General features: G+C 35.7%; 44 protein-coding genes and 1 pseudogene (2 of these 45 only partly in view). 13 read left to right on the top strand and 32 right to left on the bottom strand.

The genetic code is table 11. The features are described 5' to 3' along the window. The 3 genes in view from ulaA to ulaG are tightly spaced (at most 17 nt apart) and all read right to left on the bottom strand, a layout consistent with a single transcriptional unit that may run on beyond the window. Positions 1 to 641, bottom strand: partial view of a PTS ascorbate transporter subunit IIC gene (ulaA, locus tag ACVWNY_RS05305; RefSeq protein WP_218324775.1) — the start only. Its footprint begins 847 nt before the window's first position; only the first 641 of its 1,488 coding nucleotides appear in the window; its start codon is at positions 639 to 641; its stop codon lies beyond the left edge, outside the window. 12 nt (positions 642 to 653) lie between these two features. Next, positions 654 to 1,115 carry a PTS sugar transporter subunit IIA gene (locus ACVWNY_RS05300; RefSeq protein WP_218324774.1) on the bottom strand — a complete coding sequence of 154 codons (462 nt, stop codon included), beginning with the start codon at positions 1,113 to 1,115 and terminating at the stop codon, positions 654 to 656. 17 nt (positions 1,116 to 1,132) lie between these two features. Continuing rightward, a complete protein-coding gene (gene ulaG, locus ACVWNY_RS05295) occupies positions 1,133 to 2,200 on the bottom strand; it encodes an L-ascorbate 6-phosphate lactonase (protein WP_218324773.1) in 1,068 nt (355 codons plus the stop codon). Between the two features lie 186 nt (positions 2,201 to 2,386). Between ulaG and ACVWNY_RS05290 the strand changes: the two genes are divergently transcribed. Beyond that, the gene (locus ACVWNY_RS05290) at positions 2,387 to 3,151 is read left to right on the top strand and encodes a DeoR/GlpR family DNA-binding transcription regulator (protein WP_218324772.1); all 765 of its coding nucleotides are present in this window, start codon (positions 2,387 to 2,389) and stop codon (positions 3,149 to 3,151) included. Between the two features lie 593 nt (positions 3,152 to 3,744). Here ACVWNY_RS05290 and ACVWNY_RS05285 read toward each other — a convergent pair. Continuing rightward, a complete protein-coding gene (locus ACVWNY_RS05285; protein ID WP_218324771.1) occupies positions 3,745 to 4,644 on the bottom strand; it encodes a diacylglycerol/lipid kinase family protein in 900 nt (299 codons plus the stop codon). A gap of 639 nt (positions 4,645 to 5,283) precedes the next feature. Between ACVWNY_RS05285 and ACVWNY_RS05280 the strand changes: the two genes are divergently transcribed. Then, positions 5,284 to 6,354, top strand: a complete 1,071-nt coding sequence (locus ACVWNY_RS05280) for an iron-containing alcohol dehydrogenase family protein (RefSeq protein ID WP_218324770.1) — start codon at positions 5,284 to 5,286, stop codon at positions 6,352 to 6,354. Positions 6,355 to 6,497: 143 nt separating this feature from the next. Here the strand turns inward: ACVWNY_RS05280 and ACVWNY_RS05275 are convergent, their stop codons facing one another. From ACVWNY_RS05275 to ACVWNY_RS05265, 3 genes are all read right to left on the bottom strand, one after another. Beyond that, on the bottom strand, positions 6,498 to 7,424 hold the full coding sequence (locus tag ACVWNY_RS05275) for a carbon-nitrogen hydrolase family protein (protein ID WP_218324769.1): 927 nt from the start codon (positions 7,422 to 7,424) through the stop codon (positions 6,498 to 6,500). A 120-nt stretch (positions 7,425 to 7,544) separates the two neighbouring features. Beyond that, a complete protein-coding gene (allD, locus tag ACVWNY_RS05270) occupies positions 7,545 to 8,594 on the bottom strand; it encodes an ureidoglycolate dehydrogenase (protein ID WP_218324768.1) in 1,050 nt (349 codons plus the stop codon). A gap of 166 nt (positions 8,595 to 8,760) precedes the next feature. Further along, a complete protein-coding gene (locus ACVWNY_RS05265; protein ID WP_218324767.1) occupies positions 8,761 to 13,566 on the bottom strand; it encodes a SpaA isopeptide-forming pilin-related protein in 4,806 nt (1,601 codons plus the stop codon). Between the two features lie 438 nt (positions 13,567 to 14,004). Between ACVWNY_RS05265 and ACVWNY_RS05260 the strand changes: the two genes are divergently transcribed. Continuing rightward, entirely contained in the window at positions 14,005 to 14,478 is a 474-nt protein-coding gene (locus tag ACVWNY_RS05260; RefSeq protein ID WP_218324766.1) for a TspO/MBR family protein, read from the top strand. 47 nt (positions 14,479 to 14,525) lie between these two features. Here ACVWNY_RS05260 and ACVWNY_RS05255 read toward each other — a convergent pair whose 3' ends face one another. From ACVWNY_RS05255 to ACVWNY_RS05225, 7 genes are all read right to left on the bottom strand, one after another. Next, positions 14,526 to 14,879 carry a PTS glucitol/sorbitol transporter subunit IIA gene (locus tag ACVWNY_RS05255; RefSeq protein WP_218324765.1) on the bottom strand — a complete coding sequence of 118 codons (354 nt, stop codon included), beginning with the start codon at positions 14,877 to 14,879 and terminating at the stop codon, positions 14,526 to 14,528. Positions 14,880 to 14,894: 15 nt separating this feature from the next. Beyond that, positions 14,895 to 16,283: a dihydrolipoyl dehydrogenase gene (gene lpdA, locus ACVWNY_RS05250; protein WP_218324764.1), complete on the bottom strand. Its 1,389-nt coding sequence runs from the start codon at positions 16,281 to 16,283 to the stop codon at positions 14,895 to 14,897. Positions 16,284 to 16,296: 13 nt separating this feature from the next. Then, complete coding sequence (locus ACVWNY_RS05245; RefSeq protein ID WP_218324763.1) at positions 16,297 to 17,511, bottom strand: dihydrolipoamide acetyltransferase family protein; 1,215 nt, start codon at positions 17,509 to 17,511, stop codon at positions 16,297 to 16,299. Positions 17,512 to 17,522: 11 nt separating this feature from the next. Continuing rightward, a complete protein-coding gene (locus ACVWNY_RS05240) occupies positions 17,523 to 18,503 on the bottom strand; it encodes an alpha-ketoacid dehydrogenase subunit beta (RefSeq protein ID WP_218324762.1) in 981 nt (326 codons plus the stop codon). Positions 18,504 to 18,515: 12 nt separating this feature from the next. Further along, complete coding sequence (locus ACVWNY_RS05235; protein WP_218324761.1) at positions 18,516 to 19,505, bottom strand: thiamine pyrophosphate-dependent dehydrogenase E1 component subunit alpha; 990 nt, start codon at positions 19,503 to 19,505, stop codon at positions 18,516 to 18,518. Positions 19,506 to 19,527: 22 nt separating this feature from the next. Beyond that, entirely contained in the window at positions 19,528 to 20,481 is a 954-nt protein-coding gene (locus ACVWNY_RS05230) for a sugar-binding transcriptional regulator (RefSeq protein WP_218324760.1), read from the bottom strand. Between the two features lie 92 nt (positions 20,482 to 20,573). After that, the gene (locus tag ACVWNY_RS05225) at positions 20,574 to 21,821 is read right to left on the bottom strand and encodes an NAD(P)H-dependent oxidoreductase (RefSeq protein ID WP_218324759.1); all 1,248 of its coding nucleotides are present in this window, start codon (positions 21,819 to 21,821) and stop codon (positions 20,574 to 20,576) included. A gap of 256 nt (positions 21,822 to 22,077) precedes the next feature. Between ACVWNY_RS05225 and ACVWNY_RS05220 the strand changes: the two genes are divergently transcribed. The 4 genes from ACVWNY_RS05220 to ACVWNY_RS05205 all read left to right on the top strand — a co-directional run bounded on the left by ACVWNY_RS05220 (position 22,078) and on the right by ACVWNY_RS05205 (position 24,722). After that, positions 22,078 to 22,470 carry a transcriptional regulator GutM gene (locus tag ACVWNY_RS05220; protein WP_218324758.1) on the top strand — a complete coding sequence of 131 codons (393 nt, stop codon included), beginning with the start codon at positions 22,078 to 22,080 and terminating at the stop codon, positions 22,468 to 22,470. Next, a complete protein-coding gene (srlA, locus tag ACVWNY_RS05215; RefSeq protein ID WP_218324757.1) occupies positions 22,470 to 22,994 on the top strand; it encodes a PTS glucitol/sorbitol transporter subunit IIC in 525 nt (174 codons plus the stop codon). The genes ACVWNY_RS05220 and srlA overlap by 1 nt, the downstream gene beginning before the upstream one ends. A gap of 15 nt (positions 22,995 to 23,009) precedes the next feature. Next, entirely contained in the window at positions 23,010 to 24,035 is a 1,026-nt protein-coding gene (gene srlE / locus ACVWNY_RS05210; protein ID WP_218324756.1) for a PTS glucitol/sorbitol transporter subunit IIB, read from the top strand. Positions 24,036 to 24,167: 132 nt separating this feature from the next. Then, positions 24,168 to 24,722 carry a helix-turn-helix transcriptional regulator gene (locus ACVWNY_RS05205; RefSeq protein ID WP_218324755.1) on the top strand — a complete coding sequence of 185 codons (555 nt, stop codon included), beginning with the start codon at positions 24,168 to 24,170 and terminating at the stop codon, positions 24,720 to 24,722. A 63-nt stretch (positions 24,723 to 24,785) separates the two neighbouring features. On the opposite strand, the gene ACVWNY_RS05200 is transcribed toward ACVWNY_RS05205, so the two are convergent. The 3 genes from ACVWNY_RS05200 to ACVWNY_RS05190 are packed head-to-tail and all read right to left on the bottom strand — an operon-like array spanning position 24,786 to position 28,417. Beyond that, complete coding sequence (locus ACVWNY_RS05200; protein ID WP_218324754.1) at positions 24,786 to 25,583, bottom strand: HAD-IIB family hydrolase; 798 nt, start codon at positions 25,581 to 25,583, stop codon at positions 24,786 to 24,788. Further along, entirely contained in the window at positions 25,576 to 27,009 is a 1,434-nt protein-coding gene (locus ACVWNY_RS05195) for a 6-phospho-beta-glucosidase (RefSeq protein WP_218324753.1), read from the bottom strand. The genes ACVWNY_RS05200 and ACVWNY_RS05195 overlap by 8 nt, the downstream gene beginning before the upstream one ends. A 19-nt stretch (positions 27,010 to 27,028) precedes the next feature. Next, complete coding sequence (locus ACVWNY_RS05190) at positions 27,029 to 28,417, bottom strand: 6-phospho-beta-glucosidase (protein ID WP_218324752.1); 1,389 nt, start codon at positions 28,415 to 28,417, stop codon at positions 27,029 to 27,031. A gap of 208 nt (positions 28,418 to 28,625) precedes the next feature. On the opposite strand from ACVWNY_RS05190, the gene ACVWNY_RS05185 reads away from it, so the two are divergent. Then, on the top strand, positions 28,626 to 29,534 hold the full coding sequence (locus ACVWNY_RS05185; protein ID WP_218324751.1) for a MurR/RpiR family transcriptional regulator: 909 nt from the start codon (positions 28,626 to 28,628) through the stop codon (positions 29,532 to 29,534). A gap of 41 nt (positions 29,535 to 29,575) precedes the next feature. Here ACVWNY_RS05185 and ACVWNY_RS05180 read toward each other — a convergent pair whose 3' ends face one another. The 6 genes and pseudogenes from ACVWNY_RS05180 to ACVWNY_RS05155 form a co-directional block, all read right to left on the bottom strand. After that, complete coding sequence (locus ACVWNY_RS05180; RefSeq protein ID WP_218324750.1) at positions 29,576 to 31,498, bottom strand: beta-glucoside-specific PTS transporter subunit IIABC; 1,923 nt, start codon at positions 31,496 to 31,498, stop codon at positions 29,576 to 29,578. 12 nt (positions 31,499 to 31,510) lie between these two features. Beyond that, positions 31,511 to 32,350 (bottom strand): BglG family transcription antiterminator LicT, encoded by an 840-nt coding sequence (gene licT / locus ACVWNY_RS05175; RefSeq protein WP_218324749.1) that lies wholly within the window; start codon positions 32,348 to 32,350, stop codon positions 31,511 to 31,513. Positions 32,351 to 32,883: 533 nt separating this feature from the next. Then, entirely contained in the window at positions 32,884 to 34,341 is a 1,458-nt protein-coding gene (locus ACVWNY_RS05170) for a glycoside hydrolase family 1 protein (RefSeq protein ID WP_218324748.1), read from the bottom strand. An 11-nt stretch (positions 34,342 to 34,352) separates the two neighbouring features. After that, positions 34,353 to 36,188, bottom strand: a pseudogene (locus tag ACVWNY_RS05165) (beta-glucoside-specific PTS transporter subunit IIABC). A 112-nt stretch (positions 36,189 to 36,300) separates the two neighbouring features. Beyond that, on the bottom strand, positions 36,301 to 38,052 hold the full coding sequence (locus ACVWNY_RS05160) for a helix-turn-helix domain-containing protein (RefSeq protein WP_218324746.1): 1,752 nt from the start codon (positions 38,050 to 38,052) through the stop codon (positions 36,301 to 36,303). 69 nt (positions 38,053 to 38,121) lie between these two features. After that, a complete protein-coding gene (locus tag ACVWNY_RS05155; protein ID WP_454071799.1) occupies positions 38,122 to 39,612 on the bottom strand; it encodes a glycoside hydrolase family 1 protein in 1,491 nt (496 codons plus the stop codon). 414 nt (positions 39,613 to 40,026) lie between these two features. Here ACVWNY_RS05155 and nox point away from each other — a divergent pair, with 414 nt between their 5' ends. From nox to ACVWNY_RS05140, 3 genes are all read left to right on the top strand, one after another. Beyond that, on the top strand, positions 40,027 to 41,361 hold the full coding sequence (nox, locus tag ACVWNY_RS05150; RefSeq protein ID WP_218324744.1) for a H2O-forming NADH oxidase: 1,335 nt from the start codon (positions 40,027 to 40,029) through the stop codon (positions 41,359 to 41,361). 157 nt (positions 41,362 to 41,518) lie between these two features. Next, a complete protein-coding gene (locus ACVWNY_RS05145) occupies positions 41,519 to 41,878 on the top strand; it encodes a helix-turn-helix transcriptional regulator (RefSeq protein WP_246601360.1) in 360 nt (119 codons plus the stop codon). Between the two features lie 18 nt (positions 41,879 to 41,896). Beyond that, a complete protein-coding gene (locus tag ACVWNY_RS05140) occupies positions 41,897 to 42,364 on the top strand; it encodes a GyrI-like domain-containing protein (RefSeq protein ID WP_246601359.1) in 468 nt (155 codons plus the stop codon). 34 nt (positions 42,365 to 42,398) lie between these two features. Here the strand turns inward: ACVWNY_RS05140 and ACVWNY_RS05135 are convergent, their stop codons facing one another. Next, positions 42,399 to 43,325: a LysR family transcriptional regulator gene (locus tag ACVWNY_RS05135; RefSeq protein WP_218324743.1), complete on the bottom strand. Its 927-nt coding sequence runs from the start codon at positions 43,323 to 43,325 to the stop codon at positions 42,399 to 42,401. 146 nt (positions 43,326 to 43,471) lie between these two features. Between ACVWNY_RS05135 and metE the strand changes: the two genes are divergently transcribed. After that, on the top strand, positions 43,472 to 45,736 hold the full coding sequence (gene metE / locus ACVWNY_RS05130; protein WP_454071798.1) for a 5-methyltetrahydropteroyltriglutamate--homocysteine S-methyltransferase: 2,265 nt from the start codon (positions 43,472 to 43,474) through the stop codon (positions 45,734 to 45,736). After that, positions 45,723 to 46,592, top strand: a complete 870-nt coding sequence (gene metF, locus ACVWNY_RS05125) for a methylenetetrahydrofolate reductase [NAD(P)H] (RefSeq protein WP_454071797.1) — start codon at positions 45,723 to 45,725, stop codon at positions 46,590 to 46,592. The genes metE and metF overlap by 14 nt, the downstream gene beginning before the upstream one ends. A 157-nt stretch (positions 46,593 to 46,749) precedes the next feature. Here the strand turns inward: metF and nifJ are convergent, their stop codons facing one another. The 8 genes from nifJ to ACVWNY_RS05085 form a co-directional block, all read right to left on the bottom strand. Continuing rightward, positions 46,750 to 50,277, bottom strand: coding sequence for a pyruvate:ferredoxin (flavodoxin) oxidoreductase (gene nifJ, locus ACVWNY_RS05120; RefSeq protein WP_218324740.1), 3,528 nt, complete (start codon positions 50,275 to 50,277; stop codon positions 46,750 to 46,752). 15 nt (positions 50,278 to 50,292) lie between these two features. After that, positions 50,293 to 51,693 (bottom strand): NADPH-dependent glutamate synthase, encoded by a 1,401-nt coding sequence (gene gltA, locus ACVWNY_RS05115; RefSeq protein ID WP_218324739.1) that lies wholly within the window; start codon positions 51,691 to 51,693, stop codon positions 50,293 to 50,295. A gap of 9 nt (positions 51,694 to 51,702) precedes the next feature. Then, positions 51,703 to 52,521, bottom strand: coding sequence for a sulfide/dihydroorotate dehydrogenase-like FAD/NAD-binding protein (locus ACVWNY_RS05110; protein ID WP_218324738.1), 819 nt, complete (start codon positions 52,519 to 52,521; stop codon positions 51,703 to 51,705). Between the two features lie 24 nt (positions 52,522 to 52,545). After that, positions 52,546 to 52,989, bottom strand: a complete 444-nt coding sequence (locus tag ACVWNY_RS05105; RefSeq protein WP_218324737.1) for a flavodoxin — start codon at positions 52,987 to 52,989, stop codon at positions 52,546 to 52,548. Positions 52,990 to 53,286: 297 nt separating this feature from the next. Then, positions 53,287 to 53,877, bottom strand: coding sequence for a nucleotidyltransferase family protein (locus tag ACVWNY_RS05100; protein ID WP_218324736.1), 591 nt, complete (start codon positions 53,875 to 53,877; stop codon positions 53,287 to 53,289). Between the two features lie 11 nt (positions 53,878 to 53,888). Beyond that, entirely contained in the window at positions 53,889 to 56,462 is a 2,574-nt protein-coding gene (gene xdh, locus ACVWNY_RS05095) for a selenium-dependent xanthine dehydrogenase (RefSeq protein ID WP_218324735.1), read from the bottom strand. A gap of 217 nt (positions 56,463 to 56,679) precedes the next feature. Next, positions 56,680 to 57,045 (bottom strand): winged helix-turn-helix domain-containing protein, encoded by a 366-nt coding sequence (locus tag ACVWNY_RS05090; protein WP_246601358.1) that lies wholly within the window; start codon positions 57,043 to 57,045, stop codon positions 56,680 to 56,682. 324 nt (positions 57,046 to 57,369) lie between these two features. Then, positions 57,370 to 57,671 carry the final stretch of a nucleobase:cation symporter-2 family protein gene (locus ACVWNY_RS05085; protein WP_454071796.1) on the bottom strand. 1,036 nt of this gene lie beyond the right edge of the window, so 302 of the gene's 1,338 nt are visible here — the last part of the coding sequence; the start codon falls outside the window, past its right edge — the gene reads right to left on this strand; its stop codon occupies positions 57,370 to 57,372.

The following is a 57,671-nucleotide window of genomic DNA, read 5'->3' as shown; positions in this document are numbered from 1 at the left end:
GCCAACTTAGCAAAAATAAATATGCCAAACATTTGTTGATGGGCTACTGCAAAACCAGCCCCTTCGGTCAATTCTTGTGTAATTCCCACAGTTAAGTTAGAGGCCACCGCCCAATAACATCCTAGAATTAGCCCCATAAAAACCAAAACTTCTATTCGTCCTAAATTAGGGAAACAAAATAGTAAAATCCAAAATGCGGTAGCCGCCTGTTGAATTTGAACGTTTCCGGTAGTAAATACTGCTCTTAACTTTGTAAATTTCTGGAAACGTACCAATAAAATATTCATAATAAAAGCAATTAGCAATAAAATCATCACGTCACCAAATGTACGACCAAATGTTTTCATTAAACCAGCATCAACAGCATTTTGACCAAAATAAGGATCGGTAACCATCGCGTCTAGATTAAATCGATCTTTCAGTCCTACTAGGATCGGTCGGAAATTATTAACCAATCCACCAGAACCTACAGATAAAATAAAATAACCTACAGTAGCCTTTAAAAAACCAGCCAAACACTCATAAAAAGGTCTACGCAGTAAGATATAGCCTAGCAAAACTATAAAACCAATTAAATAGGCTGGTTGCGTCAGAATGTTAGTAGCAAAATATGTCCAAATTTTTAGTAAAAAATCACCCATTCATATCTCCCCCTAGATATTAAATTCTTTCATTATACGTTGATATTCTTCGATAGACTCACTAGCGACTAGTTGATCAATTAATCCTTCTGTCATCAATAATTCAGACAAGTTCTGAATATTTTCCATATGTTCTTCCGAGTTTTTAGCGGCTAATGTGAAAAAGAGACTGGCTGATTTTTCTTCTTCATCATCACTTTCAAACACAATTGGTGATTTAAATTTTGTAAAAGCTATCGCTGTACCAAAAATCCCTTCACTTTTATCAGAAGAATGAGGCATTGCTACTTGCGGTACAATAACAATATATGGACCGTGTTTTTCAACACATGTGATAATTTCATCAATATATGTTTGATTAATTATTCCCTTATTTAGTAATTGTTGACAACTCTCACTAATTGCCTCTCGCCAATCAGTAATTGTTTTTTCTGAATAACTTACTAACTCATTTTCAAAAAAATATTTAAGCATTTTAATACCCTCTTTTCTTATAAGAATGATGGGAATGGCGTATCATTTTCGATAGAAAAAGCATCATCAAATCCACGATAAAAGTTAAATTCCAAATCGTCTTTATCTGTTGGATAAGTAAATTTCCCGCCTACTTGCCAAATGAAAGGTTTAAACTGATATTTCAAACGATCCTTTTTAAACTGCCACAATTCAGTGATCTCTTTTGGGTCCGCCATAAAATTCGCCCAAATATCGTAATGAACAGGGATAACAACTTTAGCATTTAATGATTCCGCCATTCGAAGCATATCGACAGAGGTAACTTTGTCAGTAATCCCTCGTGGATTTTCTCCGTAAGCTCCTAAACAAACATCAATTGTATGTTCATTTCCATGCTTAGCAAACATATTAGAATAATGAGAATCACCTGCATGATAAATATTTCCACCAGAAGTTTCAAATAGATAATTTACTGCGATTTGATCCATATCTTGAGGTAATTTCCCTTTCAAAGATACAGCAGGATCTTCACAAGTTACCAAAGCAGTACGATCAAATGCTTCTAAAGCAACTATTTTAATATCTTTAACCTGTACTTCATCTCCTGGTTTAACAATGATAGTTTTTTCTTCAGGGATCCCCCACTTCAACCAAGTAGCTACCACTTCTTTTGGCCCAATAAATTTTGCTGTTGGGCAGTTTTGATGGACCGCCGCCGCAGTATTAATATCTAAATGGTCTGAATGAATATGAGTAACAACTAATGCATCCACCTTTTTGATCTCAAAAGGATCAATTACAAATGGCTGTGTACGTAAATTAGGTTGCATTTTTTGAACACCACTCATTCGCATCATTTGATGACCTTTTTTCATTTGACCATTTCCATGGCTACGTTTACCTGTACCACACCATAAATCACACAAAATATTTGTTCCAGCAGCAGATTTCAGCCAGATACCTGTGCATCCAAGCCACCACATTGAAACAGTCCCATCCTTTACTTCAGTTTCCTCAATTTCTTCGTTTAAATAAGTCCCCCATTCTGGGAAGGTATTCAAAATCCAATCTTCTTTTGAAATATTATCTACCGTATTCGCCATAATTGAATCTCCTTAAATGATTTATTTGTTCTTTACATTTACAATCATATATTCAAAAAATCATTATGAAAACCCTTTTTTATGACCGTTAGAACATTATATGATTTTTTTGGATTAATTAATCTTTTTTTGTTGTATACTTGTTCATATGAGATATAAATAAAAAATTTTAAAGGAGGAACCTCAGTGAAAAATTCCATTGCCACTATTGAACAACGTCACAAAAATATTTTGAATATTTTAGAACAACATGAACGGATGACTACACAAGAGTTAGCAAACTCGTTAGGGGTATCGATTAGTACCATTCGTCGGGACCTGAATATTCTAGAAGAGAAAAATGATATTCAACGTAAATATGGTTACTGCATTTTTAATTATGACAATCAAAAAAATTTCGATGCATCTGGTCCTGAATTAATCAAGCAATCTATCGCAAGAATTGCCAGTACTTATGTAAGCGATTACGATACTGTCTTTATTAATTCAAGTTCCACTGCTTTAAATACTGTGAATTACTTAAAAGCCAAACATTTAACTATTGTCACCAATAATTTGAAAATTGCTCACTTACCTCACAATGCAAACTATAATTACATTTTAACTGGAGGAGAATTACGTTTTCCAAAAGAAGTCTTAGTGGGTGATATCGCGATAGATACAATCACTTCCACTAATGCAGATATTTGTATTATTGGCTGTAGTGGTGTTGATATAGTAAATGGCGTTACTACCAAAATTTTAAATGAAGCAAAGATCAACGAACTCATGATTAAACAAACCGTTAAATATAAAATACTCGTTGCGGATCATCGAAAAGTCGGGTTAACTTCCAAATTCAAAATCGCTGATCTTTCTGTCTTTGATTGTTTAATCACCGATCGGTATTGTCCACCAAAATTAATTACTCAAATCGAAAAGGCTGGATTAAAAGTAATAAAAGTACAATAGCCAACATAAAAAAACGCGAGGTTTTTCCTCGCGTTTGACTGTGGACAAGATCTCGTTTATAAATGCAATTGCAGCTTTTTCTTTTTGTAAAATTAAAGGCGAATACAAATGAAAAATTATTCGATGATAATCTCAAGCATGATGTATTCTCTAGGTTATCAGTATATACCGGCATGGGAAAACAAGAAATTTCTTCAATTTAATGGAATAACTAAAATTTTAAAAAGAGAACGTAAATATTCATCGAGCCTTCCTCAGAGACTTAGATAGTAAATTGTACATTGTTGACCAGGCAACTATTGCCACTTTTAAACGTATTTTTATTATTCATAGTGACATACTAGAAATTATGAACAAATGGCAAAAAAAAGCAAAAAAGCGTATGAAGGATTGATAATCAATTAAGCTGTTTAACATCTGGAATCAAAGGTGTTAAGCAGCTTATAAATTGTGGCTCATGACACACTGGAAATATCACCATCTAATTGAATAAATAGTATGGTATGAAAGCTTAAATAATAAATATCTAAAGTTTTTTATCAATATCTACATATAGAATCTATTTTTAGATTTCCAATCATGTTCAATATACTTTATTTCTTTTGAGGTCCAACGTAAACCTCCAAATGTTGTGGTAGAATTTTAAAACGCAATGGTAACCCTGGACCTTCATCACCATCTACACTAGAATGCAAATCAACCTCTTCTTTAACTGATAAACTGCCTTCAATGAAAGGTTGATAACCAATGTAATCTGTCGAATGATCGATTCCCTTTATAATATCTGGCACACTTTTTACCATATCGAGCACATTTTGATTCTTAAGATATATCAGATACATTTTGCCATCATCAGGTCTGGCTTCTGGCACAATGTGACCGTAGCCACCGATAGTTTGAGTTAGCGCGATGACGACAGCGCTACTTTCAATTTTTCTTTTTTCACCCTCGATTTCTAACTCAAAATGATAACTTTCATCTTTTAACACTTGCTTGAAACCAGAAGTAAAATAAGCTAATTTACCAAACTTAGTTTTTTCTTCAACCTCCACGTCACTGATAGCTTCAGGAATTCCACCGACTGCAACAATATTCATAAAATAATCTTCGTTGACTTTTCCAATGTCTAAAGCTATCCGACGATCCAAATCCAATTCAGCAACCGCTTCTTCTGGTTCCATTGAGATATTCAGCGAGCGAGCCAAATCATTTACTGTACCTAATGGAAAGAAACCAAACTTCGGTCGGTGTTCTTGTTCTGCTAAACCACTGATCACCTCATTAACTGTTCCGTCACCACCCATAGCAAAAACACTGTCTACTTTATCTGTCACTGCTTGGTTCGCAAATTTAGTTGCATCTCCAGTGTCTCCTGTATGCTGTACCTCTACTTCATCAAATATATCCGTCAGTTTTTCCTTGACCAATTTCTCGTATTCTTGAGCTTCCTCATTACCAGAACTAGGATTTACAATCAATACTGCTTTTTTCATTATCGGACTGCTCCTTTCTTGCTATTTATCTATTTAGTATAGCAGGAATAATAACCTTTCATCTGTACATAAGATTATCAAATTTAGTTGTATATCTTTCCTATAAAACATCAATCATCAGAAAATTTTTCTATATTATTTAAAAAATGCTATTGATATCTTTTTAACATCTTCTTTCTTCCATTACTTAGGTAAATATTGTACTCCATTCTAATCTCAGAAAATCAAAATTGAATTCACAAAATCAGCCATTGATCCCTCACCTCCAGTCCACAATCTCATATTTTTTTAAACTTATTTTAACTAAAATTCCATTTTTAGATTGACAAAGAGATATCTATTTTGTAAACTGTAAAGAAATATTGATACAATATTCCGAAAATTCAAAAAAATAGTAGGTGAAGACAATGATGGAAAAAAATCAGATGGCAATTATTATTTTATTATTATAGCTGGGACTTTTTTGAGAATCTAATCAAAAAGTCCCTATTCACATTGCATTTAAAAGAAGGCAGAACTTCTTTTATGGAATGTTTTTTTTATACTCAATTTCAACATTTAAAAAATAACATTTGTCATGATTTTGACTATCTCTACTATATTTAACAAATCAACTGATTAAGAAAGAAGGAAAATAATATGAGTCAAACAGTCTTTTTACCTAACTATACAATTGGTGTCGATGCTTATGAGCAAATCACAGATATCGTAAAAGAATACGGTAGCAAAGCAGTTATAATTGGTGGCGAAACAGCATTAGAAAAAGCCGAAACAAAAATTAAAGAAGCACTATCACAAGAAATCGAAGTCACTAATACCCTTTGGTACGGTGGTAACTCCACTTATGAAAATGTCGAAAAATTAGTGAATGATGCTGATGTCCAAAAGGCAGATATTCTTTTTGCAGTAGGAGGCGGCCGCGTTTGTGATACAGTCAAAGTAGTTGCTGAGAAAATGGGAAAACCGGTTTTCACTTTTCCTACAATTGGTTCAAATTGTTCACCAGTAACTGCAGTCTGTGTGATGTATACCGAAGAAGGTGAAATGCAAGGTCTCTTTTTCCCATCTAAACCACCTACGCATACATTTATCGATACTGCTATTATCGCCAAGGCACCAGATAAATATTTGTGGGCTGGCGTTGGAGATGCACTTTCTAAAGAAATTGAATCAACTTTCTCTGCTCGTGGAGACCAACTAGATTACACCGACGGATTAGGTATTCAAATTGGAAAAATGTGTACTGATCGTCTGTTGGAATATGGTACACAGGCCTTAAAAGACAGTTCTGCAGGGATTCCATCTTTTGCTATTGAACAAGTGGTTGCCGATATTATTGTTACTACTGGTTTAGTTTCAGTATTAGTAATCAATGACTATAACTCTGCGATGGCTCATTCTTTTTATTATGGCACAACAGTTCTTAAAAAAATGGAAGATTATTTACATGGGGCTTCTGTAAGTTACGGTGTTTTAGCCTTGTTAAAAATGGATCAGCAAGACGCTCTTTTTGAACGAGTTTATCGCTTCATGAAAGAAAATAAACTTCCAGTTTCACTAACCGAAATGGGACTAAATAATACAACCGACTTGACCGCTATTATCGATAAGGCGATGTCCACGAATGATATCGTTCATGTTCCTTATGAGATTACACAGGATATGTTTAAACAAGCAATCTTTGATGTTGAAGCTTATCAACTATCATAAATTTTTCAATCCAATCAATTAAAAATTTCTGAGAATATTTCTCTGATAAAAAAAGCTATAAATTGGTATTATCACGCCAATTTATAGCTTTAGTTTTTAATATAATCTTGTCAATTGACTGGGAACAAATGATTGTTACTTAATTAGTTATTATTTACTTCTAAATGAAATACATCCGGCCGTGAATAATGCCCAGTCGGATCAAAATCCATTCGACTTAACGGTACTTGTTCCATGTCTAATTCTTGATAAATAATGGTCTCTTTATTCCAAACTGGTTCAACTAAATACTTCCCAAAAGGACTGACAATACAGCTACCTCCTGGACACAAATCTTCAGGTAATGCAGCTAATTCATTTTGAGAATGCAAGCCTTCTGGATACTGAGATTTTGTCACATGTTGATTACAACCAATCACAAAACAGCGTCCCTCCATTGCAATATGTTGCATCGTATGTTGCCATTCTTCACGATTATCGGCTGTCGGTGCCAAATAAATCGAAACGCCCTTTTGATATAAAGCAGCCCTAGCTAATGGCATATAGTTTTCCCAACAAATTAATCCACCCATTGTGCCAAATACTGTATCCACAGTCGAAATTGCCCCTTCATTTCCGTCACCCCAGATACAACGTTCTGTACCAGTCGGTTTTAGTTTGCGGTGTTTCGACACAATTTTGCCTTCTGGACTAAAAATAATAAAGGTACAATACAAAGTACAATTTTTTTCATCTCTTTCATTAATACCGATGGCAACATAGGCATTCGATTCTTTGGCTGCACTTGCAATTCGATCGGTATCTTTACTGGGAACTACGACTGAATTGTCATAAAGTAATTTCCAATCTTGCCGACCTTCCATTGTTCGACTGCCTACAACAAATCCATATGAAAAACCTCTGGGATAGCAAGGAATAAAGGCTTCAGGGAAAACAATTAAATCGGCAGACTTTTGACTGGCATCTTCTATTAAAGCAATCGTCTTATCAATCGTTTTTTCTTTATCAAATAGAACAGGAGCTGCTTGAACAACGGCAACTTTACATTTACTTTTTTCAAAATCAATCATGGTAATGCCTCCTTAGATTATATTACATTTATTCTATCATTATTATTGTCAACAAAATCAATATAAAATAAAAAAATGTACCTATACCTATTAAATAGATATAAGTACATTTGATCTGATTTATTCAGCAAATTTATTCTTGTGATCGTAATAATCAAAATGAATATCGTCACTAACTAAATAATTATAAATATCATCAACGATTTCGATTCCGTTTTCTTCATATTTTTGTTCCCGCATTCGGCCTCGTTCACCAGGATAATTGACTTCTTTAAATCCTTCGCTTGGTACGATTTCTTTGATTTCATCTAACATGGTTGAAATTGATTTTTTAAATGTATCTAACCCAACAAAATATTCAGGATTGATGACTACATGAAGTTGTCCTAATTCACGTCCTTTAGAAAGATCATGATACATAGAAGACACATGTTTACCAAATGGTACGCCCAATAACACACCAGATAAAATATCAACCATCATCATTAAGCCGTAACCTTTTGGCCCAGCGATTGGTAACAAAGCATTCACTTTAGTTGAATCAGTGGTAGAATTTCCTTGTTCATCAACTGCCCATGAATCTGGAATAGATTCTTTACGAGAACGGGCATGTAAGATTTTTCCCCAGGCTTGAACTGTTGTAGCCATATCAAAAGTAATAATTCTATCATCATTACTCGGTGCAGCAAAAGCAATCGGATTGGTTCCAAAATAAGGTTCACTACCGCCAAAAGGTACAACCATTGGATCAGATTGACACATGGACAATGCAACCATATCATGAGTAGCTGCTCTTTCTACATAATAAGCTAGTGCGCCACTATGAGAAATATTTCTGATACCAACAACAGCAATACCGGTTTCTTTCGCGATTTCGATAGCATGATCCATCGCTTTTTCAGCAGCAACGAAACCTGAACCATTATCTCCTTCAAAAATGCCAACACTGGGACCAGTTTTTTTGAATTCAAATTTTGGATTTTGCGTGATACCACCTTTAGCAATCCGTTCTGAATAGTATTCTACTCGCATTGCACCATGAGAATGAATCCCTCTTGCATCAGCAAAGGTTAAAACATCACTAACAATCGCTGCTTGATCTTCAGACAAACCTGCCTTATGAATTTTGTTTTGGATTAATTGATGTAAATCTTCTTTTGTTACGCGCATTTTCTTCACCTGTTCCTTTTTATTTTCAGACAAATAAACTTTTTCTAGTTAATAGTAAGCGTTTTCTGAGATTCTATCATTGGTTAAAACGAACAATAAACTGAAGCTAATTGTCTGTTTTAACCAAAAAAGTTCCTATCACCTGAATGGCGATAGGAACTTTCCTTTAATTATATTTCTTTTTGTAAAATGTAAAAGCAGCTAATATCAACAGTATGATCGTACCAATCACTATTAGAATTGGTGAACTACTATTACCTGTTTTTGGTAAATACGTGTGGTTCCTCCCAGCCGATTGTATAGCAGAGGTATTGCTTAATAATGATTTTTTGGATGTATCGTCATTGGCTGGATCTTTTTTGGTTGGTTGCTCTTTTTGATTTTCCTTTGTCAGATTAATCATATCAAATTTTTTCGTTGTTATTTCAAAGTCAATTGGTTGACTGTCTAATTTGTAACCCAACGGTGCTTTCGTTTCAACCAATTGATACTTTCCTACAGCTAATTTTTCAATTAGTAATTTACCATCTTCATCGCTGACTAAATTTTCTTTGATGGTTTTTCCTGCTTGATCTTGCAAAGTGAATTGAGCATTGGCTAATCCTTCACCAGTCACACTATCGACTTTTTTCATAAGCACACTTGAAGAGATTTGTTTATTGGTCTTTTTCACTTGCACTGCTTGATCTTGCTTACTCTTAATAGTAAATGTTACTGGTTTTTCATCAAGTTCGTAACCTTTTGGTGCTTCTTTTTCGACAAATTGATAATTACCAGGTGGTAATTCATCCACTGCCAATCGTCCATTATCATCGGTAGTCATTTTTTCGGTTTTAATAGTTTTACCTTCTTGTGTCTGTAAAACAAATGTTGCACCAGAAAGTGGTTGTCCCGTTAATTCATCGACTTTTTCTAAAATAACACCTTGATTTACTTTTTTATTGGTTTTAGCTAACTCGATTGTTTCTGATGGATCTGTGACAGTAAATTTCACAGGTTTATTATCTTCTTGATAGCCAGTTGGTGCCTTTGTTTCAATCAACTGGTAACTTCCAGCCGGTAGTGTTTCAAATGAAATTTTACCAGATTTGTCAGTAACCAGTTCCAGATAGGTTTGCAAATCTTTTCCTGCGCTGTCTTGCAATTTAAAGGTTGCCCCTGCCAAAGCTTCTCCAGTTTCTTCATCAGTTTTCGTTAATGTAATGGTACCTGGATCTGGGGTTTTAATATTGGTTTTCTCAACAACAATCGTTTTATCTTGTCCTTTAGCAATTGTGAATTCAACTTCTTTTTGATCTAGTTGATAACCAGTTGGTGCTTTCGTTTCAATAAATTGATAATCCCCTGGAGCTAAGTCCTCCACTTTCAACTGTCCTGAGCCATCTGTTGCTAATTCAGATTTTAAGACTATCCCTTGCTTATTTTTCAGTTGGAAAATGGCGCCTTTTAATGGTTCTTTTGTTTGTTCATCAACTTTATTTAATATGACAGAACCAGTTAATAAAGTATTTTCTTTTTCAAGATTAACAACTTGTCCTTGTCGTTCGGTGATGGCAAATGTTACTGGGGTTTGATCTAATTTATATCCGTCTGGTGCCTGTGTTTCAATAAATTGATATTTACCAATTGGTAAGTCTTTTACAGTGAAGCGTCCGTCAGTACCAGTCTCATGATCAGAACTAATAATTGTTCCATCGGATTTTTCTAGTTGGAATTTTGCCCCAGCCAATCCTTCTTTCGATATTTGATCGACCTTAGTTAACTCGACACTATTAGGAACAGTCGCTTGATTGACAACTTTGATAGCAGCCATTTTTTCAGTCAAGGTAATTGCTTTACCTTCTTGATAATCAGGATTAATTTCATAGCCGTTTGGCGCTTTGGTCTCTTTTAATAGGTAATTATCTAATGGTAGTCCTTCAAAAGTTAGCTCACCATTTTCATCAGTATCAGCCTTCAAGCCGGTTTCTGTTCCATCAGCTTTAAGGATTTCAAAAGTTGCGCCAGCTAAAGGTTCATCTTTATCATTGACTTTTAGTACCGATAAATTATCAGTCTTAATCACTCCAGAGCCGCTTCCGCTAGTAAAGCTTAAATTAACGGTTGCTGTACTTTGACGATAATACGTTCCTAAGCCGCCATAACTTGCTGAATTGACTTGAGAAAGATTTTTTACTGCACCAGGAAATTCACTGACCGTATTATAAGTCACTTGAATATTGCTTTCTGCCTGATAATCTAAGAAATTAATCTTGAAAGAATTCCCGCTTATGGTCAAGCGGTAATGTTCGGTACCAATTTTTTCACCAGTTGCCGTATCGGTTACGACAAAAGAAGTTGGATCATAAGTTGCATTAGTCGTTCCCTGAGTTAAGGTATCTGTAATTTCAGGATTATTAACTGGTAAATCAGTGGAAATATTCTTAGTTGTAATTGTCCAGTTGGCAACATTTTCTTTTGTGGCATCTTTAGCAACTGCTTTTTGTAACGCTGACTGATAGTTATAAGCATAAACACTATATTTTAAATCAATTGGTGCTTTATCATCATAGGTTACCTTAGCAACATTATCTAATTTTTGATAAACATACCAATCTTTTTTCACTCTCGTCCGATATTTTACATAGACCCGTTTTGAGCCTAAGTTGGCGAACTCTAAGTTCATTTGATTATCTTTAATATCGATTTTTGTTGGATACGCGTCTGAACCTTCTGGTACTAATTTATAGTCTGTCGACAGATAGTTAGCCATGTTTTCAATCATCGACTGACTCGTTACTTCTTCAAAACGTAAAGAATCTGGAACCAACTCAGTTCCTGCTGGTAAAGTATCTTCTAGTTTCGTTAGATTAAAATCTGAACCTTTTGAGTTTAAAAATACTAACCAATCTTGATATAAATATTTTTCTGATGTTTGATTGGATGTTTGGCCTATTTTTGTTGCTCCTGTGTAATAAGGATCTGTAAAAGTTCCTTTAGCTTCATATTCAACAACACCGGGAACATCGCCATAATTCAAAGTAGCTTTATTTTTTACTTCAGTTTTTTGACCTGAAGAATCAATTTTAGTTTTAATGGTAATCACCAAAGTATCTTTTAGATTTTGATAGTCACCTAAAAAATCAATTCTTATACCACCATTAAAACTATCTGGTGCGCCATTCACATTTGGCTGTGCGCCAACAGGAGAACCATTTTCATCAAACTTAGTCACTTTATAATCGACACCTTCAACTAAAGGTGTTGATTCTGTTTCTGAAATTTTCTTACTGATTGTTACACCTGAATAATCTTTTACTGCGCCAATAAAGTAATCGTGAACAACGGGATTTTTCATAGTATATTTCTCCGCATTCACAGTGATGCTCCATTCCATAGTACGGTCGAAAATATCTATTTTTCCGGCTTCTTTTGTTAAAAGATTGGGAATCAAACTAACTTGAACTTCTTTATTTATTGTTCCGTTGGTAACTTTATTTTTAATAATTCGTTCAGTTGGATCAGTTATTTTTGTGGAATATTTTATGATATACGCTTGCGTAGTGTTAGCCTTAGTCGTTAAAGTTAATGACCCATCCGTATTGGCTGACTGGTCAAAATCACCACTTCCATCACCTTTTGCTTGAACATCATAACTATTGCCACTAGTATAATTCAAATCAACTTTTTGAATATCTAGTGATCCATCTACCATCTCGACACCTTGATCTGCTAAGTTTGTTATTAGCTTAGAAGTAGATGTTAACGGCTGTTGATTGAAATTGTATTTGATCTCCCAATCAATCATGCCTGTTTCTTGATTAATTTTGCCACTGGCTTGTAACGGCTGCAAAGTGACAAAAGTTTTACTAGCAAATGCAGAATTCACTTGGGTTTCATTTTCATAAGTATAAGCATAGTTATATAAATAATTGTATTCATACCCTGCAATACCATCATCAACATAATTTTTTCCATCAATCCCAGAAATAGTAGCTTCTGTAACAATTGCTTTTTTTCCAATGGATTTTAACAAAGTAATATCAGCTGTCGCTTGAGAGGTATCATTGCCTTTGTAAGTAATTTGATAGTCCTCATCTTGTTTTAGCAGCGTTTTACTGCCAACAATTGTGCCATTAAAATCAACATCACTAGAATAGACCTTAATTTCATCATAATTTAGTTTACTAGTATTATTGTTGACATAGATTTGATAGCGACGATTGGTATTGTCTGTCCGATCTAAATTAAAAACGGAATTGATCTGTGCTGTCTTTGGATTCAGAGTATCTGAAGTGATGGTTGTCGTCGTCTTTCCCTTATCAATACTGGAAGTCATTTCAAGCGTATAAATGGTCTGTTGAGGTGTTGTATCAAAAACTATTTTTTGGCTTTCTTCATCGACACCAGATATTTTTTCTAACGAAGTCACTAACGTTAGATCATAGTTTTCTGAAGAGACATTATCTTCTAAAAAAGTAATCGTTAACTCTTTAGTAGCAGCGCTAATGGACCATTTTGCTGAAGTCATTGGACTAAAATCACCAGATAAATCCTTTGCAATTGCTAACTGTGTTGGTAACTGTGTAGTAAATGTATCCCCTGCTTGGTAATTTTTATTGGCAAATGAAAAATTCATAGTTAGCTTGATACCTGACATATTCGGTATCGTATCAGTTGGTTGAATTTCATCGCCATTAATTTTATACATTTTAATAGAAGTAAAAATATTATCACTGATTGCTGCTTTGGTTTTTTTAGGAGTGACCGGCTTATTCTCATTTGATTGCTCCGTTGATTTAGAACTTTCAGTCGTCTTATTTTCTTCCGAGCTTAAAATAGAAGAAGACACTTTTCCTAACTCACTAGTTGTAGATGTTTTTTCTGAATTGGTTGTAGCGGTTGAAGCTTCTTGTGCATAAGTAATTGTTGGCATTAAAATTTGTAAAATTAATATTGACACAACAAACAATACAGATAATTTCTTTTTCATTAAAATGACACCTTTCCTTTAAAAAAATTTTAAAAAAACTTGTTTTTTATAAGAACAAAATAAAAAACATTATAATTAACTTCAAATTCCATCATAACTGTTTTTATTTGTGGGTTATCTTTTTTGAAACCGCTTGCATCGTTTGTTATATCATTTACACCAATATTTTTTTTAATAAGTCCATTAATTATTAAAATTCAGTTCAATCAATAAAATAATTCAAGAAAAAAAAATGATTCTCAATATATAAATAGCTATTTCCACAATATTTAGTAAATTTTTTTCTGTTATCAAGGCTTTTTCTGATAATTATTTAGGAAATAGGCCGTATAAAAAGAAAAAAATTCAGTTTTTCAGATTTTTTCTAGGTCATTTGAATCCAATTATTTATCTTTACTTGTTAAGCTAGGATTAATCAGAACAGAGGAGGAGTTTAAAATGAATAAAAAGAAATGGCTAATTCTGGTAGCGGCAATTATATTTACAGAACTAGTAGGTGGATTGTCTGGCTTATTAGCCGGTAATTCTCGCAGTATTTATGAATCTTTTGATAAAATCCCGTTGGCACCGCCGGGTTCACTATTCGGAATTGTTTGGCCAATTTTATATTTAATGATGGGTGTCTCACTTTTTTTCATTATTACCGGAAACATCCGTCAAACTTACAAAAGAAATGCTTATCTGTTATACGCTATCCAGTTATTACTTAATTTTACATGGAGTTTAATATTTTTTGGCGGAAATCAAATGGGACTGGCAATTATTAACATTCTCGCCTTGGATATTGTCGTTGCTTATCAAATTTTTTATTACCACAAACTTTCAAAACCGGCAGCATATCTATTGATTCCTTACCTAGTATGGATTTTGTTTGCTACTTATTTAAATATTGGTTTTGCCTTGATAAACTAAAAAAAGCCTGCTAGATTTATAAAAATCTAGCAGGGCTTTTTATTTTTTTAATAAATGTCAATAAAATCGCCGATCGAAAATGATGGAAATACTTCAGGAGAAGCAACTATTGCCCCTGGTAAGACTTCCGTTTCTTCATTCCGAAAATAAATAGAAATATGTCCTAATTCATCAAAATTCTGATTGGCAGCATCTCCAATCGATTGAATGTGATATTCTTGTTGATTAATTTTAATTTTCCCATTAGCCTTTAGGGGACTTTTTTCTATTTCAACTGGTTCGTGAACCACACAAATCGGTAATAATTCAGCCGTTACTTGTTGACCAAATAAAATCAGTAGCTTTTCTTCTTCAAAAGCCGGCACCATTTCACCGATATCAGTAATTTTTATTCGTACCATCAATTATCTCCTTTTTTACATATGGATTGGTAAACCTAAACCAACTTCACTGGCATCCATCACCATCTCTGATAAGGTTGGATGACCATGAATTGTTAGTGCTATGTCTTCTAATGTTAAATAAGATTCGATTGCCAAAGTAATTTCAGCGACTAAATCACTGGCATTTACTCCAACAATTTGTGCACCGACAACTAATTCAGTATCCTTTTCAAAAACTAAACGAACAAAGCCTTCTGTTGCATTTAATGACAAGGCACGACCATTGGCTTGCATTGGAAAGTTTGCCGTAGACACTTTTAAACCAGCTTCTTGTGATTCTTTTTTAGTCAGTCCTACAGTAGCCACTTCGGGATCTGTAAAGCAAACTGCTGGTATCACACGATAATCTTTTTTCACATTTTTTCCAGCAATCACTTCAGCCGCTACTTTTGCTTCATAGCTTGCTTTATGAGCGAGTGCCAGGCCTGCAACTACATCACCAATCGCATAAATATTTTTTTCCTGGGTCTGATATTGATCACTCACAGGAATTAGTCCTTTTGAATCAGGCACGATACCTAAATTTTCCAAACCTAAATTGGCAGTATTGGGTTTTCTGCCAACAGTGACCATTACATAATCTGCTGTCATTTTTTCTTTTTTCCCATTTACATCAATTTCAATCGTTACCGAGTCATTCGTCTGATCAGCCTTTAGCGCTTTAGCTGAAGTAACTACTCTTATATTTTTTTCTTTAAAACCTTTAACCACTAAAGCTTGAATATCCGATTCAAACGCTGGTAAAATATTAGAGCTACCTTCGACAATTGTCACTTTTGCACCTAAGTTGGCATAAGCACCTGCCAACTCACAACCGATATATCCGCCGCCAACTACAATTAATTCTTTAGGAATTTCTTTTAGATTTAGTCCTCCTGTAGAATCAATCACTCTTCCTTCAAACTTAAAATTAGGAATTTCAATTGGCGAACTACCAGTAGCAATAATCGCTTGTTTAAACATTAGCTTTTCATTGCCATTTTTCGTCTTTACCTGCAAGGTTTTCTTATCAAGAAAAGAACCAAAGCCTTCCATAATTGTGACGCCATTTTTCTTTAAAAGAGCACGAATACCATTCGTTAAAGTTTTTACAACTTGTTGGTCTTTCCATTTTTGGGTTTTGCTGAAATCTAACGTCACTTCTTTTGTCTTTACGCCTAAAAAATCCGATGATTGTGCTTCTTGAAAACGGTGGCCGGCAGTAATCAGAGCCTTTGAGGGAATACATCCAACATTTAAGCAGACACCACCAATTTCTCCAGCTTCAACTATCGTCACTTTTTGACCCAATTGTGCCGCGCGAATTGCTGCTACATAACCTCCGGGACCTGCCCCAAGTACAACGGTTTCTGTTTCTCTCACAAACTTAACCTCCTTAAAGTAACAGTCCTAATGGATTTTCCAACAATTCAACAATTCTAGATAAAAAGGCTGCCGCCGGTGCACCATCTGCTACACGATGATCAAAAGATAGACTTAAATTCAGTGTTGGCACCTCTACAAATTCGGGTCCAACTTCACTTTCACCCATTTGCCAAATCGATTTCATGCCACCTACTCCGAGAATCGCCACTTCTGGCGCATTGATAATCGGGTTAAACGACTGAACTTTGGAACGTCCCAAAGAGCTGATGGTAAATGTACCACCTTGTAAGTCATCACCAGTTAATTGACCATTACGGGCTTTATTAGTCAGTTCTTTGGTCTGTTTCGTCAAATCAGCCAAGCCCATTTTGTTAGCTTCTTTAATCACTGGAACCAGTAAGCCATCCGACACTGCTACTGCTATGCCTAAATTAATTTGGCTATATTGATAGATAGCGTCTTCTTTTCCATGGGCATTAAAAATTGGAAACTCTTTTAAGGCGACCATCGTTGCTTTCATAATAATTTCAGTGTAAGAAATACGTTCAGCAGTTTGAGCCTCCACCATTGGTAAGACTTGTTCACGTAATTCTTTTGCCTTAATCATATTGACTTCTGCTTGCATTGTTACATGAGGAATCGTTGTTTTACTGTACGACATACGATCAGCAATGACTTTTCGCATACCTTCCCAGGCAATAACTTCCACATCACTTTCAATTTCATGACTATTTTTTCCAGTAGTTTTAGGAGATTGATAATTTTTTACATCTAACGCTTGTATTCTTCCCTTGGGACCTGAACCATTGATTTCAGCTAAATTGATTTGTTTTTCATTAGCTATTCGTCTGGCTGCTGGTGTTGCCCGAATTTTTGAAGTAGCTATATTTTCAGTTTTTGCTTCAGGTGTTGCCCCTGCTGTCTCACTAATTACTACTTCGGTCTCTACTATTTCAACACTAGGCGTAGTCTCAGGGACAATTTCTCCAGCTTCACCAATATAAGCAATCACTGAATTAACTGGCGCACTTTCACCATCACCAATGTATTTTTTTAATAGCATGCCTTCTTCATAAGCCTCAACTTCGATCGCAATTTTATCGGTCATCACTTCAAAGATTGCTTCGCCAATTTCAACAGAATCGCCTTCTTCTTTCAACCAAAGGGTAATGGTTCCTTCATCCATGGTGGAGCTAAGTTTGGGCATCGTTACTTCATGAGCCATCGCTATTCCTCCTAACCTTTCACTAAGTTGCGACAAGCTTCAACAATATCTTCCACTTGTGGCACCGCTAATTTTTCCAAATCAGGATGATAAGGAATCGGCACTTCTTTACCAGCTAAACGAACCAATGGTGCATCCAAAAAGTCAAAACTTTCACTTTCGACAATCACACTAGCTAATTCGGCGCTAAAGCCACTTCTTTTAACAGCTTCTGTCACCACTACGGCTTTACCCGTTTTAATCACTGAATCAATAATCGTTTGCTTATCCAAAGGTACCAATGTTCGAGGATCAACTACTTCAATATCGATTCCTTCATCTGATAATTTTTCGGCTGCTTCTAAAGCTTTGTGAACCATAATACCTGTTGCCACTACTGTTATATCAGTTCCAGCTTTTTTAATATCTGCTACACCAATTGGAATTGTATATTTTCCTTCTGGTACATCACTTGTGGTGCGATAACAAAGCTTGTGTTCATAAAACATCACTGGATTATCATCTTCGATTGCAGCATGCAGTAGTCCTTTAGCATCATAGGCAGTTGCCGGTTGGATTACTTTTAAACCTGGAACATGGGCTGTCCAATTTTCTAAACTTTGAGAATGCTGGGCTGCCGCGCCAGTTCCCGAGCCTCCAGGAGTCCGCATAACCAATGGAATTTTGGCTTTTCCACCATACATATAACGAATTTTTGCTGCTTGGTTCACAATTTGATCTAAGGCAATAGTTACAAAGTCAGAAAATTGAATTTCAAAAATAGGGCGCATTCCTGTCATAGCTGCACCGACTGATGCTCCGGCAATAACAGATTCAGCTATTGGTGTTGAACGCACTCGTTCCTCACCAAATTCCTCCACCATACCGCGACTGACTCCGAAGGCACCACCATAAATACCAATATCTTCACCGATCATGAAGACGGTTTCATCTGTGCGCATCGCTTCAGACATTGCCTCTCTTACTGCCTCTGAATACGTAATTTCTCTCATGACAATTCCCTCCTAATCCGCATAAACGTTTTCGTAAAGAGTTTCTAAAGCTGGCATTGGACTTTCTTCTGCAAAAGTCACGGCATCTTCAATTCGTTGTTTTGCCTGTAACCGAATTTCTTCAGCTTCTTCTTCTGTAAAAATGCCCGCTCCGATCATCTGTTCTTTCGCTAAGCGAATCGGATCACGATTTTTTCGCCAATCTTCCTCTTCTTCTTTTGTACGATATTTTTTTGCATCAGATTTTGAATGCCCTTTCCAACGGTAAGTCATTGCCTCAATCAAGGTTGGTCCTTCACCACGGCGAGCTTTTTCTACTGCTGCATAAGTCGTATTAATAACCTCAATCAAATCATTGCCATCGATAGTTACGCCTTCAATCCCATATGCTTTAGCCCGATCAGATAATTTATCTACTCGCATCATTTTCTTAAAAGGACCACTCATACCATATTGATTATTTTCAATAAAAAATATAACAGGTAAATCCCAAATAGCAGCTAAATTGACAGACTCATGAAAGCTTCCTTCATTAGTAGAGCCGTCACCAGCATAGGCCAAAGCAACTGTGTCTGTTTTTTTCAACTTCTCAGTCAAAGCAGCTCCGGTTGCAATTGGAAATCCACCACCCACAATACCATTAGCTCCGAGATTTCCTGTGTCGAGATCAGCAATATGCATCGAACCACCTTTACCTTTATTGGTACCAGTCGTTCGACCAAATAATTCTGCCATCATCGCATGAATATTGGTCCCTTTAGCAATCGTTTGACCATGACCGCGGTGAGTAGCAGTGATCCAGTCAGTTTTTCTTAGAACCGCGCCACTTCCTGCTGCAGTTGCTTCTTGACCTACTGCCAAGTGAGTTGTTCCGTGAATCACACCCTTGGCGAAAAGCTGATCCACCTTCTCATCAAAAAAACGAATATTCCACATCGTTTCATATATTTCTTTTAATTCTTGATCCGTTAATCCAGCATCATTTGGTAATGACATGCTCATTGCCGACACTCCTTTGTGACGACTACATAAAATCTAGTAATAAATTTGCGGTAATATCATCCGTAATTAAAATATTGATTAAGCCACCAGAAATCGCTGCATGAATACTTTCAACCTTATCATGACCACCACAGACACCAATCACTTTTGGTATTTTTTTCAAATCGTCTAATGGTAACGAAATCACTCGTTGATTCCAGTTACAGTCTACTAATGCACCTTGCTTGTCAATAAAGTTGTAACAAATATCTCCAACAATATCCGTTCGTTTAATATCCTCAGCCAATTCATTGTTTTTTTCAGTCAAATAAATTTTAGTCATCGTTGAATACACCGGTGAACCACCAATTCCAACAACCGCAATATCCGCTGCTGCTGCTTTAGTGAATACCTTTTTAATAAAGGATTGATTCATAAAAACTTCTTTCGCTTCTTTTGTGTCTGTCGTAATCGGTGCATGCAAAGCTAAATATTGACCCCCGCTTTTTTGACCTAATATTTCACAAACTGTATTGGCTTGAATCGCACTATGTTGCTGACCCAATCCACCTGCTAAAGGAACAAAAGTCACTGATGATAATTTATTTTTTGAGTAAAAATTCAACGCCATTTCATGCACAGTGTTGCCGGCTGACACGCCGACAATTTGGTTTGGCTGAATGACACGAGTTAGATATTTTGCTGCAGCTACGCCTAATTTTTTAATTAATTGCTCGGGTTCTTTTGAATCTACGCAAATCACTTCGTCTAAATTGTAGCGTCTTTTTATTTTGTCCTCGATATTTTTATGGGGATGAATCATTTCGTCATGAATAATAATTTCAACTAATCCCAATTCTCTTGCTTTTGTAAGATATTTTGAAACAAGCGAGCGGCTGATATTATATTTTTTGGCAATATCAGCTTGTTTCGCTCCCTCGTCGTAATACATTGTGGCAATCCCAACTAATAAATGCATATCTTGTGAATAGCTCATAATTCCCCTCCGAATTTTCCTTTTTATTAATACTCTTTATTTTACAAGAAAAATTAGTGAAAATGTATGGTTTTCACAATCAACCACATTTTTTAATCAAATGTACTATCTTGTAATTTTCTTAATTGATAAACTGTCGTTGATTCATCCAATACAACATCTTCTTCAGTAATAAACGTTCCCGCTTTAATTGGTCGACGGGCAATCACATTTCCAGAAATTAAACCAATTGGAATATGACCATCTTTTTTCATATCAACATGAGTTTCCAATACGCCACGGACGCAGAATCCACCAATACCATCTAGTTTTTCACCTTCAGCAATATCCTTTTTCGTTACAGCTACAGTTTCTGAAACTGGTGCGCCTAACGGTACAATAGCATGATCATTTCTTAAAACTGCTTTTGCGATTGTAATCGGTGTTTCTAAACTTGCTAAGTGATATGGTCGATATAAAATATGATGATCCCGATCACCTGTCTTCATTAAGTAACTTAACTCATGACGGACGCCTTCATTTTGTCCTTTCACAATGACAAAGACCCCTGGTGCCAACCCATCAACATATTCTACTACGCCATATTTACTTAAGACGCCTCCATTTTCTTTCAAATCTAAATCTTTAATAACCGAGTCTACATCTCCTGCTAGTCCATGCATTCCTACTTTATCTGGTACAAATCCGATCGCATTTGATAGTAAATTCATTTCTGCCATTGTTTTTGTACCATCTTGAAAGGCTGCCAACATATGAGAAGCCATTTGTTTCTTATCTGCTTCTGCTTGAGCAGTATCTGGATTTGCACCAACATTTAATTTATTATTTTTACCTTTACCAGCTACTAAAACTTCCATTCCCATTGATTTAGCAAATTCAAAAAGCTCTGTTGTTGCTGCGGGTTCATCTCCATCAGAACCGGTATAAACTAAATCAGCTGCTTGATAAAGCTTATGCATCAATGGTCCAATGGTGATATCAATTTCAACATTTAATAGAACCAATTGTTTTTTGGCGATCAACGTTTCCAAAGCAATTTTTGCCCCAACTTCTGGTACACCCGTCGCATCTACAATCACTTCAACGTTTGGCGAATGAATGACTTCTTTAAAATCGGTAGTTACTAACACTTTATTTTTGATATCTGATGAAGCTAAATACGCATCGGCTGCTTTTTGAGCAAATTCTTGGCGAATATCACTCACGCCAGTGACTGCCATTCCTGGGATCGTTGCAATTTGTGCAATCATGCCATAACCCATTTGTCCTGCACCGATTACCCCGACTTTGATTGGATTTTCTTCTGCTTGTCTTTGTAACAACTGTTGATAAATTGTCATACTGTTATCGCTCCTTCTCTTTTGTTATTACACGTAACATATGATACACAAACAATCATAAAGTGCTTTATTTTAAAAGTCAATGAGTAAATACATATTTTTTCTAATTGTAATGTAACATAATTTCCGATTTATTCACAAATATCACATATGTTCCAATATGTGAATTATGATAAAATTCCATTGACATTGATTTCAAAAAAATTTAAGATTTTGTTTATACAAGCGCTTACATATAGAAAAGAGGAGGAAGACTATGGCTAACTATGCTGGTTTAATTATTTTATTAGTGCTTTGTTGGGGAATACAGATTGGCATGTCATATTTTCAGCATAAAAATTATCATCATATGTTGAATCAAATTAAGCATCGATCTGATGGTTACTTAGGTGTGGGCGTCGCCAAAGCAAAATTTAAAATGGGAAAAGGTGTAATTTCTCTACTTGTGGCGGATGAACACGGTACGATTTTAGACTATCGCGAAATGTCTGGTTATACCGTTTTTGCTCGATTCAAACAAAAAGAACGATTGATAGGAAAAAATGTCAATGAAACAATGACGGCTTTAAAGGGGAAACAAAGAATCAGAGCTTTTCAACAAGCCTTTGATTTAATCAATCAAGAAATAATGAAAGCGGAGGGAATCTAATGGACTTTTTAGTAAAGATTGCAGAAGGATTTATCGGAATTTTTAATGCAGGTGGGGAAAACTTAGTTGGTTTAATTACTGGGATTTTGCCTACCTTGATGGTCTTATTAACATTTGTAAATGCTCTTATAGCTTTAATTGGAGAAGAACGGGTAACGAATTTCGCTCAATTTTGTACTAAAAATATTGTCTTACGCTACTCCCTATTCCCACTATTGGCGGTCTTTTTCATGACCAATCCGATGTGTTATTCCTTCGGACGTTTCTTAAAAGAAAAACAAAAACCAGCTTTTTACGACTCAGCGGTTTCATTAGTTCACCCAATTACTGGTCTATTTCCCCATGCGAATGCTGGAGAATTATTTGTTTGGACGGGTATTTCATCTGGGATTACTACTTTAGGTTTGTCAACAATGCCTTTAGCCGTTCGCTATTTTCTTGTAGGCTTAATCGTCATTCTAATTCGTGGTATTTGTACAGAAACATTAACTAAAATTATGTGGAAAGAACCGGCAGAAGCCTAGATGGAGGACAAAACTATGTATAGAAAAATCTTTGTAGGTCGTGGAAATAATGGCTGGGGACCTGGCTTTGAATTAAAACCTGAAGGAAAAAAAATAAAAATAGCCTCTGTAACTGGTGGTGGGATTCATCCAGTTGCTGAAAAAATTGCTGAACTATCCGGCGGAGAAGCCGTCGATGGCTTTAAGACTTCGATTCCTGAAGATGAGATGATGTGTGCTGTAATTGACTGTGGTGGGACTGCACGGATTGGCGTTTATCCCATGAAACGGGTGCCAACCGTGGATGTTCTGCCTTCCTCCCCTTCTGGACCTCTGGCAAAACATATCACAGAAGATATTTTTGTTTCTGGAGTGAAGCCAGAAAATATTCGGATCGTGGAAGAATCTGATGAAGTTAGTGTAGAACCAGTAGTAGCTCCTGAAGAAAATGAAGAAAACTTTCAAGATAAATATGCGCAGGCAAAAGCCGATGTCAAAGAGAAAAAAGCAGCTACGCAAAAGCAAGGTGGGATTTTCGGCTTAATTAATAAAATTGGTCGTGTCGTAGGACAGTTTGTCGGTGTTTTTTATCAAGCTGGGCGAGATACTTTAGACATGGTTATCAAAAATATCTTACCTTTTATGACCTTTGTAAGTATGTTAGTAGGTTTGATTAATTACACTGGTATCGGTAACTTTATTGCGACAGGTGTCCGACCTTTAGCAAATAATATTGTTGGGATGGTCATTTTATCCTTAATCTGTACAATTCCAATCTTATCACCAGTATTAGGACCTGGAGCTGTTATTGCTCAAGTTGTTGGTGTACTTTTAGGCGTAGAAATTGGTAAAGGTTCGATTGCTCCTGCTATGGCTTTACCAGCATTGTTTGCGATTAATTCCCAAGCTGGTGCAGATTTTGTTCCTGTTGGTTTAACTCTTTCTGAAGCAGAACCTTATACAGTTGAAATTGGTGTACCAGCTGTACTTTTCTCAAGGCTTTTGACGGGTCCCCTTTCTGTTTTAATTGCTTGGCTATTTAGTTTTGGACTATATAAATAAAAATATTTTTTGAACTCCACGAAGGATAATTCCTTTCTGGAGTTTTTTTGTTGTTAAATCAATGATGCCAAGAATATTTGCTAGTAAATTCTCCTCTTTCATTTACAATTAAATTAAGTAAGGGGTGAAAATATGTTAGGGAATATTTTAAAAATGCGTAGAAATGAATTGCAGCTGACGCAACAACAAGTTGCTGATTATTTGTTTGTCTCTAGGCAAACAGTTTCCAGTTGGGAAACTGGAAATAGCTTTCCGGATGTGCCTACTCTAATTAAAATCAGTGATTACTATCAAATATCATTGGATGCGTTAATGAAAGGAGATGAGAAGTATATGAAAAAGCTTAAACAAGATGTTACTTTATTTAACTTAGTTCAACAAGGAGTTTTCATTGGCATCATTTCTTTTACTACTATCATTGGATCGATTGCCGGCTTTATTAATGTTATTCGTCAAACAGAAATTTTTGAAGCGATTATCCTAGTAATCCCTCTTCAATTAGCCCAACTTATTTTTCTTTTCTGGATCACTATTTATTATAAAGAGGATTTTTATCAACCAGTATCAGAAAGAAAACTACTCATCAGTCAAAGAATGATTCAAGGAATGATTTTTCTTAGCTTTTTAGTTGTTTTCACTTTGTTAGTTATTTATTTTTTGGCTGCTTTTGGTATCATTAAAATCTAAAACTACTTGATCTCAACCGAAAAAAAAGCAGCCAGCTTGAATAACACAAACTGACTGCTTGTTTTAAATTGCCAACATTTTTGCTAATGTTACTAATACAGCATTTTCATCATTGCTCAAGTTCACTTGATAATTTGCGGCAGCTTTCGTCTCAGCGAATGCATTTTTCACAGCAAAGCTATAGTCGGCTTCGGCAAACAATTCTATATCATTTAACCCATCTCCAAATGCCATTGTTTCAGATTTTGAAATACCTAACAATTTTTGCAACTCTTGGACTGTCGTGCCTTTATGAACATTTAGCTGAGCAATATCTATCCAGCGAGGTTCGGAAGCCACAAAATACGCTTGATCTTGATACTGTTCCAAAAGCTTAACCGTTTCAAAAGTACGTAGCTGATTATCCAAAACCGTAATTTTTATGAAATCATCACTTATTTGATCATACTTGTCAACAAATTTCACTACTTGGTACGATCCATTTACAAAAAATAAGTCAGCTTCCGGCGTATCTTTTAAGATAAAAGCGGCTTCTTCAGTGCAAGCAATAATTGTCTGATGTGGGATCTGTTGTAGCGTCTCAATCATTTTAAGACCGATTCTATTTGGCAACAAATCTTGATAAACAATTTTCCCTTGATGCTTGATTCGAGTTGCACTGTCTCCTAAAATCCATAAGTCTTCAAAGCCTACATTCACAAAAAGTTCCTCAACTCTTTCAGCTTGTTTTCCAGTCACGGGTGCAAAAATAATTCCCTTTTCTTGCATCATTTTACGTACTTTCAAATATAGCTTCTCATCAAACAGACTTTGACTATTTAAAAATGTGCCATCTAAATCGGTTAAAACCAACCTAATCATTACTCAAATCCTCACCGTTTGTGGTAATCACTTTTTTATACCAGTCGAAAGATTTCTTCTTACTGCGTTTTAGACTGCCGTTGCCGTCATTATCACGGTCTACATAGATGAAACCATAACGTTTTTTCATCTCGCCAGTTCCAGCTGAAACCAAATCAATACAGCCCCAAGTTGTATATCCTAAAAGATCAACTCCATCTAACTCGACAGCGTCTTTCATTGCTTGTAAATGTTCAGCCAAATAATTTATCCGATAATCGTCTTCAACATAGCCATTTTCATCTGGTGTATCAACAGCTCCTAAACCATTCTCTACAATAAATAATGGTTTTTGATAGCGATCATATAAGTCATTTAAAGTAATTCTCAGCCCTAAAGGATCAATTTGCCAACCCCATTCACTAGCTTTTAAATAGGGATTTTTAATAGAAGCAAAAATATTTCCTTCAGTTTTTTCCAATAAATCAGGATCAGTGGTTGCCACTCGAGAAGAATAATAAGAAAAAGAAATAAAATCGACAGTATGATTTTTTAATAATTCTGCATCGCCATCGGCCATTTTAATTTCGATGCCGTTGCGTTCTAATTCTTTTATAGCATATGCTGGATATTCACCACGAGATTGAACATCAATAAAGAAATAATTTTCTCGATCATTTTTACGAGAAGCCCACACATCTTCCGGGTTACATGAGTACGGATAGTAAGCACCAGCGGCTAGCATACATCCCACTTTATTTTCCGGGTCAACTTCATGGGCAATTTTCGTTGCTATCGCTGAAGCAACTAATTCGTGATGGGCTGCTTGATATTTCACTTGTTCCTTGTTTTCTCCTGGTTCAAAGTAAAGTCCAGCTCCCATAAATGGCGCATGTAGAATCATATTGATTTCATTAAAAGTCAACCAATATTTAACCAAGCCTTTATATCGATTAAAAATCACCTGACATAAGTTTTCATAAAAACCAACTAATTCACGACTACGCCATGCGCCATATTTCTCAACTAAATGCATTGGACAGTCAAAATGAGTAATCGTCACTAGCGGTTCAATATTGTATTTATGACATTCTTTAAACAAGTCTTCATAAAATTTTAAGCCATCTTCATTTGGTTCGGTTTCATCACCTTTAGGAAAAATCCGACTCCAAGCAATCGATAAGCGATAAGTTTTAAATCCCATCTCACCAAATAAAGCAATGTCCTCTTTATAGCGATGATACATATCAATCGCATTTTTTGCTGGATAAAAATGGTCATCATCAAAATCAAACATTTTTTGCTCACCAGTAATGACCCCTATTCGATCTTTGCCAACTGGTGCTAAATCGACATTGGCAAGACCACGTCCACCTTGATCGTATCCTCCTTCACATTGATTAGCAGCTGTTGCGCCACCCCATAAAAAATCTTTTCTAAATGCCATGCATGATTCCTCCTAAGTTTTATACTTCTATTAAATCTAAATGACTAGCTACTTGATCCTGAACTTCGATTCCTTCTGCCATTAATTTTTCGATTGTTGCTTTAAAGTTTGGTAAATATTCTTTGTGGGCAATAAACAATTCATCCATTACTCGTTTGGCAGTTTTTCCTGACGGAATTAATGGATTAATCGTGAAGGCTTGCAAAACAGTATTATAATCACCTGTGACTGCAGCCTCAATTGTCAATAATTCCATTGCTTTCATCACTTGCAGCCAACCTCTTTCAGCTGTCGGTAATGTACCAAAGGCAACATTGCGTGCTCCTTGACCACCTACATAAGCAGTCACTTCAACAACACAATCCGCTGGTAAATCCGGAACAGCACCATCATTTTTAGTAGAAACGACCAATTGCGTGTTTTTATTGGCATAGATTGAAGCAATTGTTTCACAAGCTGCATCAGAGTAATACGCTCCACCCCGTTGCTGCAACTGCTCCGGTTTGTAATTTAGTGCTGGATCTTTGTAGAGTTCAAATAATTCAGTTTCTGTTTGCTTGACTTGTTGGGCGCGCGTACCAATTGTTTGATATTCTTCTAAAGCATGTTCCAGCATTTCTTCTTGACGATAGTAATACCGATGATAACCACAAGGAATCATTTTCATCTGTTCTAGCTGTTCATGATAAAAAGGAATATCGAAAATATTTTTCGGTAAGCCGTTGTCTTCTTCATACATTTTTTCAATGATATCCATCGTCACGTCATTGCCATGATTATCCGCAACTTTATGCCAGTGAAAATGATTTAACCCAGCAAATTTATAAATTAACTCATCTGGATTTTTCCCGATTAATGCTGGCTCAATCATCGTCGCCATCACAGGTACATTACATAAACCAATGACTTTTTCCCACTTACCATAACGAACAATGGCTTCTGTCACCATGCCACTAGGATTGGCAAAATTAATCAACCAGGCATCTGGACAAAGCCGTTTCATATCTTCAACAATTTCCAGAATGATTGGCACAGTTCTTAACGCTTTAAAAATTCCACCTGGTCCGTTAGTCTCTTGTCCTAACATGCCATAATAAGCAGGGATTCTTTCATCCTTGATTCGTGCTTCCAATAAACCAACTCGAAATTGTGTGGTAACAAAATCAGCATCTTTTAAAGCTGCTTCGCGATCTAAAGTCAAATGGATTTTCACATCATATGGTGAAGCATCCCACATTCTTTGGGCCATTGCTCCGACAATCGCTAACTTTTCTTTTCCAGCTTCAATATCTACCAACCAAATCTCTGAAATTGGTAATTCCTCATATCTTTTGATAAAACCTTCCATTAATTCTGGGGTATAACTACTTCCGCCACCAATCGTGGCAATTTTTACACCTTGATTCATTAGCTCACTCCTTATAATTAATTTACAAATTTATTATCCTATCTGTAAAATATATTTACAATTCGTTTTGAGTTGATTCCAATACTATTTACAAATTTTATCTTTATATGCGGTATTATTTGTAAACGCTATTGCAAAACAGTAGTACTTTGCTTTAATATCATTTACAACAATACAAAAATATCGTAAATATTTTGGAGGGGAATATATGCTTATCCGTGAAAAAATGAAACAAATTCATTTTTCAACTGCTGAAGAGAATGTTATTAGGTTCCTATTACATTCTGACAGTCAGTTGAGAGACTTAACCGTTAAAGAAATTGCCGAAATCACTTATGTCCATCCATCCACATTAATTCGTGTCGCTAAAAAACTAAATTTTTCAGGTTGGTCGGCTTTAAAAGATGCTTTTTTAGCTGAATCCCACTATTTGAATACGTATTTCACTGATATTGATGCCAATTTACCGTTTTCGCCACAAGACGGCATTATGACAGTTGCTCATAAAATTGCTAGTCTAGAAAAAGACACAATCGCTGACAGCTTAAGTTTGCTCCATCATGATCAATTACAAAAAGCCCAACAATTATTGCTCAATGCCCGTACCATTAAGATTTTTGGAAGCAATGCCAATTTATTGATCGCTGAAGACTTCGCTTTAAAGATGCGCCGACTCAATCGAGCTGTTCGTGTAGTATCCACTATGAATGAACAATCTTATGAAGCACATAATACTCATCCCGATGATGTTTGCATTTTGATTTCATATACCGGTGAAAATGTCATGATGACTAAATTAGCTGAACTTTTTAATCAACAAAAAATTCCTTTTATTGCGTTAACAAGCATTGGTGAAAATACGCTTGCTGAAAAAGCTCAAGCTGTTTTGCACATAACAACCAGAGAAAGACTCTATTCAAAAATTGCAAACTATAGCATTAATAGTTCGATCAGTTTTTTATTAGATGTTTTATACAGCTGCGTCTTTGCTGAAGATTATGAAAAAAATCTTAATCACCTAATTTCCATCGGTGAACAAGTAGATATCAGAAAGTCCAGCTCAGATATTATGGCTGAACCTAACATTCAATATCGTGATTTTTTAAGACCAAATTAAAGAAAAGTCACTAGTTAAAGGACTTTTCTTTAATTATTGATTTACAATACCGCTGTTAATAGTTCGTCATTGTCGTTAATTTCTTTTTTATCTGATTCAACAATATCTAAATAATCAGCTGAGTTGGTAACGATTACAGGAGTTTCGACGGAATAACCAGCATTTCGAATTTCTTGAATATCAAAACTCACTAATTTGTCTCCACGTTTTACCTTGTCACCTTGTTTGACGTGATTTTCAAAGAAATTTCCATTTAATTGAACGGTGTCCATACCAATATGAATCAATAGTTCCATACCATGATCTGAAACTAAACCAATCGCATGTTTTGTCGGGAACATCGTCATAACTGTACCGTCAAATGGGGCAACGACTTCTCCTTTAGTTGGATGAATCACAACACCTCTACCTAAAATACCTTGGGCAAAAGCTTGATCACTTGCTGTATCTAGTGGCATTAACTGTCCTTCTAATGGAGAGGTAACAACTTCTTTCCGAATTTTTGCAGCATTTTCTGGTAATTCTTGATCAGCAACAACAGTTTTATCCTTCCAAAAAGCCATTGTTAAACCAAAACCAACGACTCCAGCGATACCAATCGCTATTAATGAAATCCACATGCCTCTAGCATTTCCATCTGGAGAAATGTAGTTAAAAATACCAAAAATTCCTAATCCACCTGATGTGAAGGCAGTCACTTGATTAATCATTAAAAACAGACCTGAAACAGCTCCGGCGATCATTGAGAAAACAAATGGCGTCTTTTTAGGTAAAGTAATCCCGTAAATTGCTGGCTCGGTTACACCGAACAAGCCTGAAATAATTGCTGGCGGGCATAAAGCTTTCAAATTTTTGTCTTTTAGCTTGAAGTACATAGCTAAAACAACGGCAGTTTGAGCAAAACTTGCGCCAAATGTACCTGTTAAAATCATACTTGATCCATTCATGGTTACTTGCATAATTGCTAATGGAACAATTGACCAATGTAAACCGAAGATAACCAGCACTTGCCAGAAGAAACCTAAAACCACACCATATAATGCTGGTGAGAAGGCCATCAATGCTTGGAAACCAGCACTTAAAAGATCAGTTAAAATTGAAATTACGGGTCCAATGACCAAAAAACCAATCGGTAAAGCAATTAAAAGAACTAAAAATGGTACAACGAAATTTTGTACAACAGTCGGAATAATCTTTTTCGCCAATTTTTGAATTTGGGCAGCAAAGGCAATAATAAAAATAACTGGTACAACACTACTAGTATAGTTTGCTCCTACCCATGGAATGCCAAAGAATCTCTCATATGCCGGTAATCCAAACAAGCTATATGGCGCAGCTGCATTTGCACCAGCAGCTTCAGTAAAGGCTGCCTGTAACGCTGTTCCTTGAACTGTTGGGTAACACATTGCAGCACCTACTACAATTCCCACCATTGGATTTAGTCCAAATTTTTTCGCTGCAGTGAAACCAAGAACTACTGGCATGAACATAAATATTGCGTCACCAATGGCATTTAACATCAAATAATTACCAGATGTCACCGTGTAGTTGAACCAGCCCAACGTTCCCAAAAATACTAACAAAGCATTTAAACCTTTAATCATCCCGGCCGCTGCTAAAGCACCTAAAAATGGTTGGAAACAACCACTTAAGATGTCGATTAAACGGTTAAAAATATTGCCATCACTTTTTGCGGCATCTTCAGATTCACCACTTATTCCAGCTACTGATTGCACATCTGCGTAGACATCAGGTACGTGATTACCGATGACTACTTGATACTGTCCGCCACTTTTCATGACAGTCACAACACCATCCGTATTTTTTAAAACTTCATCTTTGGCTTTATTTTCATCTTTCAATTTAAAGCGTAAACGGGTAATACAATGGGTCAGACTATTAATATTGTCACTTCCCCCAACATTATCGACGATCTTTTTTGCCAAATCTTCATATTTTCCCATCTTTTATCCTCCTCAAATAGTTTTTTGAACAAGTCTTGCAATATGAATTGTCAAATATAATTTTTCATCATTAGTCATTAAATACTGATATTTCTGATAAATAAATGTCGCAATTTTTTCCGTGCAATAATAAGCATTCTGATATTTCTTTTGGATCATCAATAATAATTCTTCGTCCGTTTCATCATTGAACTGTTTATTAGTTAAAATTCTTGAAGCAAAAAAGCGTAGATGCGTGGTAAAGCGATAAAAATAGACCGATTCTTCGTCAAATTGAACTTTAAAATAATAGCTGGTAATTTGAATGATTTCTTGCATCAATTCAGTTAATTCCTGGACGTTACCATTTTCAACATCGCTTTGTGCATTTACCAAATGCAAAGCAACATTTCCAGCTTCGTCATCTCCTAAATCAACTGAAAACAACTCTTTAACTTGGACAATCGCTTTCTTTCCCAATGCATATTCATCAGGAAAAAAACGTTTGATATCCCAAAGCAATAAATTTTTTAATTGGATTCCTTCTCTTCCTCTTTCAATCGCACCATGTAAATGATCCGTTAAAGACAAATATAGTGAATCGTTTAAGGGTTTATCTAATTTTTTCTTTGCCTCATCTATAATTTCAGTGGCCAACTCAACATAGATAAGAGGAACATTTTCTAATAATTCTTGAAACTTGTGAGATAAATTTTCATTATCTAGACGATAAATTTTATCAATCTCTTTACTAGAAATGACATCTCCGATTTTTTTTTTGAACGCTAAACCACGTCCCATTGCAACAACTTCATTATTATTTTGATCTGTTGTGATCACAACATTATTGTTTAGAATTTTTTGAATCTGCATGCTTAGATCCTCCATTTTCCTACTATCTGCAACAATAAATAATAAATAACCAACTCCTTATTTGTTATTTTTCATGACAGATGTGATATAAAATAAATACAAAAAATATTCATTTATTATTTTTTTGCAACAAAAAAACCCAATGAACGTACACAAAAAAGCGTACTTTCATCAGGTTTAGCTTGTACTTAAACAATCACTATCCATCAGTGGTCTATTTTCTTCAAAATCATCATAGCAAATTAAGAAAACGCTGTCAATGATTTTTTTTGTTCTTTTTTAGTTTTTTGATTAAAAGTCTTTGAAATTGTAAATGTTAGATTATTTTATAGTACTATTGTTAGCCAATTTAAAAGAATAATTACGTTTAAAATAAATTAAGAAGACTAATTTTCTATACTAAACTGAAAATATTATTTATTTCTTTTAAATTAGTTTTAATTTAAGGTGTATTTTCTGATTATTGATTTGTCAGCAGCTTTTAGTGCCATTAAAGCCGAAAAAATTCCTACCGGCTGGCAGGAATTTCTTTTTTATAATTCTTCACCGTTTGTCGCTATGACATTTTTATACCAGTCAAAGGATTTTTTCTTTCTTCTATTTCTTGTACCATGACCTTCATCGTCTTGATCAACATAAATGTAGCCATAACGTTTAGACATTTGTGAGGTTGAAGCACTGACAATATCAATACATCCCCACGAAGTGTAACCAAATAAGTCAACACCATCATGAATTGCCTCTTGTATCTGTTCAATATGTTGTTTTAAGTAATCAATTCGGTAATCGTCTTGAATGGTACCATCTTTTTCAATTTGATCAACAGCACCCAGACCATTTTCAGCAATAAATAATGGTTTTTGATAGCGATCATAGAGTTGATTTAAAGCAATTCTCAAACCTTTTGGATCAATTTGCCAACCCCACTCACTGCTAGGTAGATACGGATTTTTTATTCCGCCGGTAATCAAATTTCCTTCTGCATTTTCTAAATTTTCAGGATGAGCTGAGACAGCTGACGACATGTAGTAACTAAAAGAAATAAAATCTACTGGATACTGCCGCAATATTTCTTCATCACCAACTTCAGTCTCTAAAACAACCCCTTTTTCTTCAAACATTCTTTTTGTATAAGCAGGATAATAGCCCCGAGCTTGGACATCTGAGAAAAATAGAGAGGTTCTTTGACTTTCGACAGTTTTTTGAACATCATCTGGGTCACATGAATATGGAATCAATAATTGATAACTAATCATACAACCTACTTTTGAGTCAGGAATAATTTGATGACAAGCTTTAGTCGCCAGAGCACTTGCGATAAATTGATGATGTGCACCTTGATATTTAGCTTGTTCAATATTGGGATGATTTTCTTCGATCACACCAATGCTCACGTATGGATGGTGCTTCACACAATTAATTTCGTTAAAAGTCATCCAATATTTTACTTTATTCTTATATCGTTTAAAAACAGTTGTTGCAAATTTAACATAGAAATCAATTAACTGACGATTCGGCCAGCCACCATATTCGGTTGCCAAATGTAAAGGCATTTCATAATGGGACAAAGAAACGACCGGTTCAATACCGTATTTTAAAAGTTCATCAAACATTTTATCGTAGAAAGCTAGACCAGCTTCATTCGGCAAGTCCTCATCTCCATTTGGAAATATTCGAGTCCAAGCAATCGATGTGCGGTAACATTTGAAGCCCATTTCTGCAAATAGCGCGATGTCTTCTTTGTAGTGATGATAAAAATCATTGCCGTTCCGTTTTGGATAATATTTTTTACTATCTGGATTTTGTGCCTCCGCCACTTGAGCATGTGTCATCAAATGCCATTGGTCTGTCCATTTTTCTTTTGGCAAACTACTGTCAAATGTATAAACATCTGAAACAGAAAGTCCTTTTCCGCCTTCGTCGAATCCACCTTCAACTTGATGAGCAGCTGTTGCACCGCCCCATAAAAAATCTTTCGGAAATTTTGTCATAGCTTTTCTCCTTATACTAAAAGTTCTGCAAATTGATCATTCAAAGGCAGACTTTGATTTTCATCTACAAATTCAATAGACCCAAATTTCGTACTGTTAGTGACCATTACCATAATTGTTGGATCATATCCGGCAGCTTGAACGGCTGCTAAATCAAAGCTTACCAATAATTCACCGGCTCTAATTGAATCATTTTCAGCAATTGAAGTTTTAAAATATTTTCCAGCCAAATTAACTGTATCAATACCAATATGGATTAAGATTTCAGCCCCTTCTGGTGTTATCATTCCTACTGCGTGTTTGGTGGGAAAAATAGAGGTAATGGTTCCAGCAACCGGGCTATAAACTTCTCCCCTAGTCGGAATGACAGCAAAACCTTCGCCCATTGCACCACTAGCAAAAGTTGGATCATTAACTTCAGTCAAAGCAATCGTTTTTCCTTGCGCAGGTTTTTCTAATACTAAGGCTTTTTCATTGGCTAAGATCAATTGGTCTTCTTCAGCGGCAACTTCATCTTTATAACCAAATAGGAAAGTTAAAATACATGAAACAAACATAGATAAGAAATAACTAGCGACTAGCCAAACAAAACCTTGACCAATATAGATTGGGAAAGACAAGATACTTCTTGTAGCGACAGCTAATGCGCCGGCACCAGCAGCACCTGCTACTCCACCAAAGATTGCACCAACACCGCAAGCAATATAAAATGGTTTTTTGTATTTTAAAGTAATCCCTTAGACAGCTGGCTCAGTAATTCCAAATAATGCACTAATGAAAGATGAAATAGCTAAGCTTTTTACCTTTTTATCTTTAGCTTTGAAAAACACCCCTAAAACAGCCCCAGCTTGTGCGGCAACAGCTGTCATGCAACCAGGTCCTAAAGTATCTCGACCATAAAAGCTGATGTTATTCGTCATTACTGGCACCATACCCCAATGTAATCCGAAGATGACTAAGACTTGCCAGAATCCACCAATCACTGCACCAGATAAAATTGGACTGAAATTATAAACAGCTAAATACCCATTCGCAATTAATTCACTAGCCATATTTGCAATCGGACCAACCACCATTAACGTCAAAGGAACCATGACAATCAAGCAGATAAATGGGGTTAATAAATTTCTGACACTTTCATGGAGTCTAGGTCTAATTAGACGTTCTAAATGTGATAACACATAAACTGCCAAAATCGCTGGAATAACGGTGCTAGAATATCTTGCCAGCGAAACTGGTATGCCGATAAAATTTAACGCTGTTCCATCTGTAAAAGCTGTTGTAATTGATGGATATACTAACGCTGCGGCTAAAACCATGGCGATAAAGATATCTGTTTTGAATTTTTTTGCTGCAGTATAAGCTAAGAAAATTGGCAAGAAATAGAAGAAAGCATCTGCTGCAGCATTTAAAACAACATAAGTGCCACTTTCAATTGATAGCCAACCGACACTTGTTAACAAAGCCAAAACTCCTTTAATTAACCCACTACCTGCTAAAACACCTAAAGTTGGTGCAAAAACCGCAGCAATCATATCAATAAAACTATTTAAGATACTTTTCTTTTCTTTTTTTTCGGTTACTTCTGAGCTAGCAGTTCCGAGATTTGATATCTTAGTGATGGCTTCATAAACATCATTGACTGTGTTACCAATAACCACTTGGAACATTCCACCAGCTTCAACGACTGTAATGACACCGGTTAAATTTTCTATCTCAGCTTTTTTCGCTTTTTGCTGATCATTTAGCGTGAAACGTAATCTTGTGGCACAGTGATATAAATTACTGACATTTTCTTCTCCGCCAACATTTTTTAAAATATCTTTAGCCAATTGCTGATAATCCATTTTTGTTTCCCCCTTATAATTTGTATCCGTTTTCTATATCAATAGTATAAGAAGGAAAACCTTTTCATGCCATTCAAGATAAATCGTCACTAAAAAGGAAATTGACTGAACACTATTTTGTCGTTAGGATTTCACTGATTGCAGAAAAATCGGCTAGTATTTTGGGATTTTTAACATAGGATATATGGATCAAAGTTGAAATTTTTCTTTGCTGATAGATGATGGGTTCTTTTAAATGATATTCACGTATTTGAGACATACCACTTTCTTTTATTTCACAAGCAAATAAGATTTTTGAAGTAATAGGCACCAATACTAATTCACTAGAATTAGGTAATAATTGATGAATATTATCTATTTTTTTAGTAATATCTACCTGACTTTCTGCCCCATAGTATTTGGACAAAAAGTTTTTCTTATTTATTTCTTCTCGTTCACTAATAACGTGATAAAGCTCCGTGCTTAATTCATTCAGTTCTGCTTCTGATAAAACACTCGGAATAAAACTGAAGCCTGGATTCTCGAAAACTATTTCTTGTTCTGTGGTCAATAACACGCTGTAATCATGTTGTTCTTTTTTTGCTTCAAAAACATAAACTGGTTCAATTTGCACTTGGCGGATTTTTCGTTGTAAGCTATTCTCTATACTGCGTTTTAAAGCATTTAAAATACTCAAGGGCTGATTACTGACAATTAGCAAATTCCCCTCACTACGATAATTCTCTAATGCTTCTGCCAAATACAAGACTAAATAAGAAAGTTCAGCAAGATTCGGTCGCAAGTCAAAGTACAACGGAAAAAATCGACGCACTAAATAGGTTTCCAAAGGATAATTAGACAGTGTTTTTTGAGCGAAATGGTTTAACACATTGTGACCTGCCGCCATTCTAGTTGCCATCTGCTGAATATGGACTAGTAATGCATCGGGATTTTTAAAAAGTTGCTCAGTTGGTAGCTTTAAATAATCAATTAAAGCTGTTTCAAATTTTCGCAGTTTTTGTTTTAAAACTAAATTGTCGCCTTCGTTTAAATGTAAATAATTTAGTTCTAACAGACGATTTCCTAAAGCCGTTTGCTCATTATCGTCCAAAGAATAATCAAAAGTTTTATCTAAAAACAATGTTAGTTTGTCAATCACTGAAACTAAGAGATCATTTTGTTCTAACAATTCTAATTTTTTTTGATTCTTTCCTCTGACGACTGTCAAACTCACATAACGGGCATATCTTAAGAAATCTTCTCCAGAAACAATATAATTGGCCTCAATCAAAGCAGTTTGCATAAAGTTTTGAATCACTGATATTTTTTCTAACACTTCCATAATAAATGCTTCTGGTAATTTACTCTCGATTAGAACTGACTCAGTTCCCACCATTGAAGCAAAAATTCGTCGCATATTTTCACTACTATGAATTTTTAGCCCCTTGTGACTGGAAATCTCTAAATCTAAATGAACATTACGTTCTATCCAGCGTTGGATTGTTTTAATTTCATTTGAGATAGCTGTTTTTGATAGAAAAAAAAGATCAGCTAAGTGCTGCATACTGACGTAGTCTTCTTGAAATATTAAATAGATAATAATAGTTGATGCTCTAAAATTCATACTGGAATACATTTTATGTTTCTTTACTTCTGCTACGATTTGGGTTTGTAATTCTGGTGCTAGAAATAAAAGATGATAGCCATTACGTTTGTTACTTTCAATCTCTATATCATCTGGATAAAGTTCCAGCATGTTTTTAATTTCAGATTGTACCGTTTTTTTATTGGTGTGAATATGTTCAGCTAGCTTTTCACTAGTTAGCCAAGTATTGATATTGGCTAAGTAGACTAACAGTTCTAATTGCCGTTTTGTTAAATCCATTGAATGATCACCTCCATGCTTATTGTAGCAAAAAAGCTGTACTTAATAGTTTAAGTACAGCTAATTATTTTAAATGTTAATAGAAAGGTTAGCGCCATTTGTTTCAATCACTTGTTTGAAATAATCAAAGCTATCTTTTTTCAGCCGCTTGAAACTGCCACTGCCATCATTATGGCGATCGACATAAATAAAGCCATAACGTTTCTTCATTTCACCAGTTCCTGCTGAAACAATATCGATGGGTCCCCACCAAAGATAACCAATAACATCACAACCATCTTTAATTGCTTCTGCCATTTGTTCAATATGCATTTTTAAATAGCGCGCTCTTTCAACATCGTTGATTCTTTGATTTTCGTCAGGCGTTTCATCAATTCCCAAGCCATTTTCAACGATAAATAATGGTAGCTCATACCGATCAGTTAACTCATTCATAACATAGCGGAAACCTAGCGGATCAATTGGCCAATTCCAAGGTTCAGGAGATTTTTCAGTCAAGAAAGGATTATCAAAACCTTTTGCACCACCAGTGTCTACACGCATCTCAGCATCTTTACTGTAAACGGTACTACGATAATAACTAAATGCAACATAGTCTGAAGTATACTCTGCTAATAAATCTAGATCCCCTGCAGCAATTTCTGGTGCACAGTCTTCTTCACGCCAAATCCTTTTGACATATCCAGGATAATGTCCACGACACATCACATCAGAATATAGATATGAATTGCGTTTAAATTCTAAGGCTCCAAAAACATTCTCAGGATTACAATCCACGGGATAAGTTGCTAAAGAAGAAAAACTAAACATCACACCCATTAATGCATCAGGATCTGCTGCTTGCATCCTTTTTGTTGCTAATGCATTAGCGACAAATAAGTGATGAACCGCTTGAAAAATTTCTTTTTTAGTCAAAGTTGCAATTGGTTCTTTTGGATCTGTCGCCGGAAATTTGACTACACCTGCAGCAGCATAAGGCATCCGAAAAGCATTATTTATCTCATTAAAGGTCATCCAGTACTTTACTTTCCCTTTATAGCGATTGAAAATAACTGTCGCATAACGATCAAAAAAATCAATTAAACGTCTATCTTGCCAACCCCCATATTCTGCTACTAAAGCTAAGGGCGTTTCATAATGACTTAAAGTGAGCACTGGTTCCATGTGATATTTTAAAAGAGTCTCGATTAAGCGGTCATAAAAAAGTAGACCAGCTTCATTTGCCTCTTCTTCGTCACCTTTTGGAAAAATCCGTCCCCATGAAATGCTTGTACGAAAAGCTTTAAAACCCATTTCACTCATCATTTTAATGTCCTCTTCAAAACGATGGTAAAAATCTACCGCCTCGTGAGATAAAAAAGCGATATCTTCAGGTAAGTCCAACTCCCAAATTCCTTGGGCTTCATTCCATGAGATACTTGGATGCTGATTCATAATACCAACTAAAGTATCTGTTACATTAGGTAGTTTTCCATCCTCTAGCCAAGCTCCTTCTACTTGATTGGCAGCTACTGCACCACCCCATAAAAAATTTTCGGGAAATACATTGGTTTCTGTCATAATGACCCTCCTATATTTTCGAATCCGTTTTCTTAATATAAGCATATATTTATTGCCGTAAATTTGCCATACTAGAATTTTCCTATGTAAAAAAGAAATTTTGTGAACGAAAGAAAGTTAATTAGCCATTACCATTCTCAATTCTGTTACATAATGATCCTACTTTAACAGTCAAATACACTAATTTAACAATATTTCTCTTTTTTTGTAATTATTCTTAATTTAGTTTAACTTTTCTGGTATAATTTTAAAGTGAGAGCGATATCATAAAAAATAATACTTGAATCGCTCATCCCAAAAAACTTTATTTGTTAAAGGGGGAAAGATTGACCTTAGTTCTATCGTTTTTTGTGAAATACTTTACAATTGCTGTCGTAACAAATTAATCTTATTTTGGAAGTGAGGAATTTATTAATGACAAAGACAATTATTATCGGAGCGAACCATGCGGGAATTGCAGCTGCAAATACTTTATTGGACACTTATAAAGATCAAGAAGTCGTAATGATCGATCGCAACACAAACTTAAGTTATCTAGGTTGCGGAACTGCTTTATGGGTAGGTCGTCAAATTGATTCTTACGAAGGATTATTCTATACAAAGAAGGAAGATTTTGAAGCAAAAGGCGCTAGAATCATGATGGAAACTACGGTTGATCATATTGATTTTGATAAAAAAGAAGTTCATGCTTTAACTAAAGATGGCGAAAAAGTTGTTGAAACTTACGACAAACTAATTCTAGCAACTGGTTCTTTACCTATCTCACCGCAAGTTCCTGGTAAAGATTTAGAGAACATCCATTTCTTGAAACGTTTCCAAGACGGACAAGCTGTTGATGCGATTTTAGCAAATGATGATGTAGAAAATGTAGCTGTTATCGGAGCTGGTTATATCGGTGTTGAAATTGCCGAAGCTGCTAAACGACGTGGCAAAAATGTTCTATTATTTGATGCTGCTTCTCGCTCTTTACCAAACTACTATGACAAATGGTTCACAAATGACATGGATCAAGTTTTAACGAAACATGATATTCAATTACATTTTGATGAATTGGTTAACGAGTATAAAGGTGATGAAAAAGTTGAACGGATCGTTACTAAAGCGGGAGAATATCCAGTTGATTTAGTTATCAATGCAATTGGTTTCTTACCAAATAATGACTTAGCTAAAGATCATCTAAAATTATTTAAAAATGGCGCTTACTTAGTTGATCGTCATCAACAAACAAGTGATGAGAATGTTTATGCTGTTGGCGATTGTGCGACCGTTTATTCAAATGCCTTAAGAGATACAACTTATATTGCCTTAGCGACAAATGCTGTTCGTTCAGGGATTGTCGCTGCCCATAATATTGGCGGAACTCCTTTAGAATCGACTGGTGTTCAAGGTTCAAACGGTATTTCCATCTTTGGTTACAATATGGTTTCAACTGGCTTATCCGTTGAAGCTGCTGAAAAAAATGGCATGAAAGTAAAACATACTGACTTTGAAGACTTACAAAAACCTGGCTTTATGAAAGAAAACGATAAAGTGAAGATTCGAATCGTTTATGAAGAAGGTTCTCGTCGAGTAGTTGGTGCCCAACTTGCTTCAACTACTCCTGAAATTGCTATGGGTATTCATATGTTCTCATTAGCAATTGAAGAAGGTGTAACTATCGATAAATTAAAATTATTAGATATTTTCTTCTTGCCTCACTTCAATCAGCCATATAACTACATTACGATGGCTGCTTTAAGTGCTGAATAATTAAAGGTAAAGTGATAAGCGAAATCAATATTTTGCTTATCACTTTTTTTCTACATATTTTACACTCGCTGTTTTGTGCACAATTTAAGAGGCTCAACTGCAGAAATTACCTTAAACTATAAATACCACAACAGTTGTGGGAAAGGAAGTGAACTATTTGGATTGGTTAGAACGGTTAAATCAGAGCTTAAATTATTTGGAAAATCATCTAGAGCAAGAAATTTCTTATGAAGAAATTGCAAAGATTGCCTGTTGTTCCAGTTATCATTATCAACGGATGTTTTCTTATATTGCCGACGTCTCTTTAGGAGAATACATTCGTCGTCGAAAAATGAGTCTCGCAGCAGTCGATTTACAGAATAGCGGAAAAGTAATTGATGTAGCAGTCAAATATGGCTATGATTCCCCTACTTCATTTAATCGTGCTTTCAAAAAGATTCAAGGTATGACTCCGCAACAAGCAAAAAATTCTGATACCAAACTGCTAAGCTATCCAAAGTTAAACTTCTCAATTTAAATTAAAGGAGTGGCAGCAATGGCTTACAAAATTGTCGAAAAAGGACAGCTTCGTTTTATTGGAAAGAAAGTATCTCTGGGTCCTGATGTCGAAACAGCAATGGTAGAAATCCCAAAATTTTGGCAAAAACTCTCAACAGAAGGCTATCTCGAAAAATTATTTCCTTTAATTCAACCAGAATTTCCTGCGGTATATGGCATTAGTATTTCAGAAAACATTGATCAAAAACAATGGGAGTACATGATTGGTATTCAAAGTGATCAAAAATTATCAGGTTTCGATGAGTATTATTTACCCGCAGCTAAATGGGCAATCTTCGACGGGACTGGTGAGATGCCAAAAGGAATTCAAGAACTAAATAAACAAATTTATACCGAATGGTTACCCACATCTGGTTTCGAATATGCGAACTTACCTGTATTAGAGGCTTATTTAAACAACGACCCCATTCATTCAGAATTCCAAGTCTGGTTTCCAGTAAAATAAAGTAAAGCGAGGATGTAAAAATCCTCGCTTTATCTTATTCCCCAATGATAGTGAAACCAAAACCTCGAATGTGAGTTTTGAGCATTTCTAAATACTCATTGGCAATCGGTGTTAAGGCAGTTTGTTCATGTTTTAGCCAACCTAAAGTAATAGTATCTTCAACCTCTAGCGGTATCGCAACAATTTTATCATCATTTAATTCACTAGAAATGATTCCCGAACTAATGGTATATCCATTTAAACCAACCATCAAATTAAAAATAGTAGCTCGATCAGATACTTTGATTTGTTTTTTATGATCCAAGGTACTCAAAATTTCTTCAGAAAAATAAAAAGAATTCCCCTCACCTTGTTCATAAGACAAATACGGATAATCCAGCAAATCCTCTAAACTTACAGTTGTCTTTTTTGTTAATGGATTTTGAATCCCAACAAAGACATGGGGCTTTGCATCAAATAAAGGCGTGAAAATCAAGTTTTCTTCTTTAAATAGTTTCTTCAACACCTTTTGATTAAAATCATTTAAATATAAAATACCGATTTCACTTTTAAAGCTACTTAAATCTGTCAAAATATTTTGCGTTTCAGTTTCTCGTAAAGTAAATTGGTATTTTTCACTTTCCACTCCCCGAATCAACTCCACAAAAGCATGCACCACAAAAGCATAATGTTGTGCTGAAACTGAGAAAGCTTGTTTTCGCTTACTTTGTTGCTTATACCGTTCCTCTAATAAATTTACCTGATCTAAAATTTGACGGGCATAAATCATAAATTCTCGTCCTTCATCAGTTAGGGAAACACCCATTTTACTCCGTAACAGCAGTTTCAAATTCAATTCATTTTCTAATTCTTTAATTGCATTAGAAACACTAGGCTGAGTTAAAAAAAGCTGTTTTGCTGCCTCATTAATTGAGCCAGTTTTCACAATTTCCTCTAAATATTGCAGTTGTTGGATTCTCATTTTTTCTCCCTTATATCTTTTTAAATAGTTTACGTCAGGTTATAGTTTTTAGCTATAACTTTTGCCATATTTTTTCAATTATCCAAGCATTCATATTCATGTTAATCTTTCAAATAACAACAAGGAGTACTTAGGAGGAAGAATATATGACTACAACAATTATTGGTTTTCCCAGATTGGGTGAATTTAGAGAATTAAAATTTGCAACTGAAAAATATTTTAGAAATGAAATAAATGAATCAGAATTACAAGCTACAGCAAAAGAATTACGCCGAAAACATTGGCAATTAGTCAAAGAATCAGGTGTAGATGAAGTTGTCAGTAATGACTTTTCCCTATACGACAATCTCTTAGACACAGCTTTTTTATTCAATATCATTCCGTCAAATGTTGAAACTAGTCCCTTATCGTCTTTAGAAAAATTCTTTGCTTTAGCTCGTGGGCATCAGTCAGAAACAATTGATATCAAAGCTTTACCTATGAAAAAGTGGTTTAATACCAATTATCACTATTTAGTACCGAAGTTTGAAAAAATAACTAAAGTAAAAATTAACAGCAGTAAAATATTTGATGAATATCAAGAGGCAAAAGCATTAGATATCGAGACTCGTCCAGTTTTAATTGGACCATTTACCTTACTTTCATTGGCAGATTTTGAGGAGGGTATTTCTGCAAAAGATTTTGTGAATGATCTTACGATTGCTTATCAAGACATTTTCAAGGAGTTAAAAGCGTTAGGTGCCCAGTGGATTCAATTAGATGAACCCAGCTTAGTAACCGATCTTTCTTTAGAACAAAAAGCACTATTTTTAGATATTTACCATAATTTATTAAATGACAAACAAGATTTAAAAATTTTGCTACAAACTTATTTCGGTGATGTTCGTGATATTTATCAAGATTTGATTCAATTATCGATTGATGCTATCGGATTGGACTTTGTCGAAGGTCCAAAAAATATATCATTATTACAAACAGGCTTTCCTGCTGATAAAAAATTATATGCGGGTATCATCAACGGAAAAAATATTTGGCGAAATCAATATCAAAAAAGCTTAGCAATTTTACAACAATTACCTACTCAAAATGTTGTTTTAAATACTTCTTGTTCATTATTACATGTACCATTTTCTATTGAAAACGAAGAATTCCCTGTTGAAGTTAAAAAACATTTTTCTTATGCTACTGAGAAATTAAATGAGCTGGTTGAGTTATCAGAGATAGTTGCTGGAAAATCAGAAAAGCTAGAAAAAAATCAAGCCTTGTTCCAACAAGAACGATTCACAAAAGATCCAAAGGTAGAAGAAAAAATTGCTTCTCTAACGCCTGAGTCATATATCCGTCAACCAGCTTTTGAAAAAAGAGAACTTCTCCAACGAAAAGAATTCCAATTACCTTTATTACCAACCACAACTATTGGTTCATTTCCGCAAACCAAAGAAGTTAAGCAAACTCGTGCGCGTTTCAAGAAAAAGGAAATTGACCAGAAAACGTACGATCAATTCATTGCCCAGCAAATAGATAACTGGTTGCAATGGCAAGAAGAAATTGATCTAGATGTGTTAGTTCACGGAGAGTTTGAAAGAAACGACATGGTTGAATATTTTGGGCAAAACTTAGCGGGCTATTTATTTAGTAAAAATGGCTGGGTGCAATCCTATGGTACTCGCGGTGTCAAGCCACCAATTATTTGGGGAGACATTTATCGAACAGCACCAATTACTGTTAAATGGTCCAAATACGCACAAAAACAGACCAACAAATGGGTCAAAGGAATGTTGACTGGTCCAGTAACCATTTTAAACTGGTCTTTTCCACGAGAAGATATTTCTTTAAAAGAATCAACCTTACAAATTGCACTAGCTATACAAGAAGAAGTTTTAGACTTGGAAAAAAATGGCATCCGAATTATTCAAATTGACGAAGCTGCTTTACGAGAAAAATTACCATTAAGAAAAAATGATTGGTACAGCGAATATTTAGATTGGGCTATTCCAGCTTTTCGGTTAGTTCATAGTAAAGTGCAGCCACAAACACAAATTCACACCCATATGTGTTATAGCGAATTTACTGATATTATTCCGGCAATTGATCAGATGGATGCTGATGTCATCTCCTTTGAAGCTTCTCGGTCAAATTTAGAAATTTTAGATGAATTAAAAGCTAATCACTTTAAAACGCAAGTTGGCCCAGGAGTCTATGACATTCATTCGCCACGAATTCCTAGCACTGAAGAAATTAAAACTACAATTGATGCTATTTTAGCAAAAGTACCGCAAGAAAAAATTTGGATTAATCCAGACTGTGGACTGAAAACGCGAGGCATTAAAGAAACAAAAGCCAGTCTACAAAATATGACGGCTGCGGCAAAATTCGCCCGAAAGGAGTTATTAATCCATGACAAAAAATAAGACACCCTCCTTGTCTTTTGAAATATTTCCACCAAAAACACAAATCGGCAATCAGAAAATGCTGCAAATCCTCAACGATTTGCAGCAACTCTCTCCTGATTTTATTAGTGTCACTTGTAGTAATACCAAGGGAAGTTTTGAATCAACAACAATCAAATTGGCCGATTATATCCAAAATCAACTCAATATTCCGACTGTTACTCATTTACCAGCAGCTTATCTAACAAAAATTGAAGTAGCCACTATTCTTGATCATTTGAACCAACTAAATATAAAAAACATTTTAGCCTTACGTGGCGATATTTTACCTGAAGAACCTGCAAAAGATGATTTCAAATATGCCAGCGATTTAATCGATTTCATTCAAGCAAAGCAGCCTGATTTTAAAATCAGTGGCGCTTGTTACCCAGAAATTCACCCTGATTCTGCTAATCGTATTACGGATATTCAAAATCTTAAGCAAAAAGTCGATGCAGGTTGCAACGAACTAATTACTCAACTTTTTTTTGATAATGAACTTTTTTATGACTTCCAAGAAAAAAGCCAACTAGCCAACATCAATGTTCCAATTTTAGCGGGCATTATGCCAATCATTAATCGTAATCAAGCATTGCGATTAATTAAAACAAGTGAAGCAAAATTACCGAGAAAATTCCTAGCCATATTGGAAAAATATGAGCACGATCCAATTGCCTTACGAGATGCTGGAATTGCTTATGCAATTGACCAAATTGTCGATTTAGTCACCCAAGATTCAGCCGGCATTCATTTATACACTATGAACCACGCTGAAACAGCAAACCAAATTGTAGCTGCCACAGCTTCCCTATTCCATAAACAGAAAATGATTAGTTAAATAAAGACTGTGACATAAGTATTTTATAGATGAAATATCCTGAATACCCTAATTATCAGAGGTCGTTCAGATATATTAATTCTGTTCTAACTTATGTCATAGTCTTTTTTTGCATAAAAAAACCCAAGCCATAATCTACAGCTTGGGAATAATTGATTTATTTTTTCTTCATGTTAGCCATGTCAGCATATGTTTCAGAACGTTTTTCCATATCTTCGACAGTTTGCTGATACATTTCTTCCACTACTTCTGGATCTTTTTTGATGCTCTTCAAGGCAGCAAAACGAGTCTGTGTATCCAATAAATCTGGAATTTTAGAGAAGTCAGCTTTCTTAAAGTCAATCCGCATTGGATCTTTTCCTTTAGCAGCTAAACGAGGATCATAGCGATACAATTGCCAATATCCTGACTCAACTGCAGCTTTTGCTTCTTGAATTGAGTTCGTCATCCCACCGTGTAAGCCGTGAGCAATACATGGTGTGTAACCAATGATGATTGATGGACCATCATAAGCCTCAGCTTCAGTAATAGCTTTAATAGCTTGAGTTGCATTAGCTTCCATCGAAATTTGTGCTACATAAACATTGCCATAAGTGACAGCCATCATACCTAAGTCTTTTTTAGCTGTTTTCTTACCACCAGCTGCGAATTTTGCGATTGCAGATGTTGGTGTTGCTTTAGACATCTGTCCACCCGTGTTGGCATATACTTCATTATCCATAACAAAGATATTTACGTCTTCACCAGAAGCCAAGACATGATCAATTCCGCCAAAGCCAATGTCATAAGCCCAACCATCGCCACCAATAATCCATTGACTAGGTTTAACAAAACCATCTTGTTCAGCTAAAATTGCTTGTAATTTTGCATCCGTTTCCTCAGCTAAAACAGCCTTTAATTTTGCTGCTCGTTGTTGAGAACCGTCACCTTCTAATGCGTGATCTACCCAATCTTGCATAATGTTTCGAGTATCTTCAGTGCCTAAACCTTCTGCTAAAGCATCTTTCATCATTGTCATTAGACGTTGACGTTTCACTTGCGTAGCTGTGTACATACCGAAACCATACTCAGCATTATCTTCAAATAATGAGTTAGACCAAGCAGGTCCTTGACCAAATTGGTTAGTAGTGTAAGGCGTTACTGGTGCAGATGCGCCCCAAATTGACGAACAGCCAGTAGTATTAGCAATCATCATACGATCACCATATAATTGTGTTAATAATTTAATGTACGGTGTTTCACCACAACCAGAACATGCTCCTGAGAATTCTAATAATGGTTGTTCAAATTGTGAGCCTTTAACTGAAGCTAATTTCACAGGGTTTTCTTTTTGACGTAAAGTCATTGCAAATGCCCAGTTAACAGCTTCTTCTTTTTGTTCTTCATAAGGTTTCATGACAAGCGCTGAAGCAGGACATTGTTCCACACATAGTCCACAGCCAGTACAATCTTCTAATGAAACTTGAATTCTGAACATCAAACCATTTTTCTTGAAGTCACGAGTAATGAAACCTTCTGGTGCATCACCAATTTCATCTTCATCAATTAAGAATGGACGAATCGCAGCATGTGGACAAACGAATGAACATTCATTACACATGGTACATTTATCAGTTAACCATTCAGGGACTTCTAGAGCAATTCCTCGTTTTTCATAAGCTGCTGTACCCATCGGGATTCGACCGGCTAACATGCCATTATCAATCAAATCACCAACTGAAAGATCATCACCTTCTTGGCGATTCACTGGATCTAAAATATTGCGAACAAAAGCTGGACGATCAGAATCATCCACTTTTTCAACCACAACTTCAATTTCAGCCCATTCTTTTGGTACTTCAACTTCATGTAGTTTATCGAAAGTTTGATCAATTGCTTGCCAGTTCATTTCAACTACTTTTTGTGATTTATTGCCATACGTATTTTGAATTTCTTCTTTAAGTAATGGCAAGAACTCATCGCGTTCCATAATATCTGAAAGTTCAAAGAATGAAGCCGACATAACTGTATTAATTCTGCGACCTAACCCAATTTTGCTGGCAATTGACATAGCGTTGATAATGTAGAACTTGATATTATGCTCTGCTAAATAACGTTTCAACGAATTTGGTAAGTGTTTTTTAACCTGCTCTTCATCCCAAACTGTATTCAGTAAGAAAGTTCCGCCATCTCTTAGGCCTTTAACCAAATCATATTTGTGTAAGTAAGCGGCATTATGACAACCGACAAAGTTTGGACGTTCAACTAAGTAAATTGAATTAATCGGATCCATCCCAAAACGTAAATGAGACACGGTTAACCCGCTTGATTTTTTAGAGTCATAAGAGAAGTATGCTTGAGCATAACGATCAGTGTGGTTCCCGATGATTTTGATGGCTTGTTTATTAGCACCAACAGTACCGTCTGAACCAAAGCCCCAGAATTTTGCTTGATAAGTTGTATCTGGCGTCAAATCAAGAATTTCACGTTTTTCCAATGATAAATGCGTCACATCATCAATAATTCCGATTGTGAAGCGTTGTTTCATTTCATCAACTGGTTTCACTAATTCATCATAAACAGAAACAATTTGATCAGGTGTTGTATCTTTTGAAGCAATACCATAACGGCCACCAATAACGATTGGTCGTTTTGTATGACGATACAAGATGCTTTGAACATCTAATAATAATGGTTCGCCGTCTGCACCCGGTTCTTTGGTACGATCTAAAACGGCAATGCTTTTAACTGTATCTGGTAATTTTGCCAATAAATTTTCAGTTGGGAAAGGACGGTATAAGTGAATATTAATATGTCCCACTTTGCGACCTTGTTTATTCAAATAATCTACTGTTTGACGAATCGTTGGTGCCACAGAACCCATTGAAATAATCACTTCGGTTGCATCTTCAGCACCATAATAAGTTGTTAAATCGTAATTAGTGCCACGAAGTTTATTAATTTCAGCCATATATTTTTCAACAACTGCTGGTAAACGATCATAAAATTGGTTGACTGTTTCACGAGATTGGAAATAAAGATCCGGGTTTTGGGCAGTTCCTGAAACGTGTGGATTATTTGGATTCAAAGCACGATCACGAAACTCTTTTAGTTTTTCTTGATTAACTAAACCTTTTAAATCTTCATAATCTAATACTTCAATTTTTTGCAACTCATGACTTGTTCTGAAACCGTCAAAAAAGTTTACAAAAGGCAAAGTGCCTTCAATACTTGCTAAATGAGCAACAGCAGACAAGTCCATTACTTCTTGTACGCTACTTTCTGCTAACATCGCAAACCCAGTTGAACGAGCAGCCATTACATCACTATGATCACCAAAAATAGATAAAGCATTGGTTGAGACCGCACGTGCTGCAACATGGAATACACTTGGCAATAATTCTCCGGCAATCTTATACATATTAGGAATCATTAGCAATAATCCTTGTGAGGCTGTATAAGTAGAGGTAAGAACGCCCGTTTGTAAAGAACCATGAACTGTACCAGCAGCCCCTGCTTCCGATTGCATTTCAACTACTTTAACAGGTTCACCAAAAATATTTTTTTGTCCCTTTACAGCCCATTCATCGACTACTTCAGCCATTGTTGAACTAGGCGTAATTGGGTAAATCGCTGCAACTTCTGTAAATGCATAGGAAATATAGGCAGCTGCTGTATTTCCATCCATTGTTTTCATCTTTTTCATTGCAAACTTCCTCTTCTATTGATCTTTTTGCTGAGTAATGTAGGCATCGATCTCTTTGGCAGCAAGTTTTCCTGCACCCATAGCCAAAATAACTGTGGCCGCACCGGTCACGATATCTCCACCGGCAAAAAGTCCTGGGACGTTCGTAGCGCAAGTTTCTTCATCTGCATCAATATAACCCCATTTGTTAAGGTTCATATCTGGATAGCTTTCTAGTAAAATTTTGTTTGGTCCTTGACCAATAGCCTCAATCACTTCACTTGATTCAATGATAAATTCGCTATCAGGAATCGGTACCGGTCTCCTACGACCAGAATCATCGGGTTCACCCAATTCCATTTTTATACATTTCACACCGACTAAATTACCGTCACCATCACCTAAATATTCTACCGGAGCAGTTAACCATTCATATTCGATACCTTCTTCAACTGAATGATGGTATTCTTCTTCTCTGGCAGGCAATTCTTCAACAGTTCGGCGATAAATAACCGTTACTTGATCGGCCCCTAAACGTTTAGCCGAACGAGCTGCATCCATTGCGACATTTCCGCCGCCAATAACCGCAACTTTTTTACTTCGTTTGACTGGTGTATCATATTTAGGGAATTCATAACCATGCATTAAATTAATCCGTGTTAAAAATTCACTTGAGGCTTGAACACCATTTAAACCAGTCCCTGGAATACCCATGAAGTTTGGTGTTCCCGCACCGACAGCGATATAACAAGCATCAAATTGATCCATAATTTCTTCCATTGTAATTGTTCTACCAACAATCACGTTCGTTTCAATTTTTACGCCCGCTGCTTTGATTTGGTTAATTTCTTTGGCTACAATACTTTTTGGTAAACGGAACTCAGGAATACCATAGCTCAATACACCACCAGCTTTATGCAGCGCTTCAAAGATAGTCGCTTCATATCCCATTTTGGCTAAATCACCAGCCACAGTTAAACCAGACGGTCCTGATCCAATCACGGCAACTTTTCCTTTGTCCAACGGGATCGGTTCTTCCGAAACCGCATTTTCTAAAGCCCAATCAGCAACATAACGTTCTAGTTTACCAATTGCTACTGGTTCGAATTTTTTCGATTTTCCTAAACGGCAAACCATTTCACATTGCTTTTCTTGCGGACAAACACGACCACAAATAGCCGGTAAATTAGAAAAGCGATTAATAATACGATAAGCTTCCGGCATATCTTCATCTTTAATTGCTTGAATGAATCCTGGGATGTCAATCATCACTGGGCAATATTGAATACAAGGAGCATCTTTACATTGCAGACAGCGAATCGCTTCTAAGCGTCCCTCTTCATCCGTATAACCTAGAGCAACTTCTGAGAAATTAGTCGAGCGAACAATTGGATCTTGCTCTTTCATCGGTGTCTTTGTATAACTTCTTTTTGCCATTTTCGCCACCTACCTTCCCAATTGTTCTAATGAGAGGGTTTCTTCTTCACGATACTGTCTACTTCGCTGAACAAACTCATCCCAATCAACATCATATGCATTAAACTCAGGTCCATCTACACAAGCAAATTTTATTTCATTGTTAACCGTGATACGACAACAGCCACACATGCCAGTGCCATCAATCATAATTGGATTCAAAGAAACAAACATTGGTACTTCATATTTTTGAGCAGTTAAAGTAGCAAATTTCATCATCATGCTTGGTCCAATCGCCCAACAATAATCAATTTTTTCTCGTTCGAAAACATCCACCATTGCTTCAGTTACCAGACCTTTACGACCCAATGAGCCATCGTCTGTCATAATAATTAATTCGTCTGATAATTCTTCGACTTCATCTCGCAAGATGACTAGCTCATCTGTTTTTGCCCCTAGTACGCTAATTACTCGGTTACCAGCTAGACTTAAACCTTTAATAATCGGTAATAATACTGCGATTCCGACACCACCACCAACCAATAATACAGTTCCATAATTCTCAATCTCAGTCGGTTTGCCTAATGGGCCGACAATATCGCTAAGATAATCGCCATCTCTTAATTCAGCAAGCAAAATTGTCGAGCGGCCAACAACTTGGAAAATCACTTTGATGGTCCCAGCTTCTAAATCTGTATCTACAATAGTTAATGGAATGCGTTCCGCCTCTTCATCTTTTTTTAAAATGACAAATTGACCTGGTTGAGCCTTTTCAGCAATTCTCGGCGCTTCCACCCAAAATTCAAATTCATTTTCAGCTAATTGTTTTTGTCTTGAAATCAGAAACACATTAACCCATCCCTTTCAGTTTGACTAGGCATCAATTAATGCAGCAACAAATCCTTCCAATGTCACTACGTCTTCATCTTCTGCTTCATTTTCAATTTTCACAACATCAGCGCCTTTTTTAGCTCCTGTTTTTGCGAAAGCTGCATCAAAGTCATCTGCTGCTGTACAGAAATAGTCAGGATAAAGCTCACTATCACCAGTACCTACAACACCGTAAACTTTGCCGTCTAAATCTTGATCCGGTAATTCTTCATAGAAATCTTCAAAATCAAATGGTAGTTCACCATCATTGTAAGTATAAGTTGCTACAACACAGATATCTGCATCATCAAAGAAATCATCGTCAGCGTCGTCTACTTCAACACGTTCCACATCGATTCCTTTGTCTGTAAATTTTTCTTCCAAGATTTCCGAAATTCCTTCTGTGTTTCCTGTCATACTTGCATAAACGATTTTTGCCAAAGCCATATTGCTCATCCTTCCTTTAAATCAGATTTTTTATGATAACAAATGAAGAAATGTGAAAAGCCTTACAAATTAATATACTTCGACTTTCCTACTTCATTTATAATATAACATATATTTCACAAATTTCCATAATTTTTTTTAGCACATCAAATTCTTTTTGCAAGCCAAAAACTTTTTTTAAAGTCTGTGTAAACATTTACAAACTTATCTCTTAAAAAAGAGGTAGAATCTTAAAAGATTCTACCTCTGGACAAACGAATTTGACAGTGCGGTAATAGGTATTCACCTAACACTATTTTATAATACTTTGTTACTTTTTTCTAGTAATTCTTGATAATTTTCTGGCGTATCAATATCGAATAATTCTTCTTTCGACCAAGGAATTTCAATCGTAAAATCATGATACTTGTCACGTATTTTACGTCCACCAGTTTGACCACCTACTTCTTTTAATTCAGCTATATATTTTTCCCCAAAAAAAGTTGGGGAACTGGGATTTCCGTTATGGATTGGGTAGACAATATTTTGACTGTCCCCTTGTTTTGCCAGTTTTTCTAGCAATTCACTGGATAATCTAGGTTGGTCAATCGGCATAAAAATAAGATGTTTTCCACTAGCCTCTGAGGCACCTAACTTTACACTGGTGCTTTGGCCAAGACCGCTCTCGTGATTTAAAACTACTTTAACTTTTGGCGGTATTTCTATTTTAGCCAAATCCTCTGGTTTAATGACTAATAATACTTCATGAAATGCAGAATTTTTTAATGCTAACTTAAGTGCCCGCGTTAAAAATGTTTCCCCTTGATAAGTTAAAAATAATTTATTTTTCTTCATGCGATTTGAAAAACCACTCGCCATGATTACGATACTTGTATCAGAAATTACCATGAGCTACCTCATTATCTTTTCTTTTTTTGGTAAGGTGTATTGACTATTGGTAAGACATTTCTTAACTCTCCATCAAAGGCATGGTATGCTCCGGCTACTGCTGGTGCCGTTGGAATCGTTGAAAGTTCACCGACCCCTTTTATCCCGTACGCTAATCCTTCATGAATGTCTTTAGCTGCAACAAAACTTGTATCAATTGGTGGTACTTTGGAAGCATCCATTAAACCAAGAGTAGCATATTTTGCTTTCACAAATCCATCTTCCATCGCAAAGTTTTCTGTCAATGCATAGCCCAAGCCCATAACAATTCCGCCTTCAATTTGTCCTTCTGCTGCTCTTGGATTAATTACTTGACCCATATCATAAGATGCATATATTTTTTCTAATTTCCCTTTTTCATCCAAAGTAACTACTTCAGATGCGTAGCCATAGCCGGCATGGCTTACTGGATTTTCTTTTTCAGAATTTAATGGATCAGTAATCGCAGAATATTCACCAAAATATTCTTGCCCTTCCAAGGATTCCAAAGTACGTCCCATGTCTAAGTCTACTCTCAATTGCATTGCCGCTCTTCGTGTTGCTTCACCGGTAAATAATGATTGCCGAGAAGCAGTGGTAGTACCTGAATCTGGTGTACGAGCCGTATCTGGCTGTTCTGCAATAATTAATGCTGGATCAATATCTAAAGCCTCAACAGCTATTTGAGTAGTAACCGTTTGCATTCCTTGACCAATACAAGCTGCCGAAGTTCGAACATGCACCTTGCCATCTTCAACGGAAACGATACATCGACCAATATCAGATAAACCAACACCAATTCCACTATTTTTAAAGAAACATGAAATCCCAGCTACATCGGCATTTTCATAGGCATCTTTAACAGCTAGCAAGCTTTCTTTCAAAGCCGCATTTTTTGAAACAACTTGACCATTCGGTAAAACATCACCTGGTTCAACTGCATTTTTATAACGAATTTCCCAAGGACTGATACCAACTTTTTCGGCTAGTAAATTCAAATTACATTCAATCGCAAAAGCTGTTTGACACACACCAAATCCGCGGAAAGCTCCTGCTGGTGGATTATTAGTATAAACTGCAAAACCTTCAATATCGATATCTTTATATTTATATGGTCCTGCCGCGTGAGTACATGCTCTTTGTAAAACAGGTCCTCCCAAGGAAGCATAAGCACCCGTATCAGAATAAATCACAGCCTTCATTGCAGTTAAATTACCTTCTTCATCACAACCAGTTGTGAAATCCATTTCCATACCATGACGTTTCGGATGAACCATCAAACTTTCATCTCGGCTAAGTAAAACTTTGACTGGTTTCTTTAATAGATAAGCTGCCAAACTGGCATGATGCTGGACGCTCATATCTTCTTTACCACCGAAACCACCACCGACAAGTTTCGCTTGAACATGGACTTTTTCTTTTTCTAAACCTAACATACGAGCACATTCTCGTTGCTCATCATAGATACTTTGGCCAGCACTCCAAAGCAATACCCCATCTCCTTCAGGTTGACCGATAGCACATTCAGGCTCCATGAAAGCGTGCTCATTAATAGGTACAGAATAATGTTCAGTAACTACATATTTTGAATTATTTAATTTTTCTTCGACATTTCCACGAATTAAATGCTCATGACTTAATACATTACCTTTTTCATGGATTTTTGGTGCATCCTCAGCCATTGCTTGCTCGCAAGACGTTAGTGGTTCAAGAACCTCATATTCAATCTCAACTAATTCTTTAATTTCGGTTAATGAATCTTTATTGCTAGAAACTACTAGCACAATAGCATCTCCAACATATCGAGTGATTTCACCTTCTGGAATCATTACATCCCAGTCAGAAATAAATTCTAAGTGACCAATTTTATTATTTCCGGGAACATCTGCTGCTGTGAGTACTGCTTCACAGTCTGGATGAGCCAAAGCTTTTTCTGAATTGATTTTTAAGATTTTCGCTCTTGGATAAGCTGATCTTACGGCAGATGCGTGAAGCATTCCAGGGACGACAATATCATCTACATAAATGCCTGTTCCTAGTGTTTTTTCTACAGCATCAACTCGTTTGAAATCATCACCTAATCTTCCTTCAGCTGGCTCCTCAGGGATTGGCGTTTCCTCTCTTAACATTTGCGCTGCTAATTGTATTCCTTCGATAATTTTCACATAACCAGTACAGCGACAAATATTTGCTCGAATACCTTTACGAATATCTTTTTCACTTGGATCTGGATTTTTTTCTAATAAACCTACAGCAGAGACAACAAATCCCGGAATACAGTAGCCACATTGAACAGCTCCAGTTTTAGCAAAAGCATATGCAAAAACATCTTTTTGGCGCTGGCTAATCCCTTCAACCGTTGTTACATCTTTTCCATCAACTTTTGATAATGAAAATAAGCAGCTTTTGGAAGCCCTTCCATTTATAATGACAGTACAAGCGCCACAAGCTCCTGAATCACAACCATCTTTTGTACCAGTCAAACGCAAATCATCTCGCAAGAAATGCATCAACTCTTTATCTTCTTCACATGTGACTGGCTGGCCATTTACAGTAAATGAATACATATTTTTACACCCCTATACTATTAAAAATAAGTTTTTATCTCAAAAACATTATACCATCAAAAATATTTTTTGTATTCAAAAAATATTTATTTTTGGGTATTTTAAAATTTATTATTCGTTATTTAAAGTTCGTTTATCTGCGATTTTTAAAAAAAGAAACAAGTCAAAATATAATTTTGATTTGTTTCGTTTTACTAAGTCGAATATAGTCTTCTATTTACTTTTTTTGATTCATATCTTGTGAGAAAAAACGTTCAAAAGTTTTATCAACTAAACTATAAGTCTCTTTTTCGAAATTTTGATAATTAGTTAATAGTCGTTTTCCTTCTTTGGTTAACTGTGATCCGCCGCCATTTTTACCACCAACTATTGACTCTATCAATGGTTGTCCCCAACATTTTTCAGCTTTTTGTAAAATTCTCCAAGCTTTGTTATAAGACATATTCATTTCTTTAGCAGCTTTACTTAGTGAACCTGTTTCACTAACAAAAAAAAGGACTTCAGCTACCCCAGGACCAAAGAAGACCTCCCCTTTTTTTAGACGCAGCGTCATGGTGTAATCAAGCTTTGCTTCGTTATTCATTCCTTCACCTCGTTATTTTTAAAATAGATAACGGTTTTAAAAAAAGAGGGCTTTACCTTTTCAGCAGAGCCCTTTTCTTAATTATAAATGTTTTATTAGATATTTACTATTGCTTTATGGAAAACAGGAACAGCGAAAGTAGGTCAACTTAAATTTGCATCGAGAAAAACAAATTAGCTAAAGGCAATTAAAATGTAGAGGTAAGGTTTTTCTAAAAAAACTTGTTAAAATTAACGAACCTGTGAAGACTTTAAAATTTTATTTCTTATTTTGGAAGTTTGTTCAAACCTAAGATGATCTACTTTACAAAGCTCCTGAATTACACTATTTTTTTAATTTTGGTCGATTAAAAATGATGTTTAAAAGAATCGCCATAATGGCTGTTAAAATCACTTCTGACTCCCCGAAGATTGTTTGAAACCACTCTGGAAATCCTTGCAATGAATTAGCTGATAAAGCTACCCCAGTCCCTAAAGCTAGTGATAAGCCAACAATAGTAGCATTTTGTGAGGTTAATTTTTCATTAGCAATGGTCTGAATTCCCGTTAAAGCAATCGTTGCAAAAACTGAAATAGTTGCGCCACCAATCACTGCATAAGGAATTGATGTTAACAGACTAGCAATTT

It is taken from the genome of Enterococcus sp. JNUCC 77, from assembly GCF_054819945.1.
This window is presented reverse-complemented; position numbering and strand designations above follow the sequence as displayed.

Bases quoted from the DNA above. Each gene is read 5' to 3' on its own strand.
- ACVWNY_RS05135 (WP_218324743.1), bottom strand. From the start codon at position 43,325: ATGAGAATCCAACAACTGCAATATTTAGAGGAAATTGTGAAAACTGGC.
- ACVWNY_RS05220 (WP_218324758.1), top strand. From the start codon at position 22,078: ATGGCTAACTATGCTGGTTTAATTATTTTATTAGTGCTTTGTTGGGGA.
- srlE (WP_218324756.1), top strand. From the start codon at position 23,010: ATGTATAGAAAAATCTTTGTAGGTCGTGGAAATAATGGCTGGGGACCT.
- ACVWNY_RS05300 (WP_218324774.1), bottom strand. From the start codon at position 1,115: ATGCTTAAATATTTTTTTGAAAATGAGTTAGTAAGTTATTCAGAAAAA.
- nifJ (WP_218324740.1), bottom strand. From the start codon at position 50,277: ATGAAAAAGATGAAAACAATGGATGGAAATACAGCAGCTGCCTATATT.
- ACVWNY_RS05090 (WP_246601358.1), bottom strand. From the start codon at position 57,045: ATGAATAACGAAGCAAAGCTTGATTACACCATGACGCTGCGTCTAAAA.
- gltA (WP_218324739.1), bottom strand. From the start codon at position 51,693: ATGGCAAAAAGAAGTTATACAAAGACACCGATGAAAGAGCAAGATCCA.
- ACVWNY_RS05230 (WP_218324760.1), bottom strand. From the start codon at position 20,481: ATGAGCTATTCACAAGATATGCATTTATTAGTTGGGATTGCCACAATG.
- nox (WP_218324744.1), top strand. From the start codon at position 40,027: ATGACAAAGACAATTATTATCGGAGCGAACCATGCGGGAATTGCAGCT.
- ACVWNY_RS05225 (WP_218324759.1), bottom strand. From the start codon at position 21,821: ATGACAATTTATCAACAGTTGTTACAAAGACAAGCAGAAGAAAATCCA.
- ACVWNY_RS05205 (WP_218324755.1), top strand. From the start codon at position 24,168: ATGTTAGGGAATATTTTAAAAATGCGTAGAAATGAATTGCAGCTGACG.
- ACVWNY_RS05235 (WP_218324761.1), bottom strand. From the start codon at position 19,505: ATGAGCATGTCATTACCAAATGATGCTGGATTAACGGATCAAGAATTA.
- ACVWNY_RS05180 (WP_218324750.1), bottom strand. From the start codon at position 31,498: ATGGGAAAATATGAAGATTTGGCAAAAAAGATCGTCGATAATGTTGGG.
- ACVWNY_RS05140 (WP_246601359.1), top strand. From the start codon at position 41,897: ATGGCTTACAAAATTGTCGAAAAAGGACAGCTTCGTTTTATTGGAAAG.
- ACVWNY_RS05160 (WP_218324746.1), bottom strand. From the start codon at position 38,052: ATGGATTTAACAAAACGGCAATTAGAACTGTTAGTCTACTTAGCCAAT.
- ACVWNY_RS05190 (WP_218324752.1), bottom strand. From the start codon at position 28,417: ATGAATCAAGGTGTAAAAATTGCCACGATTGGTGGCGGAAGTAGTTAT.
- srlA (WP_218324757.1), top strand. From the start codon at position 22,470: ATGGACTTTTTAGTAAAGATTGCAGAAGGATTTATCGGAATTTTTAAT.
- ulaG (WP_218324773.1), bottom strand. From the start codon at position 2,200: ATGGCGAATACGGTAGATAATATTTCAAAAGAAGATTGGATTTTGAAT.
- metF (WP_454071797.1), top strand. From the start codon at position 45,723: ATGACAAAAAATAAGACACCCTCCTTGTCTTTTGAAATATTTCCACCA.
- ACVWNY_RS05100 (WP_218324736.1), bottom strand. From the start codon at position 53,877: ATGGTAATTTCTGATACAAGTATCGTAATCATGGCGAGTGGTTTTTCA.
- ACVWNY_RS05240 (WP_218324762.1), bottom strand. From the start codon at position 18,503: ATGAGAGAAATTACGTATTCAGAGGCAGTAAGAGAGGCAATGTCTGAA.
- metE (WP_454071798.1), top strand. From the start codon at position 43,472: ATGACTACAACAATTATTGGTTTTCCCAGATTGGGTGAATTTAGAGAA.
- ACVWNY_RS05185 (WP_218324751.1), top strand. From the start codon at position 28,626: ATGCTTATCCGTGAAAAAATGAAACAAATTCATTTTTCAACTGCTGAA.
- xdh (WP_218324735.1), bottom strand. From the start codon at position 56,462: ATGTATTCATTTACTGTAAATGGCCAGCCAGTCACATGTGAAGAAGAT.
- ACVWNY_RS05245 (WP_218324763.1), bottom strand. From the start codon at position 17,511: ATGGCTCATGAAGTAACGATGCCCAAACTTAGCTCCACCATGGATGAA.
- ACVWNY_RS05170 (WP_218324748.1), bottom strand. From the start codon at position 34,341: ATGACAAAATTTCCGAAAGATTTTTTATGGGGCGGTGCAACAGCTGCT.
- ACVWNY_RS05260 (WP_218324766.1), top strand. From the start codon at position 14,005: ATGAATAAAAAGAAATGGCTAATTCTGGTAGCGGCAATTATATTTACA.
- ACVWNY_RS05285 (WP_218324771.1), bottom strand. From the start codon at position 4,644: ATGAAAAAAGCAGTATTGATTGTAAATCCTAGTTCTGGTAATGAGGAA.
- ACVWNY_RS05265 (WP_218324767.1), bottom strand. From the start codon at position 13,566: ATGAAAAAGAAATTATCTGTATTGTTTGTTGTGTCAATATTAATTTTA.
- ACVWNY_RS05275 (WP_218324769.1), bottom strand. From the start codon at position 7,424: ATGATTGATTTTGAAAAAAGTAAATGTAAAGTTGCCGTTGTTCAAGCA.
- licT (WP_218324749.1), bottom strand. From the start codon at position 32,350: ATGCAGATTCAAAAAATTCTAAACAATAATGTTGTGATCACAACAGAT.
- ACVWNY_RS05155 (WP_454071799.1), bottom strand. From the start codon at position 39,612: ATGACAGAAACCAATGTATTTCCCGAAAATTTTTTATGGGGTGGTGCA.
- allD (WP_218324768.1), bottom strand. From the start codon at position 8,594: ATGCGCGTAACAAAAGAAGATTTACATCAATTAATCCAAAACAAAATT.
- ACVWNY_RS05255 (WP_218324765.1), bottom strand. From the start codon at position 14,879: ATGGTACGAATAAAAATTACTGATATCGGTGAAATGGTGCCGGCTTTT.
- ACVWNY_RS05105 (WP_218324737.1), bottom strand. From the start codon at position 52,989: ATGGCTTTGGCAAAAATCGTTTATGCAAGTATGACAGGAAACACAGAA.
- ACVWNY_RS05200 (WP_218324754.1), bottom strand. From the start codon at position 25,583: ATGATTAGGTTGGTTTTAACCGATTTAGATGGCACATTTTTAAATAGT.
- ACVWNY_RS05280 (WP_218324770.1), top strand. From the start codon at position 5,284: ATGAGTCAAACAGTCTTTTTACCTAACTATACAATTGGTGTCGATGCT.
- ACVWNY_RS05195 (WP_218324753.1), bottom strand. From the start codon at position 27,009: ATGGCATTTAGAAAAGATTTTTTATGGGGTGGCGCAACAGCTGCTAAT.